General features: G+C 58.7%; 39 protein-coding genes and 2 rRNA genes (1 of these 41 running past the window's edge). 37 read left to right on the top strand and 4 right to left on the bottom strand.

Translation table 11 applies throughout. The features are described 5' to 3' along the window. A 23S ribosomal RNA gene (locus PLH32_13575) occupies window positions 1-443 on the top strand; the annotation flags it as partial. A gap of 85 nt (window positions 444-528) precedes the next feature. After that, window positions 529-645 (top strand): 5S ribosomal RNA (rrf, locus tag PLH32_13580). 122 nt (window positions 646-767) lie between these two features. Here the strand turns inward: rrf and PLH32_13585 are convergent. Further along, window positions 768-1,274: a MarR family winged helix-turn-helix transcriptional regulator gene (locus PLH32_13585; protein HQJ65638.1), complete on the bottom strand. Its 507-nt coding sequence runs from the start codon at window positions 1,272-1,274 to the stop codon at window positions 768-770. 193 nt (window positions 1,275-1,467) lie between these two features. Here PLH32_13585 and PLH32_13590 point away from each other — a divergent pair, with 193 nt between their 5' ends. The 9 genes from PLH32_13590 to PLH32_13630 all read left to right on the top strand — a co-directional run bounded on the left by PLH32_13590 (window position 1,468) and on the right by PLH32_13630 (window position 12,423). Further along, on the top strand, window positions 1,468-2,637 hold the full coding sequence (locus tag PLH32_13590) for a D-alanine--D-alanine ligase family protein (GenBank protein HQJ65639.1): 1,170 nt from the start codon (window positions 1,468-1,470) through the stop codon (window positions 2,635-2,637). Between the two features lie 4 nt (window positions 2,638-2,641). Next, entirely contained in the window at window positions 2,642-4,717 is a 2,076-nt protein-coding gene (locus tag PLH32_13595; protein HQJ65640.1) for a S9 family peptidase, read from the top strand. A gap of 62 nt (window positions 4,718-4,779) precedes the next feature. Continuing rightward, complete coding sequence (locus PLH32_13600) at window positions 4,780-5,370, top strand: hypothetical protein (GenBank protein HQJ65641.1); 591 nt, start codon at window positions 4,780-4,782, stop codon at window positions 5,368-5,370. 45 nt (window positions 5,371-5,415) lie between these two features. Then, entirely contained in the window at window positions 5,416-6,858 is a 1,443-nt protein-coding gene (tilS, locus tag PLH32_13605; protein ID HQJ65642.1) for a tRNA lysidine(34) synthetase TilS, read from the top strand. Continuing rightward, window positions 6,845-7,393: a hypoxanthine phosphoribosyltransferase gene (hpt, locus tag PLH32_13610; protein HQJ65643.1), complete on the top strand. Its 549-nt coding sequence runs from the start codon at window positions 6,845-6,847 to the stop codon at window positions 7,391-7,393. Before tilS ends, hpt begins: the two co-directional genes overlap by 14 nt. Window positions 7,394-7,554: 161 nt before the next feature. Then, window positions 7,555-9,516 (top strand): ATP-dependent zinc metalloprotease FtsH, encoded by a 1,962-nt coding sequence (gene ftsH / locus PLH32_13615; GenBank protein HQJ65644.1) that lies wholly within the window; start codon window positions 7,555-7,557, stop codon window positions 9,514-9,516. A gap of 4 nt (window positions 9,517-9,520) precedes the next feature. Next, window positions 9,521-10,375 carry a dihydropteroate synthase gene (folP, locus tag PLH32_13620; GenBank protein HQJ65645.1) on the top strand — a complete coding sequence of 285 codons (855 nt, stop codon included), beginning with the start codon at window positions 9,521-9,523 and terminating at the stop codon, window positions 10,373-10,375. Window positions 10,376-10,447: 72 nt separating this feature from the next. After that, window positions 10,448-11,245 carry a diadenylate cyclase CdaA gene (cdaA, locus tag PLH32_13625; protein ID HQJ65646.1) on the top strand — a complete coding sequence of 266 codons (798 nt, stop codon included), beginning with the start codon at window positions 10,448-10,450 and terminating at the stop codon, window positions 11,243-11,245. Continuing rightward, window positions 11,242-12,423, top strand: a complete 1,182-nt coding sequence (locus PLH32_13630; GenBank protein HQJ65647.1) for a peptidase C45 — start codon at window positions 11,242-11,244, stop codon at window positions 12,421-12,423. Before cdaA ends, PLH32_13630 begins: the two co-directional genes overlap by 4 nt. 752 nt (window positions 12,424-13,175) lie before the next feature. Here PLH32_13630 and PLH32_13635 read toward each other — a convergent pair. Beyond that, window positions 13,176-15,089 (bottom strand): AMP-binding protein, encoded by a 1,914-nt coding sequence (locus tag PLH32_13635; protein ID HQJ65648.1) that lies wholly within the window; start codon window positions 15,087-15,089, stop codon window positions 13,176-13,178. Window positions 15,090-15,247: 158 nt separating this feature from the next. Between PLH32_13635 and dnaG the strand changes: the two genes are divergently transcribed. The 26 genes from dnaG to PLH32_13765 all read left to right on the top strand — a co-directional run bounded on the left by dnaG (window position 15,248) and on the right by PLH32_13765 (window position 55,681). Further along, the gene (gene dnaG / locus PLH32_13640; GenBank protein HQJ65649.1) at window positions 15,248-17,041 is read left to right on the top strand and encodes a DNA primase; all 1,794 of its coding nucleotides are present in this window, start codon (window positions 15,248-15,250) and stop codon (window positions 17,039-17,041) included. Between the two features lie 54 nt (window positions 17,042-17,095). Further along, a complete protein-coding gene (locus PLH32_13645) occupies window positions 17,096-19,516 on the top strand; it encodes an ATP-binding protein (protein ID HQJ65650.1) in 2,421 nt (806 codons plus the stop codon). Window positions 19,517-19,565: 49 nt separating this feature from the next. Further along, the gene (locus tag PLH32_13650) at window positions 19,566-20,486 is read left to right on the top strand and encodes a TIM barrel protein (protein HQJ65651.1); all 921 of its coding nucleotides are present in this window, start codon (window positions 19,566-19,568) and stop codon (window positions 20,484-20,486) included. Then, window positions 20,483-21,415 (top strand): 4-hydroxythreonine-4-phosphate dehydrogenase PdxA, encoded by a 933-nt coding sequence (pdxA, locus tag PLH32_13655; GenBank protein ID HQJ65652.1) that lies wholly within the window; start codon window positions 20,483-20,485, stop codon window positions 21,413-21,415. Before PLH32_13650 ends, pdxA begins: the two co-directional genes overlap by 4 nt. 59 nt (window positions 21,416-21,474) lie before the next feature. Further along, a complete protein-coding gene (locus PLH32_13660; protein HQJ65653.1) occupies window positions 21,475-21,975 on the top strand; it encodes a rubrerythrin family protein in 501 nt (166 codons plus the stop codon). Window positions 21,976-22,419: 444 nt separating this feature from the next. After that, the gene (locus tag PLH32_13665) at window positions 22,420-23,229 is read left to right on the top strand and encodes an FHA domain-containing protein (GenBank protein ID HQJ65654.1); all 810 of its coding nucleotides are present in this window, start codon (window positions 22,420-22,422) and stop codon (window positions 23,227-23,229) included. A gap of 91 nt (window positions 23,230-23,320) precedes the next feature. Then, complete coding sequence (locus tag PLH32_13670; protein HQJ65655.1) at window positions 23,321-24,019, top strand: FHA domain-containing protein; 699 nt, start codon at window positions 23,321-23,323, stop codon at window positions 24,017-24,019. A 52-nt stretch (window positions 24,020-24,071) separates the two neighbouring features. Beyond that, complete coding sequence (locus PLH32_13675; protein HQJ65656.1) at window positions 24,072-26,501, top strand: protein kinase; 2,430 nt, start codon at window positions 24,072-24,074, stop codon at window positions 26,499-26,501. 163 nt (window positions 26,502-26,664) lie between these two features. Continuing rightward, entirely contained in the window at window positions 26,665-27,780 is a 1,116-nt protein-coding gene (locus PLH32_13680; protein HQJ65657.1) for a lytic murein transglycosylase, read from the top strand. Window positions 27,781-27,889: 109 nt separating this feature from the next. After that, window positions 27,890-30,367 carry a protein kinase gene (locus tag PLH32_13685; protein ID HQJ65658.1) on the top strand — a complete coding sequence of 826 codons (2,478 nt, stop codon included), beginning with the start codon at window positions 27,890-27,892 and terminating at the stop codon, window positions 30,365-30,367. A gap of 76 nt (window positions 30,368-30,443) precedes the next feature. Continuing rightward, window positions 30,444-31,178: an FHA domain-containing protein gene (locus PLH32_13690; GenBank protein ID HQJ65659.1), complete on the top strand. Its 735-nt coding sequence runs from the start codon at window positions 30,444-30,446 to the stop codon at window positions 31,176-31,178. Between the two features lie 85 nt (window positions 31,179-31,263). After that, entirely contained in the window at window positions 31,264-32,772 is a 1,509-nt protein-coding gene (locus PLH32_13695) for an FHA domain-containing protein (GenBank protein HQJ65660.1), read from the top strand. A 33-nt stretch (window positions 32,773-32,805) separates the two neighbouring features. Beyond that, on the top strand, window positions 32,806-34,455 hold the full coding sequence (locus tag PLH32_13700) for a Stp1/IreP family PP2C-type Ser/Thr phosphatase (GenBank protein ID HQJ65661.1): 1,650 nt from the start codon (window positions 32,806-32,808) through the stop codon (window positions 34,453-34,455). Between the two features lie 87 nt (window positions 34,456-34,542). Continuing rightward, window positions 34,543-36,027 carry a serine/threonine-protein kinase gene (locus tag PLH32_13705; protein HQJ65662.1) on the top strand — a complete coding sequence of 495 codons (1,485 nt, stop codon included), beginning with the start codon at window positions 34,543-34,545 and terminating at the stop codon, window positions 36,025-36,027. Window positions 36,028-36,063: 36 nt separating this feature from the next. Continuing rightward, on the top strand, window positions 36,064-36,819 hold the full coding sequence (locus PLH32_13710; GenBank protein HQJ65663.1) for an N-acetylmuramoyl-L-alanine amidase: 756 nt from the start codon (window positions 36,064-36,066) through the stop codon (window positions 36,817-36,819). A 393-nt stretch (window positions 36,820-37,212) separates the two neighbouring features. Continuing rightward, window positions 37,213-38,589: a TrpB-like pyridoxal phosphate-dependent enzyme gene (locus PLH32_13715; GenBank protein HQJ65664.1), complete on the top strand. Its 1,377-nt coding sequence runs from the start codon at window positions 37,213-37,215 to the stop codon at window positions 38,587-38,589. 151 nt (window positions 38,590-38,740) lie between these two features. After that, entirely contained in the window at window positions 38,741-40,204 is a 1,464-nt protein-coding gene (locus tag PLH32_13720) for a nucleotide excision repair endonuclease (GenBank protein ID HQJ65665.1), read from the top strand. Window positions 40,205-40,268: 64 nt separating this feature from the next. Further along, window positions 40,269-42,827, top strand: coding sequence for a M14 family zinc carboxypeptidase (locus PLH32_13725; protein HQJ65666.1), 2,559 nt, complete (start codon window positions 40,269-40,271; stop codon window positions 42,825-42,827). Between the two features lie 69 nt (window positions 42,828-42,896). Next, entirely contained in the window at window positions 42,897-43,613 is a 717-nt protein-coding gene (locus PLH32_13730) for a hypothetical protein (GenBank protein HQJ65667.1), read from the top strand. Between the two features lie 78 nt (window positions 43,614-43,691). After that, entirely contained in the window at window positions 43,692-44,030 is a 339-nt protein-coding gene (locus PLH32_13735; GenBank protein ID HQJ65668.1) for an STAS domain-containing protein, read from the top strand. Window positions 44,031-44,092: 62 nt separating this feature from the next. Beyond that, window positions 44,093-46,486, top strand: coding sequence for a T9SS type A sorting domain-containing protein (locus PLH32_13740; GenBank protein HQJ65669.1), 2,394 nt, complete (start codon window positions 44,093-44,095; stop codon window positions 46,484-46,486). A gap of 96 nt (window positions 46,487-46,582) precedes the next feature. Then, window positions 46,583-47,743, top strand: coding sequence for an iron-containing alcohol dehydrogenase (locus tag PLH32_13745; GenBank protein HQJ65670.1), 1,161 nt, complete (start codon window positions 46,583-46,585; stop codon window positions 47,741-47,743). Then, window positions 47,740-49,005: a mannose-6-phosphate isomerase, class I gene (gene manA, locus PLH32_13750; protein ID HQJ65671.1), complete on the top strand. Its 1,266-nt coding sequence runs from the start codon at window positions 47,740-47,742 to the stop codon at window positions 49,003-49,005. Before PLH32_13745 ends, manA begins: the two co-directional genes overlap by 4 nt. Before the next feature lie 25 nt (window positions 49,006-49,030). After that, window positions 49,031-50,653, top strand: coding sequence for a murein biosynthesis integral membrane protein MurJ (gene murJ / locus PLH32_13755; GenBank protein HQJ65672.1), 1,623 nt, complete (start codon window positions 49,031-49,033; stop codon window positions 50,651-50,653). After that, entirely contained in the window at window positions 50,653-52,038 is a 1,386-nt protein-coding gene (locus tag PLH32_13760; GenBank protein ID HQJ65673.1) for an MATE family efflux transporter, read from the top strand. The genes murJ and PLH32_13760 overlap by 1 nt, the downstream gene beginning before the upstream one ends. A 169-nt stretch (window positions 52,039-52,207) precedes the next feature. After that, window positions 52,208-55,681 carry a GDSL-type esterase/lipase family protein gene (locus PLH32_13765; GenBank protein HQJ65674.1) on the top strand — a complete coding sequence of 1,158 codons (3,474 nt, stop codon included), beginning with the start codon at window positions 52,208-52,210 and terminating at the stop codon, window positions 55,679-55,681. A 39-nt stretch (window positions 55,682-55,720) separates the two neighbouring features. Here the strand turns inward: PLH32_13765 and PLH32_13770 are convergent, their stop codons facing one another. Further along, entirely contained in the window at window positions 55,721-56,911 is a 1,191-nt protein-coding gene (locus PLH32_13770) for an ATP-binding protein (protein HQJ65675.1), read from the bottom strand. Window positions 56,912-57,116: 205 nt separating this feature from the next. Further along, window positions 57,117-57,671 carry the 3' portion of an ROK family protein gene (locus tag PLH32_13775; protein ID HQJ65676.1) on the bottom strand. Its footprint extends 417 nt past the window's final position, so only the last 555 of its 972 coding nucleotides appear in the window; its start codon lies off the right edge, out of view; it ends in the stop codon at window positions 57,117-57,119.

A 57,671-nucleotide genomic window follows, 5' to 3' on the forward strand; every position in this document is an offset into this window, starting at 1 on the left:
GATCTCCCCCAAGAGTTCATATCGACGGGGAGGTTTGGCACCTCGATGTCGGCTCATCGCATCCTGGGGCTGAAGTAGGTCCCAAGGGTTTGGCTGTTCGCCAATTAAAGCGGTACGTGAGCTGGGTTTAGAACGTCGCGAGACAGTTCGGTCTCTATCTGTCGTGGGCGTAGGATATTTGAGGGAAGCTGCTCTTAGTACGAGAGGACCGGAGTGGACGAACCTCTGGTGCACCAGTTGTCGCTCCAGCGGCATGGCTGGGTAGCCAAGTTCGGAACGGATAAGCGCTGAAAGCATCTAAGCGCGAAGCCAATCCCAAGATTAGATATCCCCGCCGCAAGGCGCTAAAGGCTCCTCGTAGATGACGAGGTCGATAGGCCACAGGTGTAAGCATGGTAACATGTTCAGCCGAGTGGTACTAATAAGCCGTGCGGCTTAACCAAACTTTTATATCTGCAGCAGATGGTTATCTGCTCCAATAAAAGTAGCAATACAATGTGTTAACTCAATTTCAAGTTGTCAGGATATTCCGGTGATCATAGCGAAGGTGTTACACCCGATCCCATTCCGAACTCGGAAGTTAAGCCCTTCAGCGCCGATGGTACTATTCGGGAGACCGTATGGGAGAGTAGGTAATCGCCGGATTTTTATTGAGCCCCGGGTTTGTCCCGGGGCTTTTTTTATTTTCCCCACCCGGCCAGAGGATTCAAGACCGCTCCCGGACCACCCCGGAAACGAACAAGCCCTCAAGATGCTCTCGAGGGCTTTTACACGTCAGCCTTTTGGCCCGGTGCGGGCGGCGCCTGCGGTTGCTGCGAGGGATGGAGGTGGGCCTGCAGCAGGCCGTCGATCTTTTCAAAGGCCGCCATCAGCTCCGCCGCTTCGGCGGGACCGAATTCGGCCAGAAGATGCTCAAACATCGCCACCATATCCCGCTGCCGCTGTTCCATTACCTCCCGTCCGGTCTCGGTGAGCCGGATGCCCACCTGCCGGCGGTCCGTTTCCGCCGTGTGCTTCTCCACCAGCTGGAGCTGCAGCAGCCGGTTGACCAATTCGGTCCCTGTCGATGCCGCCAGCATCAGCTTGTCACACAGCTCCGTGACGGTGAGGGGTTCGTGCACCGAGAGCAGGATCAGGGTCTGATACTGCCGCATGGTGACCGGAGTCCCGACGGGATGCTGACGGTTAAGGCTGTGGAAGGCGCCCATGATGCGCGGCGCCAGCACAGCCAGCCGCCGGGCCTGGTCCAGAGCGCTAAGGGATTTGGACGACATGATTGCTCCTTTTTAATAATCCTGCAAGGTAATGCCATTCGCATTGGCGAAATATACTCCCTATAGCATTCAATTACAAGCTCTTTTCTTCGCCCGGAGCCCGGAGTTCCGATAATTCCCTTGTTTTTTTCGCTGTTTTTAAATAGGTTTACCCAAGGCATATCCTAAAAGCCGCGTAATAGGGAGGTGGCATTTGGCGAAACTGCGCGTCGGCATCATCTGCGGAGGGCGATCAGGCGAGCATGAAGTCTCTCTGGTCACCGCCGGTTCTATCATTGCAGCCCTGGACAAGTCCAAATACGAGATCGTCCCGATCGGCATCAGCAAGCAAGGGGCATGGCTGGCGGGCGCGGAGGTGCTGGAAAACCTGAAGCAGCACCGCATGGGCCTCGCCGCCCAGCTCTCCAACGACGCCGGAAACCACCATCTTCTGGTTTCGAAGAGCGCCGCTGGCTTCTTGCCGGCACAAAAGCTCGATGTGGTCTTTCCCGCTCTGCATGGCCCCTTCGGGGAAGATGGCACCCTGCAGGGACTGCTCGAACTCATGGATATCCCCTATGTCGGCGCTGGCGTGCTCGGTTCGGCCATGGCCATGGACAAGATCGTCCAGAAACACATCTGCCGCCAGCAGGGCATCCCCACGGTCGATTTCCTCTGGTTCCGCGACATTGACTGGCGCTCCGAGGGCGGCAATGAACCCTTTCCGGCGCTTCCGGATCAGCTCGCCAACCGTTCCCGGGAGGAGATCGTCGGCTCCCTGATCGACGCCCTCGGCCTGCCCCTCTTCGTCAAACCGCCCAACCTGGGCTCGAGCCTAGGCATCAGCAAGGCCCATGACCGCCGCGAGCTTTTTAACGCGATCGAGGAGGCTCTGCAGTACGACCGCAAGGTGCTGGTCGAAAAGGCCGTTGTCCAGCCACGTGAGCTCGAGATCAGCCTCCTCGGCAACGAACACCCCCGCGCCTCGGTCGCCGGAGAGGTCTTCCCCGGCAATGAATTCTACGATTATGACGCCAAATACGTCGACGACAACAGCGATCTGCAGATCCCGGCCCGCCTCAGTCCCGGGCAACTGCGCGATCTGCAGGAGACCGCCATCCGCGCCTACGTTGCCACCGAATGCGAGGGGATGGCCCGTGCCGATTTCCTCATGGAAAAGACGACCGGCCGCTTCTTCCTCAGTGAACTTAATACCATCCCTGGCTTCACGCGCATCAGCATGTATCCCAAGATGTGGGAGGCTTCGGGACTGCCCTACAGCGCTCTGCTCGACGAACTGATTGACCTTGCCCTCCAGCGTCACCAGCGGCGGCGGGCGTTGCGTACCAGCTACCAACCTAAAAAAGAATGGTATAAAGGATAACCGAATGCAAAAACGCTTTGGGCTGCTCTTCTTGTTCCTGCCGGTGCTCCTCACCGCAGCGGAGAAACGCGCCTTTCAGATCTCCGATCTCTACGCCCTGAAATCCATCAGCGATCTCCAGATCGCCCCCGACGGCCGGCACCTCCTTTTTGTGGTGGGCACGCAGGACTTGGCCAAGTCGGAACGCAACAGCGATATCTGGATCATGGCCGCCGACGGCAGCGGCTTACGTCAGCTCACCTTCAGCCCCGGCGGTGATTACCAGCCGCGCTGGTCCCCCGATGGCCGGCAGATCGCTTTTCTTTCCGGCCGCGCATCGGGAACCCAGATCTGGCTGTTGCCGGTGGACGGCGGCGAGGCGCGCCGCGTCACCGACCTGGCCATTACTCCGTCGGATCTCAAGTGGCTGCCGGACGGCAGCGGCTTTTTGTTCACCAGCGAGGTCTTTCCCGAATGCGGCGCCGATGACCACGCCACGCACAAGATCCTCGAGACCATGGAAAAAGGGCCGGTGCAGGCGCACCTTGCCGACCGCCTTTTCTACCGTCACTGGACCTGGTGGCGTGACGGCCGTGTCATCCATACCTTCCGGTACGCCCTCGCGGACAGCCAGCTGACGGATCTCACCCCCGGCGCCATCGACCGGCCGGCCGATGCCGGTGCCAGCGGCACCGCCGGCTACAGCCTCTCGCCGGACGGCAGGACCCTCTGCCTCGCGGTTAATCCCGACCGCAATGATTACGAGACCACCGACAAGGATCTCTGGCTGCAGCCTCTCGGCGGCGGGGACTCGCTCAACATCACCGCCGACAATCCCGCCTATGATGCCGAACCCGCCTGGTCACCGGACGGCCGCTATATCGCCTATATTCTGCAGGAGGTCCCTGGCTACGAATCGGACCGCAAACGCCTGGCCCTCCATGACCGCCAGACCGGCGAACGCCGCATTTTGACCGAGGCCTTCGACTTTTGGGTCGGCACCTTTCAGTGGGCCGCTGACAGCCGCAGTCTCTATTTCACCGCTGATGTGCAGGGCCATGTCCCGCTCTATCAGGTCGATGTGCAGAAGGGAACCCTCCGCCGACTCCTTGATCTCAAGAGTATCGACAATTTCCAGATTGCACCGGATGGCCGCAGCGTCTTTTGCATCCGCCGCAGCGTCGGCGAACCGGCCGAGATCTGGCGCGCCAGCCTGCCCAAGGGTGACCAGATTCGGCGCCTGACCGCTTTCAATCAGCCGATCGCCGAGGCCGTGGATATCCGGCCGGCCGAGGAACTCTGGATCGCCTCGCCCACGGGCAAGCGCATCCATACCTTCGTGGTCAAACCCCACAATTTTGATCCCGTGAAAAAGTACCCGCTCATCCTCAACGTCCATGGCGGTCCCCAGATGCAATGGGCGGACGCTTTTCGCGGTGACTGGCAGGTCTATCCCGGGGCGGGTTATGTCGTCGCCTTTCCCAATCCGCATGGCTCGACCGGCTACGGCCAGGAGTTCACCCTGGCCATCTCCAAAGACTGGGGTGGGAAGGTCTTTGAGGATGTCATGGCGGTGACCGATTCTCTGGCGCGGCTGCCTTACATCGATGCCGGGCGGCTGGGGGCCATGGGCTGGTCCTATGGGGGGTACATGATGATGTGGCTGGAGGGGCACACCGACCGTTTCAAGGCCATCGCGGCGATGATGGGGGTCTACGACCTGCCCGCCATGTACGGCGCGACCGAGGAGCTCTGGTTCCCCGAGTTCGACCTCGGCGGGACCCCTTGGCAGTCGCCGCTCTATGACACACTTTCGCCCCATATCTATGCCGCCCGGTTCAAGACCCCCTGTCTGGTCATCACCGGGGAGAAGGATTTTCGCGTCCCCTATACCCAGAGCCTCGAGTTTTTCACGGCCCTGCAAAAACAGGGCGTGCCCTCCAGGCTGATTGTTTTTGAGAACGACGGCCACTGGCCGGATGGCCTCAAATCGATGCCGCTCTATTATACTGCTCATCTCGACTGGTTTCACCGCTATCTGGGCGGGGATCCGGCGCCCTGGGATGTGGAGAAGATGGTGCGCAACCAGATTTTCGACTAGACGGTGGGCCGCGAGGAGGGGAGGAGGCCTCTTCGCAGGGTGCCGGTGAAGGAGGTGCAGGGTTGGATCAGGAATTTCATGCCGCATTGCTCGCCCTCGGAGAGGTGCAGCGGGGGCTGGATCTTTACCTCAAGGGCCGCCGTCAGAATGGCAGTCAGGTGATCGATACGGCGCTGGACCGGCTGAGCAGACTGCTTGAGGGGCCGGAGTGGCAGGACTTTTTCAGCCAGGTGGCCGACTATCTGGCCGGCCTCGAGATGGCCGATCTGGGGAGAATGGAATCCCTGGCGCCCACCGAGGCGGGACTGCTGAAAAAATACGGGCTGACCGCCCGGGACCTGCTGCAGTTGCAGCGGCTCTACAAGGTGTTCAAAACCTGTGAGGGCGCCACGGACCTCACCGACCTCTTTGCGATGCCCGGCTCCCTGGTTGCCCGCCTCACCGAAACCGTTGCGGCGGTGGAGCACGAGATTGACCGAACGCGCTCGCTGCCGCGCAAGGTGAAGAAGACGATGAAGAAGGTCGCGGGCAGCCGCCTGACGTTTCTCCTGGTGGGTTCGGCGCTGATTGGCATGAATCTCTTCTGGAAAAAAGAGCAGCAAACCTCGGTTTCAGTCGGCGTGGTGTTCCTGACCTCGGCGCTCAAGAAATGACAGCGGGCGGGTGCGGAGGCGGCCGCAGCAGCGATGCGAGGAAGCATGATCGAACAATTCATCGCCTATATCCGTGAGCACGATTTGTTCCGGTCGGGGACGCGGATTCTGGTCGCCGTTTCGGGCGGGATCGACTCGGTCGTCCTGGTAGACCTCCTCGCGCAGCTGGCCCCGGAATGGCGGCTCGAGCTCTATGCAGCGCACTATAACCATCAGCTGCGCGGCGCCGACTCCGACGGCGACGAAGCCTTTGTCCATGCGCTTTGTGCCGAACGCGCGATTCCCTGCGAGACAGGCCGCGGCGAGGTGCGCGCCTGGGCCCGCCAGCATCGCCTTAGTCTTGAGACCGCCGGACGCACGCTGCGCTACGCTTTTCTGCAGGAGACCGCCCGTCGCCGCGGCTGCACGGTCATCGCCACCGGGCACCATGCCGGAGACCAGGCCGAAACCGTGCTCGACCGCCTGATCCGCGGCGCCGGGGCCCGCGGCCTCGCGGGTATCGCCCCGCGCAGCCCCGCTGCGTCAGCCAGAGAACCGGCGGATGCGGCCGCTTCCGAGCCGGAGCCGCTCTGGCTCATCCGTCCCCTGCTCTTCGCCAGCCGGACGGCCATCACCGTCTGGGCGGAGGCCCGCGGCCTCACCTGGCGCGAGGACGCCAGTAACCGCGACCGCCGCATCCGCCGTAACCGCATCCGCCATGAACTCCTGCCACTGCTGCAGACCTATAATCCCCGCATCGAATCCGCCCTCTGCCGCACGGCAGACCATCTCCGCGAAACGGAGGCCTTCCTTTGCTCTGCGGCCCGAGAGGCTCTGGACCGCTGCAGGGTGGAGGAGAGCTGGGGCAAAATTGTTATTGAAAAAGAGCCCTTTTTATCGTATTTTATTATTCTTCAGAAATATGCTCTTCAGGAGGCCTGGCGCCGTATCAGCGGCGGAACCGGTGACCTCGATGCCGCCTTTTGGAAAGGCTGGCATCGCTTTATCGCCGCCGGCCGCACCGATCGCGCGTTCAGCGTCGGCGGCGCCGAACTCTGGCAGACCGAACACCGGCTGGTGCTGCTGTCGGCTCAGCGTGGCGGCCACGGCCCAATCTATCCGGCCTTTCCAGGACGCACCTCGTTGTGGGACGGCTGGACGCTTGAAATAAAAGCGACGGACCTGCCGTTAGAGCAGATAGCGAAAAACCGCGATCCCCGCCTGGCCTGGATCGACGGCGACCGACTCAACGGCACCCTCTGGGTGCGCAGCCTGAGGGCCGGCGACCGCATTCATCCTCTCGGCCTGCACGGACATAAAAAGGTCGCTGACTTGCTCGCAGAAGCGGGCACGCCGGTCTATGAACGCAGCCGTGTCCCCCTGCTGTGGTGCGGAGAGCAAGTGGTTTGGGTATGCGGCATCCGCTCCGGCGAACCCTTTCGCGTAACAGCAGAGACGACAAGTGTCTTACAGCTGAAAATGGAACGCAACCCTGATGGAACGCTCTGAATTTGAAAAAGTAGTCTACGACGGTGGTTTCCGCACCCTGTTGAGCCGCGAGACCATTATGGCGCGCATCGCCGAGATGGGCCGCCAGATCACCGAAGCGTACCGTGGCAAGCAACCAATCATGATCGGTGTGCTCAACGGCGCCTTCCTTTTCATGGCCGATCTCATCCGCCATGTCGAGATCGATCTGGAAGTCGATTTTATCAAGATCTCCAGCTATGGCAATGCCAAGGTCAGCTCCGGCGTCGTGCGGATGCTCAAGGACATCAATGCCGAGGTCAAGGGACGAGATATCCTTCTGGTGGAGGACATTGTCGATACCGGCGGCTCGATCAAGTTCCTGCACGAAAAGTTCATGGCTCTTGAGCCCGCTTCGCTCCGTTTCGTGACCCTGTTGATCAAGCCGGAAAATGTCGAAACCGACATCCCGATCGATTACGTCGGTTTCAGTATCCCCAATGAATTTGTCGTCGGCTATGGGCTTGATTATAAACAGATCCTGCGCAACCTGCCGGCGGTCTATGTGATGGATTAACCGAGGTACCTCTCTTGTCCTACCCTGATGATAAAAAGAGCAGCAACCTGAACCAGAACGAGCCGGGCGATGGCGGCCGTCCGTCGCGCCGGCCCAATCCGCAGCCGCGGCGTTCCGGCGGCCCCCAGCGCAACCAGCCTGACGGCCCGCAATGGGGACGGATGGTGCGGCCTCTGGTGATCTGGATGGGGCTGATTTTTCTCGCCCTGGCGATTTCGCAGCAATTTGCCAAACAAACCCCCAAGGCGCGGACGCTCACCTATGACAGCTTCAAGCAATATCTCGAAGCAGGCAAGATCGAATCAATCACGGTCGAGGAGAATACCGTCCACGGCCAGCTGCGGGCCAGTGCCGCCCTCGAGGGGCAGCGTGCCTTCCAGGTGATCCTGCCGCCGCGGGCCAACCTCGAGACCTTCGACGAGTGGATCAAGAAGTATGAGGTCGAAATCCTTTTCAAGGAGAGCGGGCCGAGCATCTGGGGCTCGCTGATCTATATTTTGCCGTGGGTGCTCTTCATCGGCATCTGGATTTTTTTCATGCGCCGGATGCAGGGCGCCAATAACAAGGGTATCTTCGCCTTTGGCAAATCCCGGGCGCGGATGTGGACCGACAACATGCCGCACGTGACCTTTGCCGACGTGGCAGGGGCCGATGAGGCCAAACAGGAACTGCGCGAGATCATCGAGTTTCTGCGCGAGCCGGAGAAATTCCAGCGCCTGGGCGGCAAGATCCCCAAAGGCGCCCTGCTGCTCGGGCCTCCGGGCACGGGCAAAACCCTTCTGGCCAAGGCTGTGGCCGGAGAGGCGGGGGTCCCCTTTTTCAGCATGTCCGGGGCCGACTTTGTCGAGATGTTCGTTGGGGTTGGCGCCTCCCGCGTCCGCGATCTTTTCGAGCAGGGCAAACACAACGCCCCGTGTATCATCTTCATCGATGAGCTCGATGCGGTCGGCCGCCACCGCGGCGCCGGCCTCGGCGGCGGCCATGACGAGCGCGAGCAGACCCTGAACCAACTGCTGGTCGAGATGGACGGCTTCGACAGCAATGAGGGGGTGATTCTCATTGCTGCGACCAACCGCCCTGATGTGCTCGATTCGGCGCTGCTGCGTCCTGGACGCTTCGACCGCCAGATCGTCGTCGACCGTCCCGATGTGCGCGGCCGCGAGGGCATTCTCAAGGTTCATACTAAAAAGATCCCGCTGGCCAAAAGCGTCGATCTCGCCATCCTGGCCAAGGGCACGCCCGGCTTTTCCGGCGCCGACCTGGCAAACATGGTCAATGAGGCCGCCCTGCTGGCGGCGCGCAAGGACAAGACCCAGGTCGAGGCGGTCGATTTTGAAGAGGCCAAGGACAAGGTGCTGATGGGCATCGAGCGCAAGAGTCTGCTGATCAGCGAGGATGAAAAACGCAGTACCGCTTATCATGAGGCGGGGCATGTGCTGGTCGCCCGGCTAACGCCGGGTTCCGATCCCGTGCACAAGGTGAGCATCATCCCGCGCGGCCGGGCGCTGGGTATAACGACGATGCTACCGATGGATGAGAAGCACAACTACAGCCGCACCTACTGTCTGGCGCTGATGCGCCAGCTTCTGGGCGGCCGTGCTGCCGAGCAGCTGATCCTCAACGAGTTGACCACCGGGGCCGGAGATGACATCAAACGGGTCACCGAACTGGCGCGCAAGATGGTCTGTGAGTGGGGCATGAGCGAAAAGTTGGGACCACTCACCTTCGGCGAGAAACAGGAGGAGATTTTTCTCGGGCGCGAGATCGCGCAGCATCGCGATTACAGCGAAGCCACGGCTCACCTGATCGATCAGGAGATCCGCGACCTGGTGGAAACCGCTGCGGCGGATGTCGCCAGGCTGCTCCGCGAGAAAGTGGATCTACTCCATGCCATCGCCGGGGCGCTGCTCGAGCGCGAGATGCTCGACGGCGAGGAGATCGACAAGATCATGAACGGGGTAGCGCTCCCCAAGCTCAAACGCCCCAACAAGACCACCGGCGGAAGCGGGCGCAAATCCGGGAGGCGCACCTCATCAGATTCGGACGCGTCGCCCCAGACCGCCGCATCCGCCCGCTCCTCCCGAATCCGGTCTAAGGGTGAAGCCAGCAAACCCCAGGCCTGATCCCGTGGCCTCGTACCTGTGGCGCTGCCGCGGCCGCCGGATCGAGCTGGGCCGGCGCACCCTGATCATGGGCATTCTCAATATTACGCCCGACTCGTTCTCCGATGGCGGGCGTTATTTTTCCGGCGCCGCCGCCCTGGCGGGGGCCAGGGAGCTGGTCGCAGCCGGCGCTGATATCCTCGACGTGGGCGGCGAATCCACGCGGCCGGGCTCGGTCCCGGTCAGCGTGGAGGAAGAGATGGAACGCATCCTCCCGGTCCTGACTACCTTGCGCCGTAATCTGGACATCCCTCTCTCCGTCGATACCTACAAAGCAGCAGTCGCCGAAGCCGCCCTGGCGGCGGGGGCGGACATCATCAATGATATCAGCGGGTTGACCTTCGACGCCGGGATGGCCGCTCTGGTCGCCCGCAGCGGCGCCGGACTGGTCCTGATGCATATCCAGGGCACGCCCCGCGACATGCAGCTGAATCCCTGGTATGAGGATGTGATTGCGGAGGTCAGCCGGTTTCTCAAGCACCAGCTCGCGATGGCTGAGGCGGCCGGGGTGGGGCGCGATCAGATCGTCCTCGACCCTGGCATCGGCTTCGGCAAGCGTCTTGAAGATAATCTGATCCTTCTGCGTGATCTGGGCTGCTTCGAGTCGCTGGGTCTGCCACTGCTGGTCGGGCCTTCGCGTAAATCCTTCATCGGCCGGATCCTCGATCTGCCGGTCAGCGAACGGGTGGAAGGCACCGCCGCCGCGGTGACGGCCGCCATCCTCAACGGCGCCCGGCTGGTTCGCGTCCATGATGTCCGGCCGATGGCCCGGGTGGTGCGCGTTGCGGATGCCATCCGCTGTGGTCGCCTCGAGCCCTGAGCAGGCGCCCTCCTCCCCGGTAACCGGGAGTCCGGGCCGCAATTGAATGATTCCTTTTCCGAGCAGTGACCGATGCCCCTGACCCTCTTCAAAATCGGTTTCATCCCGGTCACGGTGATGGATATCGCCGACATCCTCATCATGTCTTTTGTCCTTTACCGCAGTTATGCCTTCATCCGCGGCACGCGCGCAGCCCAGATGCTCGCGGGCCTGATCATCATCCTCCTCTTCTCGATCCTCACCCCGCTCCTGCAAATGCGTGGCATCAGCTGGATCTTCCAGAATTTGCGCACCGTCTGGCTGGTGGCTTTCGTCATCCTGTTTCAGCCGGAATTGCGCCGCATCCTGCTCTCGGTGGGTCAAAGCCGGGTGATTCGCTATTTTGTCAAGGTGAGCGGCAGCAAGGTGATCGATGAGGTTGTGGATGCAACCGAGCAGCTGCAGCAGCGCGGCTATGGGGCATTGATTGTGATGGGGCGCGAGACCGGCATGAAGATGGTCACCGAGACCGGAGTGAGCATCCAGGCGGAGGTTTCGGCCGCGCTGCTCGTCTCCATTTTCAATCCGCGGTCGCCCCTGCACGATGGGGCGGTGATCATCATCAATGATGTCATCGACACCGCCCGATGCATCCTCCCCCTGAGCGAGAACACCGATCCGCAGCTCAACCTCGGCACGCGGCATCGCGCTGCAGTCGGTCTTTCCGAGGACAGCGATGCGGTCGTCATAGTCGTCTCCGAGGAGACCGGTCGGATCTCGGTGGCCGTGGAAGGGACCTTGAAGTATGACCTCTCGCTGGATAATCTGCGTCTTTTTCTCTATCAGACCTTCAATCAGACCCTGCCCAAGGGGGAGAGGAGCGTGGCGTGAACGATGTCCGGTTGCGAAAAGGTCTTTTCATCCTCTTGCTGTGGGCGGTGTCAGCCCTGGCGCAGGAGGAGTGCACCGTGGCGGTGATCAGCGGCGCGGTGACGGCCGACGGCCGCCCGCTCCTCTGGAAGAACCGCGACAGCAGCACCCGCGAGAATTCGGCGCACTTTTTTCATGGACCCCGCTATGACTTTATCGGCGTGATCAACAGTGGCGATACCACCCAGGTCTGGATGGGGATGAACACCGCTGGTTTTGCGCTGATGAACTCCGAATCGATGGATCAGGATGGCGACAGCGCCGATGCCGAGGGCTATTTCATGAAGCAGGCTCTTGGCTGCTGTGCGCGCGTCGAGGAGTTGGATGCCCTGCTGCGCCAGACCGCCCTGGCGGGGCGCGGCACCCGCGCCAATTTCGGCTGCATCGATGCCTTCGGCGGAGCGGCCTTTTTTGAAACGGGAAATTTCCGCCACACCCGCTTCACACCGCAGGACTCCGGGCTGGTTCCCGCCGGCCTGCTTGTGCGTGCCAATTTCTCCATGACGGGCAAGGGCGATGAGGCCTATGGCTGTTGGCGCTATCATCGCGCCCGCAGCCTCTTGGCGGGACGCCTCACCGCCGGCAAGATCGATCTGCCCTTCCTGCTCAGTCGCGTGGTGCGCGATCTCACCAGCGATGAGCTTGATCCCTATCCTCTGCCTTTCAAAGGCGCCACGGAGGGCGCGCCGCAAGGCTTCATCCCCACCCAGAGTACCATCAACCGTTACCGCACGGTCGCGTGCGCTCTTTTTCAAGGGGTCAAAGCAGGTGAGGATCCGGCGCTGGCGACGATGTGGCTGCTGCTCGGAGAACCGGTAGCCGCAGTCGCCCTGCCGCTGTGGCCGGCGAGCGGCCAGGTTCCCGATTGCTTCGATGGATCGGGCGGTTCGCGGCTGAATCAGGACTTTACACGCATCCGCGCCCGGCTCTATCCCGAGAAAGCCCTGGCGTCCTACCTCGACACCGACCGGCTGGCCGGTGGACGCAGGCCCTGGGTGAAGCTGCGCAGTGAGCTCGAAGCGGAGGTGTTAGGATCGGTTGCTGCGGCGATGAAGGATTGGCGGCGCAAGCGGCCACAAGGAGAGGCATTGGCCGAACTGCAGGAAAAACTGGTCCGCCGCGTGCAGCGCGCCTTGTGAGGCGTTTGCGCGGCAACTGCTTCTCGCTCCCACCCGGCACTCCTCTCGTGTCGACCCAGCGCTCACGACCTCGCGCCAATCCGATGTTCCTCTCGTGCCCACCCGAACCCTTGGACGCGCGGCTGCTCCGCCCTGAGTCAATTCGGCCTTTCTGTCTCACTTTAAAACAAACCAGCTGCACTATCGGGTGCAACGTATGCCCGGTTCAAGCGTACAAAAGCCCGTGCCGGAGTTTTTCTGTTGGCACGGCTTTTGCTGAGCAAGAGAATGAAAACGGCTCCTGGAGGGTCTGTGGGCAGCATGGAGCGATTTGGCAACAATGCAAGGCAGCGGTTTTGTCCGTGTCCAGGACGAGGGGTTGTATAGAGATGGCACTGGCCGTGGCTTCGGGTTGCAGCCTTCGGGGGGGCGACCCGGCGCGGTACACGATCAGAACCCGATGCGGTGAAAGGGAACGAGCAGCGAACCGGACCGGTGGAGCAAGCAGGGCGGTTGTGCCGGTTCAGGTGTGATCGACGCCAGGATGTCCGTTTTCAGCATGGAATCCCTCCTTCCTTCCTTTCCATTGCCTCTGGGGCAGCGACTGAGCACAGCGCTGCCCTTTTTTTTTGGGTAAGCCGGTGGGAAAGAGCCTAGCGGGCGTTCTGCACCTATTTTTTTCGGGGAAGCCGGTGGATGTGAGAGGAGCGCGGGGTGGGTGTGAGAGTGGGAGCGACCCCCCCACGCTTGTCATTCAGCCGACAGATCCGGCGTTACTCCTCCAGGCGCGAGATGATCGTAAGGTTCTGTTTGTTGCAGATATCCTTTGCCTCCGCGGTGAAGAGATACTCCAGCCGCGGGCGGTAGGTCTCGACGATTTTGCCGCGTACCATCTTGAGGGTGCTGTTGAGCAGATGATTCTGCTCGGTAAAGCCCTCTCCGAGCACCGCGATCGCAGCCGGCAGCCACTTGCCCGGGAACATCCCGGCATATTCACCGCCCTCACGGTAGCGGGCGATTTCCGCTTCAATCGCCTTCAAGGCTTCGCGCTGCCCCATATCGCTCTGGGGTGACAGGTTTTTCGAACGGAGCTGGCGCAGCAGGGCCTCCTTGTTCGGCGCCACCAAAGCGACCGTATAAGGGGACTGGTTATTGTAAAGCATGATCTGGTCGATCAGCTTGGAGGTCGAGCAGATCGCCTCCTCGATCCCCTCCGGGCTGTATTTTTCGCCGTCGTTGGAGATCAGCAGGCTTTTAAAACGCCCGAGCACGTAAAGAAAACCCTCCTCATCAATGTAACCCAGGTCGCCTGTGTAGAGCCAGCCGTCGCGTAGCGCCTCGCTGGTCGCCTTTTCATTCTTCCAGTAGCCCGCCATCACATTTTCCCCGCGCACAATGATCTCGCCCTTTTCGCCCCGGGGCAGGTCCGCCCCTTTTTCGTCACCGATACGGACCTCCAGGTTGGCGACAATCGAACCCGATGAACCCAGTTTGTGTTTACGAGGCACGTTGGCCGAGATGATTGGCGCGGCCTCACTCAGTCCATAGCCCTGGAACATCGGGATGCCGATGGCATAGAAGAACCGTTGCAGTTCGATGTCGAGAAGGGCGCCGCCGCCAATGAAGAACTCGAGCCGCCCGCCAAAGTTTTCGCGCACCTTTTTGAAGAGGAGCTTGTCATACAAGAGCACCAGGGGTTTGTAAACGGCGCGCCAGCCCTTGCCGCGGTCGCAGCCGAGGCCGTTGTAAACATAGGCGGTCTTGAGGGCTTTGTTGAAGAGGGCCTCGACCCTGGGGCCTTTCTGGCGGATGCCTTTCTCGATGTTCTTGCGGAAATTTTGCGCTAGCGAGGGCACACTCAGAAGGAAGACCGGCCGGGTTTCCTTGATGTTGATCGGGATATTCTTCAGGGTCTCGATGGCCGTCTTGCCCACCTGGACTGAAGCTATGCTGGCGCCGTTTTTCATCAGGGTATAGATGCCGGCGGTATGGGCAAAGCTGTGATCCCAGGGCAGAATGAGCAAGGAGGTGTACCATTCGGGGATGGGCAGCAGTGAGCAGGCCTGTTCGACGTTGGCGGTGTAGTTACGGTGGGTGAGGATGATGCCTTTGGGATCGGCGGTGGTGCCGGAAGTGTAGCAGATGTTGGCGGCATCGTTTTCCTCAACCGCCTGCCAGCTCTCTTCGAAGAGTCGGGGGCTGCGTTCGAGATATTCCTTGCCTTTTTGCAGCAGATTTTGTAATGTAATTTCATCCGGGTCATGGGTGCCGTTCTCATCGAAGAGGATCACCTTTTCCAGTACGGGAAGATCGTTTTTGATAGCCTTGATCTTGTGGGCCTGGCTTCCCGACACCACAGCCATGCGGCATCCAGAATGGCTGATGCGGAATTTAAGATCCGCGAGTTCGTCCACTTTAACCGAGATGGGCACATTGATCGCCCCGGTGTAGAGGATACCGAGTTCAGCGATGACCCATGCGTTACGGCCTTCCGAGATCAGGGCGATGCGGTCGCCCTTCTGGATGCCGAGACTCAGCAATCCCGCCGCGAAAAGCTGGACCTGCTGGCGGGCCTCACGGTAGGTGGTGCCCTCATAGCGGCTTCCCATTTTTTCCCAGAGCAGGATATTATCCGGGTACTTTTCCACGCTCTGTTCCAAGAGATACGGCAGAGTCCTTTTAGACACGATGCATCACTCCTTTTTGATCAGCTATACAAGGGACTCCCGCACGTTGCCCCGCATCCGGAACGGGAGGATTCGGTTTGCTGCGCTATCTATCATCATATTAACAAATGGCCAAAAAGTCAAGCGAATTCTGTTAAAAAATTGGACAGGCATTTCTGGTGGCGATCCCCCAGGATAAAATAGATCAAGTGCGATTGGCGAGTGATATCGCCGATGTGGTCTCCGGCTATGTCACGCTGAAAAAGCGCGGCAAGAATTACTTCGGCCTCTGCCCCTTTCATCCGGAAAAGACCGCTTCGTTCAGCGTCAACCCCGACCTGCAGATCTTTCACTGCTTCGGCTGTGGCGCAGGTGGTAATGTCTTCACCTTTATCATGCGCGTGGAAAGCCTCACCTTTCCCGAAAGTGTGCGCCTGCTGGCCAAGGCTGCCGGAATAGTTCTACCCGAGGAGGAAGAGGATCTCAGCCAGCTGCAGGAGAAGGAGGCCCTTTTTTACGCCAACCAGCTGGCGAATGAGTTTTTCATGGCCAACCTGCTCCGCGAAGCGGAGGCCGAGCCGGCGCGTCGCTATCTGGCGTCGCGCGGTCTGACGCCGGAGCTGTTTAGCCGGTTTGGCATCGGCTACAGCCTGAACAAGTGGGATGGGCTGCTGCTGCATGCCCGTGCCAGGTCGGTCAATCCCGAACTGCTGCTTAAAGCCGGATTGGTGCTGCAAAAGGAGGGGGGCGGGATCTATGACCGCTTCCGCGGGCGGGTTACCTTCGCCATCCGTTCGCTCAGCAAGCAGGTGGTGGCCTTCGGGGCGCGCCGGATCATCGAGGATTCCTCGCCCAAATACATCAACTCGCCCGAGACGCCGGTCTATCAGAAACGCTTCATCCTCTATGGCCTCGACCTCGCCCGTGAGGCCGTGCGCCAGGCGGACTGCGTGGTGATCGTCGAGGGCTATACCGATCTGATCAGCCTGCACCTGTCCGGAATCGAGGAGGTGGTTGCTACTTCGGGGACGGCGATGACCGAGGAGCACGCGCGGTTGTTGCGCCGTTATACCGCCCGCGCCGTCATCCTTTATGACGGGGATTCCGCCGGTGCCGCTGCTTCGCTGCGAGGTGCCGAGATCCTTCTGGCCCATGGGTTTGACGTCCGGATTTGCCTCCTGCCCGGGGGCCAGGATCCCGACGAATTTGTGCGCCGGAACGGCGCGGAGGCCGTGCGCCAGCAACTGCAGCAGGGGATGCCGCTCATCGATTTCAAGATGAAGAGCCTGGAGCAGAAAGGATTGCTGCGGACGCCTACCCAGAAGGCGGAATCGACGCGGGAACTGCTTGCCTCGATCGCCCGGGTCACTGATGTCATCCAGAAATCCTTTTTGCTGCGCGACCTGGCTGAGAAGCTGAACGTAGAGGAGGCGGTGCTCTGGGCCGAGGTCCACAAGCTCGAGCGGCGCACGCGCCTCCAGGTCCGGCCGGAGGAGCGCGGCGCCCAGCCGGTCATGGGCGACCGCTATCTTGAAAGCAAGCGCGGTGCAGCCGAACTGGGGTTGCTCGAAGTGGCGCTGACCCGGCCGGAATTCCTGCCGCGGATTCTCGCGCTGATCACCGCCGACAAGTTCCTCCATGCCGATGTTCGCACTGTCTTTCAGGCCTGTGAGCTCGACGCCCTTGAGGGTGTACCCTTCGATCTGCAGCGCATGCTCGCCCTGATCCGCGAGCCGGCCGTGGCGGAGCGCATCACCCGCGCCCTGCAGCTTCAGCAAAAACCGCTGCATCCCGAGCGCTATGCCTTCGATTGTCTCAACACCATCCGTATTGCCGAGCTCAATGCCCGCATCGAAATCCTGCGTGTCCGCATGAAAGGCGGCGAACGGGTGGAGGAGGCGCTCCTGCAGGAGTACCGTGAGGTGGTCGAGGAACGCAAACGGCTGGAACAGATCGAGTTTGCTTTCGAGTAAACCGGCCGCTATGAATCCGGATGGAGTGAGCGGCCGATCCACGAGGAGTATGCCATGAGTCCCTTTTCCAAACCGCTTCCTGTGGAACAGCTCCGATGGGAATGCGATGAATATGTCCGGAGCTTTCAGTCGACGGCCGAACTGGAGAGTTACCGCACAATCCTTGGCCAGGAGCGAGCTCTGCGCGCCCTGACGCTGGGGCTTGAAATGGATTATCCCGGCTACAATATTTTCGTCTCCGGCGAGACCGGGACCGGCCGGCGGACGACGGTGCATCTGATGCTGCATGATCCGCGATTTCGCAAGCCCGTGCCGGAAGATATTTGCTACATTTACAATTTTACGCTGCCCGACCAGCCGAGGGTGATCCAGCTTGCGGCGGGTGAAGGCGTGCGGTTCCGCAAAGCCATGGAGGATTGCATCAACCAGCTCAAGGTTGCCGTGCCGGCGGTCCTGGAGAGCGAGCGGATCCGGAAGAGGCGTGAAACCCTGCTTGAACGATATGCGCTGCAGCAGGCCGAGAATCTGCAGCAGTTCGAGAAACGGGCGCAGCAGGATAAATTCACCCTGGTTCAGGTGCAGGTGGGTCCTTTTGCCAAACCCGATGTTTTACCGCTGATCGACGGGCAGCCGGTCCCCCTGGAGAGCCTGGGCGAATTGGTAGGCCAGGGCAAGCTCGATGATCGCCAGGTCGCCGTGATCCAGCAACAGTACATTGAGCTGAACAAAGAGCTCGCCCGGCTTATTCAGCTCAACCAAAAATTGCAGCGTGAAAAACAGACCCGATTGGCCGAACTTGAGCACGATGCGGTCAAGCCGGTGATCGCGGAGGCGCTCGATGAGGTGCGGACGGCCTTCGCCGTCGCACCGGTGAGCGAGTATCTCGATGCAGTGCTCAAGAGCCTCCTGGAAAACCTTGGCAAATTCCAGCGCAAGCCCGATGGCGAGGAAGGGGAAGGGACTGCCCGCTCAGATGCCGCGGTGGACCCCTTCCTTGAGTACCGCGTCAACGTCCTAGTGAATAACGAGGGCAAGGCTTTTGCACCGATCATTTTTGAGAACTCGCCCACCCATGGCAGGCTCTTTGGCAGCATCGAACGCCTGATGGATCGCAATGGACAGTGGCGCACCGATTTCACCCATATCCGGGCCGGCTCGCTGCTCCAGGCCAACGGCGGCTTTCTCGTGTTGCACGCGCGGGACCTCTTGCTCGAGGAGGGCGTCTGGTCGAATCTCAAACGTATGCTCAAGAACGGCGAGACCGAGATCAATGCCAATGATCCGGCGCTCCTCTTTGCCGTCACGGCGATGAAACCGCAGCCGATCGCCCTCCGCGTCAAGGTGATCCTGCTGGGCGACCCCTATCTCTATCAGCTGCTCTATGCGGCGGACGATGATTTCCGCAAGATCTTCAAGATCAAGGCCGAATTCGATTCGGAGATGCCCAACGACGCCACCAATCTACGCCGTTATGCCGAATTCATCAAGCGGATGTGCGAGGAGCAGGAGTTGCAGCCCTTTGATGCCACGGCGGTGGCCGAGGTGGCCGAATACGGGGTGCGCCTGGCCGGCCGGCAGAACAAACTGACCACCCGCTTCACCTATATCAACGATTTGCTGCGCGAGGCTGATTATTTTGCCCGGGCGGACAAGCAGGATATCGTCTCCCACCGCCATGTCGAGCAAGCCCTTGCTGCGGCGGATCAACGGCTGAATCTCATCGAGGAAAAGATCCGCGAGAACATCCGGGAGGGGTTTATCCTGATCGACACCGATGGGGCCCGGGTGGGCCAGGTGAACGGCCTGACCGTCCTGAGCATGGGGGATTATCATTTTGGCATGCCGGTACGGATCACGGCGCGGAGTTCGATGGGGCGGGAGGGGATTATCAATATCGAGCGCGAGGTGGCCATGAGCGGCCCGACCCACGACAAAGGGGTGCTGATCATCTCCGGCTACCTCCAGGGCAAGTTCAGCCAGGACCGGCCGCTCTCGATCAATGCCTCTCTCTGCTTCGAGCAGTCTTACGGCGGCATCGACGGGGACAGCGCCTCTTCCGCCGAGATCTACGCCCTGCTCTCGCGGCTGGCCGACCTGCCCATCCGCCAGGACCTCGCGGTCACCGGCTCGGTCAACCAGAATGGCGAGATTCAGCCGATCGGCGGGGTCAACGAGAAGATCGAGGGATTTTACGAGATCTGCCGGATGCGCGGCCTGACCGGAAGCCAGGGGGTGATCATCCCCAAACAAAATGTGCCGGACCTGATGCTGAAGAATGATCTCATCGAAGCAGCGCGCGCCGGCCAGTTTGTGATCTATGCGGTGGAGCGGATCGAAGAGGGGATCGAGATCCTGACCGGCATGCCCGCCGGCGTGCGCGACGCCCACGGCCTCTATCCCCCAGAAACTATCTTCGGGCGGGTGGACGCCCGGCTTGCCGCTTATGCCGAGGGACTACGGCGGTTCCGGGAGTGATGGCTCCGGCCGGATTGGCTGCCGAATCAACACAAGGACATGATGCGTAATGAAATGCGGTCTTTCTACCTCCTGGCTCTCTTCGCGGATCCTCGACGGCCATGCACTGCTCGACGCCCTCGGTGCTGCAGGACTCACAGGGCTGGAAATTGATTATCGCGTCAGCCGCGCAACACTGGAGCAAATGCTGCCGCGGCTGCGCCGGGGTGAATTCACCGTCTACAGCGTCCATAATTACTGCCCGACGCCACCCGGCTATGAGGGACATCCCAATGTCGCCGCATTGTTCAATCCCGCCTCGTTGGACGAGCAGGAGCGCAAGCAGGCGGTGGAATTCGGGCTGAAATCATTGCAAACTGCCGCCGAGCTGGGGGCTGCTCTTGCCGTCTTTCATCTCGGTGTAATACCTATGGACTTCAAGATGGCGGAACTTTTCACCTTGCATGATGCCGCCGGCGAGGATTCCGGGGATTTCCAAAGCCGGATCGCGGAATTGCAAGCCGAGCGGGACTCCAGAATCACCCCCTATCTCTCGCCCCTGCTGCGCACGGTCGAAGCCCTGCACCGTGAGGCGGTCCGGCTCGGCATTTTAATCGGCGTCGAGAACCGGTACCGCCTCTCCCAGATCCCCATCGGCGCTGAATTTGATATCCTGTTCCGTGAGTTTGCCGGTGGGCAGCTGCGTTATTGGCATGACGTTGGCCATGCCGAGATATTTGCCCGGCTGGGGTTGCTGGATCACGAACGTGATTTTCTCGAGCGGTTCAAGGGCCAGCTGGCGGGCATGCACCTCCATGACATTCGCGGTTTCAAGGATCATCTGGCCCCGGGCATGGGGACCTTTGATTTTAAGCGCCTGGTGCCGTACCTGGATGAAGAAAGTCTGCGGATCATCGAGGCGCATCAACCGGTCACGCTCGAGGAGCTGCTCCAGGGTGTCGGGGTGTTGCAGCAGGCGGGGGTGATGTGAAACCGCGGATCGGCGTCACCCTCGGCGATCCGGCCGGTATCGGTCCCGAGATCGTCCTCAAGGCGCTCCAGGATCCGCGTGTGCAGCAGGCGCTGCAGCCGATTCTCTTCGGCGACCGGTCGGTGATCGAGCAGGCCAGGGCGCAGACCGGTCTGGCGTTGCCGGCGGTTCAGCTGGTGGATGCCGGCGAGATCCGGCGGCCCGTCGAAATGGGGTGCGTGGACGGCGCTTGCGGCCGGGCGGCTTTTAGCTACATCCGCATCGCCATTGACTGGGCCCTAAAGGGGTCGATTCAAGCCCTGGTGACCGCCCCGATCAACAAGGCTTCGCTGCAGCAGGGCGGCGTGCCCTACATCGACCATACTGAAATACTGGCGGGGCTAACCACCAGCCTGAAGCCGATGACCTTGTTCGTGGTGGACAATCTGCGTATCTTTTTTCTCACCAAGCACATCCCGCTGCGGCGGGTTGCGGATGCCCTGACATCATCCAGCGTGGTCGAAGGGCTGGTTGAGAGCGATCGCGGCCTGAAGCAGCTCGGTTTCCAGCGGCGGCGGATCGCGCTGGCTGCCCTCAATCCCCATGCGAGCGATGCGGGGCTCTTCGGCGATGAAGAGGCGCTCATCCTGGCGCCCGCGGTGGCGGAGGCGTGCCGCCTCGGGCTCGATGTATGCGGACCGATACCGGCGGATTCGGTCTTTCACCTTTGCCGCGAGGGAGGGTATACGGCCGTGCTCTCACTTTATCACGACCAGGGCCACATTGCCGCCAAGACCCTTGATTTTCACCGTACAGTCTCCTTCACCCTCGGTCTGCCGTTTCTGCGTACCACACCGGATCACGGCACGGCCTTCGCCATCGCGGGCAAGAATCAGGCTAATCCCACCAGCCTGATCGAAGCCTTACTGGCAGCGGCACGATATGGATAAGGCGGAACGGTACGCTGATAATCAGCTAACTCAATTAATAATAATTAGAAAGGCAAGAAATGAAAACAGAAAAAAATCTCCAGGATGCATTCGCCGGGGAAAGCCAGGCCAACCGCACCTATCTCGCCTTCGCCAAAAAGGCCGATGCCGAGGGGTACCCGATGATCGCCAAGCTTTTTCGCGCGGCGGCCGAAGCGGAAACGATCCACGCCCATGCGCATTTGCGTGTTCTGGGACGGGTTAAATCCACTCTGGAGAATCTTCAGGTTGCAGCCGACGGCGAGGCTTATGAATTCAAAAGCATTTACCCCGAGTTCCTCAAGGATGCCGAGGCCGAAGGGAACAAAGCGGCGATCTCCAGCTTCACCTTTGCCATGAAGGCCGAAAGGATCCACAATGAACTCTACCTCAAAGCGGTCGAAGCGCTCAAGGCGGGCAAGGATCTGAGCACTGCCAAGATCTATCTTTGCCCGGTTTGTGGTAATGTCGAGATCGGCGAGGATGGCGATGAAAAATGCGAGATCTGCGGCACCAGCCGGGATAAATTCATCGTGATGTAAAGAATGCAGCGTAGCCCTGGCGTTTATGCGGGCGCCAGGGCGGTTGCCCTACGGCTCTCCCACTTTCATCCCGGCCGTCCCCGCCCAATCATCCGAACCACTGGCCTCCCACTTTTTGCAGCCCACCTGTCCCGACGCTTCTCTTCCGGTCCTATGGAGCGTCATGCCTTTATACCCGCATGGGGGAAAATCTCCAAATTTGGAAAAAAAGTATTAAAATTTTCTATTTTCCGCTCGGTTGCGCCTATAATAAGAACAAGAGCTGATGTGGCGGGATCTGTCCTGGATGAGCATACCGCAGGCCCAGTCGCGGGCCGGGACGTAGATACGGCGCCGCTGGCCGATCCAGCTAGCCAAGCCAAACCGCGCACCCGGGATATGCCTGGCCGTGTGGGGCGTGGTGGGGGTGATCAGTGAACCAGGAGATTATCTCGAGAGGTTCTCATGCCAGCAAAACTAGTAGAGATGACCGGTGCGAGGCGCTTATTTGTATTGACCGCTGCCGAAACGACGATTGGCAGAAGCCACGCCAACGACATCGTCCTTCCGGACATGAAAGTGTCGAAACGTCATGCCCGGATCATTCAGCGGAGCAAAGGATTCTATCTCGAGGATGCTGGCAGCACCAACGGCACCTATCTGGGCAACACCAGTATAAAATTGGTCCACCTCCGTTCGTACGACACTTTCAGAATCGGTGCCAGCGAATTCCAGTTTTTCGAAAGTACTGCATCCCACCCTATTGTCCTGCCGCCCCAATATACGCCCCCCTCCACAGCCAATGTACCGTTGCCTGCCTCCGCCAAGCCAACAATCCGTTCTCCCTATCTCTATCCCCTGCTGATCGGAGGGGGTGTATTTGTTTTTGTCCTGCTCATGATTTTCTTCCTGCCATTTTATGCCGTTCAAAGTGGTCAAATAACCACTTGCAAAATATGCAATAAAGAGGTTACGAATACGGTGACCTCCCATCATGTCTCCTTCCTTGAGAAAAACAACTATTCGGTCACCCATGATCAAGGGTATTGTGAATCCTGCGGGATGGTGCAAGTGCCCTACACCGTCAGTTTGCATTGCAAGGAGTGCGGCACCGTGTACGGCAGAGAGCAACACTCGGCGCCGCGCCGGGAAGAGAAACGGGACGAAGATCGGACCGAAGGATTCTGTTCCTACAAGTGTGAAATTATCTATAATATAAAGGACGCCACTGATAGGTTCAAGGAAGGATTTAATCCCCTTGACTTGATTCCGTGAAAGAGAAAAGGCTGGATACCTAATGAAATGTCCCTCCTGTAATGCGCATATCGAGACGGATGCCCGTTTTTGCGGCGCCTGCGGTTGTAGGATGGCGGCCTCCGGGAATGGATCCGGCGCCTGGATCATTACGGTTGGCCGTTCACCCGATAATACCTTGATCATCGATCATCCCGGGGTCTCTGCGCACCATGCGCAGCTCCGCGTCGAAGGGAATACGATCGTTCTCGAAGACCTGAACTCCAGCAACGGCACTTATGTGAATGGCAAAAAAATCATCATTCATGCCGTCTCCCGCCGCGACTTGGTCACCTTCGGCCAGCATGTTTCGCTGGATTGGCAGGAATTTGAAAAATTGCTGGCATCGGCCCGCCCCATCCCGTTCGATCGGCCTGTCGTGCAAACCGTCGCTCCATCTGTGCCGGTGGTGGCGCGACAGTCTGCTCCTGCGCAACCAGCGCCGCAATCCCCGGCGCAGAGCCTGGCCCCCGGGCAGGCTCGTCCAAATGCCTACGCCGGCCTGGGAAGTGAGATGGCTTTTGCCCTCCATGCCAACAAATCCTTCACTGGAAAGGCCTTCCTTTCGCTTCTTCTGTACTACGTGGGATTTTGGTTCCTTGGATTCATATCCAACATCATCTTTTTGAGCGATGCCAATCGAACCAAGAGATTGATTGGTTCGAATCCGCCTGGATACGGCTGCCTGACGACCCTGCTGGTGGTGCATATCGCTTTGCCGCTCCTGATATTGATGATAATTCTTGGATTGGGAATTCATCTTTATCGCTGAATGCTGGTGCACTTTAGGATCATGAACATACGAACTAGGAGTATCAGAAACGATGAATCCATCGGACGTTATTCGAGATTATAAAATCTTACACCCGCTGGGCAGCGGCGGTATGGGGACGGTCTATCTGGCGGAAGACTCCCTGCTTGAGCGGCAGGTAGCGATCAAGGTGCTCAACCCCACGCTAACTCAAGATGAGCAGTTCGTCGAACGGTTCCGGCGCGAGGCCAAGATTCAGTCAACACTCATCCACCCCCATATTGTCTCCCTGTTTACGTTTTTCTTTGATGCCGGGCAGTATTGCATGGTGATGGAATATGCGCCAGGAAGAACCCTCCGCCAGTTGATCACCGAAGAGGGGGCATTGGCGGAGGATCGCGCTATTCCTCTTTTTGTGCAGATTTTACATGCTGTCGAGTACGCGCATAGTAGGGGCGTGGTGCATCGCGACTTGAAGCCGGGAAACATCCTCGTTTCAGATGAGGATCAGGTCAAGGTTATGGATTTTGGGATCGCCAAGATGATGGGGGATGCCGGGATGACGCGCACCGGCGCGAAGCTTGGCACGATTTATTATATGAGCCCCGAACAAATCCGCGCCCAAAAAGATATCGATCATAGAACGGATATTTACAGCCTGGGCATGATGCTTTATGAAATGCTCACCGGTGTGTTGCCCCTCAATTCGGACACCGAGAGCGATTTCGAGATCATGAAGCAGATCATTGCGGAGGAATGGCCCGATCCGATACACCATAATCCCACGATCTCGCAAAGGTGCAATCAGGCCATTGCTATGGCTGTGCGGAAAAAACGCGAGGAGCGGTTCGCGGATGCCGGCCAGTTTCTTGAGGCCTTGGGCCTGGGAAGCGCCCATGCTGGGCAACCCGGCGCAGCCGTCAGCCGGATGGGATCAGGAAAAGGCTGCATCGTGGTGACAGCTGATGAGGGCATGAGCGTTCTGCTGAATGGTAAACGCATCGGCATGAGAACGCCCTGTGAAATTAAAGAATTGGAGTTCGGCAAATATACCTTGCGTGTCGATGGTAAAAGTCACTTCAGTGAACCGGTGGAGGTCGAGATCTCCCGGCCGGGACAACTGGTGAAAGTTCAACCAGCACTGATCGCCTATGGCTGGATCACCGTCAAAACGGCGCATCGCGGCCTCAATCTGAGGATAAACGGGGATCCTGTTCTGTTGAACCAGGCGAACCGGCTGATGCCCGGGACCTACACCATCGAGCCAGATCTGGCTTACCTCAAACCAGCCGTATTTGAGCTGCAGCCGGGCGAAAAAAAGGTCCTCGACTTTGACACGATTCAGGACAAGGTCCAACTTGAAATCAATACGGGACGGTACCAGACTGAACTGGAAATCACCCATCAGGACGCGGGGATTATTCTCAAGGAGGAGATCACCGGCATTAAGAGCCTGGAGCTCATCCCCGGCGCCTACGCACTGCGAATTCTCTCCCCGCCCTGCAAAACGGTCCGAGAAGTGATGCTTCAGCGTGAAGGCCAGCGAGTGGATCTGGAAAAAGATCTGGATCAATTCCAGAAGACAAAAAAGGTGCAGCATGGTTTGGCTTGGGCGGCCTGTATTACGCTGATCCTGACCATATTCTCGATATGGCTCTTGAAGTATCTGCAGCTTTCCGGCGCCTGGAATCTGGCGAAGACCACGAATACATATCAATCCTATCAGACGTTTTTAGAGAAACATCCGGATAGTAAATTCTCGGCAGAGGCGCAGCGGCTTCAGGAAGCCAGCTTCTGGAAGATGCAGGACAACAATGACATCGGGTCTTATGAAACCTATATAAAAAAGTACGAGACGGGGGCGCACGCTGAGGAGGCTAAACATAAGATCGAGTCTCTGCTGCGGCAAAGAATTGAGAAGAATCACTCCATGCAGGACATGCTGGATTATCGCCATCGATTCAGCAGTTACCCTGGAGCTGTTGAAGTGAATCGCGCCTATACGCAGGCGAGATGGGATGAGACCAAATCTCAGAATTCACGCGAGGCTTATGCCTCCTATTTGCAGGAATTTCCAAACGGCGAACACTTCGAGGAAGCACACAACTTGTATGATGACGCGAGTTGGCAGCAGGCAAGCCAAGCCGATACTCCGGATGCCATTCAGCAATATCTCAATGAGTTCCCGGAAGGCCGCCACAAAGTGCAGGCAGAATACAGGATAGCCCAGCTCGGGCAAGCGGAATCGGGAGAATCTGGGGGCATGGAGTCTTATTCGGTAACATTCAGGGTAGCTAATCTGAACCCTAATCAGCCGTTGAATTTGCAGGAGAAACCCGATTTTTCCAGCGCAAAAGTAGTGCAAATCCCCAGGAATGGTATAAAGGTCAGCTATCTTGGAGAAAGCAAACAAGTGAATGGAGCGGTTTGGCATTATCTGGAATACAATGGCTACAGAGGCTGGGCCAACTCAAGATTTTTAGAGAAGGACTTTACGAACTAGTAACGGCCGTATTGTCATATGCAGCTGCCTGGCCTTTTTGGCTCCAGGATCCGGTTGCGTTAGGCTCGAAGGAATGGAAGGCGGGTCGCGGAACATCCAGACGGATCCATAGCACCGCTATGGGATTCTTGTTGCGGTTTAATCAACGGAAAAGGACTGCGAAATGGCACGCACAGGGATACGCAAATTCATGCATGTCAGCCGGCCAGATTTTAGCCAGCTGGTGTTCGGGATCGGGCTGCTGATTTTGGAACTTTGGCCCATGCTGATGTTAGCTGAAGCGACAGCATTGCAGCCGGCCTCAGGCGAAATCGGCGCGTGTCCGGGGCTAGAAGCGGCATCACAACGGACAGGATCAACCGGACAAACAGCAGGATCCACACGCTGGAAGGTCGATCCCAGTATGCTTTTTTCTCCGGCAGGAGAGCCGCTCACGCCGGAGGCCGCGCAGCTGATCGCAGCGCTAGAGTTAGAGGGCGGGGAAGGCTTGCCGGTGAGCAGACACGAGCTGATGACGCTACTTTCCCGACCGGAGGCCGCGGATGTTTATTACGAAAAGATCATGAAAGTGGCGACCCCGGCCAGCTTGGCTATTCAGAAAGAGGAGCATAAAAATTATACCAAGTATTTTCTTCAACATTATCTAGAAGCCGGCGTCGCCTTCCTGCATAGCCATCAGGAGATTTTGCAACAAGCGGAGGATCAATATGGCGTGCTGCGGAAGGACATTGTCGCCACCTTGATCTGGGAATCCGGGCTGGGAAAGTATACGGGGGATTTTCTGGAAGTTAACGTTTTCCTCGGCCAGATCCTTTTTCTCGATGCTGCGCAGAGAGAGGCGGTGGAGCAGATGGTCGCTGCCGGCGAGCCAAATCCCCTGGATGATCCGGTCTTTGCCCGGAAGGAGAGAATCCGTTTGGACAAGCGGAAAAAATCGGCGGTCGCCTATCTGGCCACGCTTTTGCGCTACTGCAAAAAAGAGGGCCAGGATCCGTTCACCATGAAAGGCTCATGGGGAGGCGCGATGGGCTTTGTGCAATTCATGCCGGCCAGCATGAAATATGCCGTCGACGCCGACGGGGATGGCCTCATCAACCTGTATCAATGGCCGGATGCCATCATGAGCGCAGCGAACTACTTAAAAATAGTAGGCCATTATGCCCCAGATGAGGCCTCACGTACCAAAGCCTTGCTGCGCTATAATCCCAGCGAGGAATATGCCGCGGGTGTGATCCTCTTAGCCGACACGATCTGGCAGCACTACCTGAATGGTGAATGATGACCAGGGAGGCGTTCGCATCTAGCAACCAGCGCGATGAGATCGATCTATGCAACCCAGCTTGCGCCAGCGCTGTGCAACCTTGTGACGATGAAAATAGGGAGCTGGAATGAATATTGAAGCCAACAGCATGATTCGAGACTACCGCATTTTACGCAAATTGGGCGAGGGTGGAATGGGTACGGTCTATCTGGCCGAGGATACTATGCTGGAGCGGAAGGTGGCGATCAAGATCCTTAACCCCGTCCTCACCGAGGATCCACAGTTTGTCGAGCGTTTTCGCAGCGAAGCCAAGGTGCAGTCCAGGCTCGTACACCCCCATATCGCTTCGCTGCATACCTTTTTCATTGAGGAGGGCTGCTACTGCATCGTCATGGAGTATGCGGAAGGGCAGACGCTGAAAACCCTGATCGAGAACCTCTTGGGGCGGATGCCGGAGGAGAGAGCCTTGCGGATCTTCGACCAGATTCTGCAGGCTGTCGGGTATGCGCACAGCAAAGGGATCGTCCATCGTGATCTGAAACCCAGCAACATCATTGTCGATGCCGATGATCATGTCAAAGTGATGGATTTCGGTATTGCCAAGATCCTAGGCGAGAAAGGATTGACCCGCACGGGCGCGAAGATTGGGACGCTCTATTATATGAGTCCCGAACAGGTGAGAGCCCAGAAGGACATCGATCAGAGATCGGATATCTACAGTCTTGCTATTATTCTGTACGAGATGTTGACCAAGCGGTTGCCTTTTAATGCCGACACCGAGAGTGATTTCGAGGTCATGCAGGAAATCGTGGAGCGGGAGATCCCCCCTCTCGAGCAACTAGCGCCGGAAGTGAGCCGTGCCACGGAGGCCGCGCTGGTGGCCGCGGCTGCCAAGGATCGCGAAGCCCGGCTGCAGAATTGCCAGGCATTCATGAATGCGCTTGCGGGGAGACTGCCACCCCCTAACCAGCAGCACTCGTTTCCAGCAGCGGAGCGGCAACCGGCATTCCAGAGCGATGCGAGCAATCGTATACGTCCAAGCACTTCAGCCGGAGCCCCTTTTATTCCAAATGCCGAACTGACTGGAGTGAATGGCTGGCTTTTGTTTTTCTGCATCATTCTCACTCTTCTGGTACCACTGCAGGTGCTTATCGGGATTATTAATTTCAAGGCCAGTTTCGAGCTCTGGGATCACTTTACTCCGGAAAGCAGCGAAAACGTCTACCTGCCTGTACGGCTGCAGATGATCGTCATGGCCGGCTTGGCGGTCTGGGGGCTTTTTACTGGGATAGGATTATGGCGGCGAGCCGCTGGAGCGGTGCAGCGGGTCAGGACTTTTTTGAAAATGAACATGATTCTCTCGATCTTGGCAAGCCTCATGCCTTTGTTTTTTCTAAAAATAAAATCCGGGAGCTGGGATCAGATTTTTGGAATTCTGTCGTTCGGGGCGGTTAGCAATATCGTCTATTTTATTATCTGGAACTCCTATTTTGCCAAATCAAAACGGGTAGCCAATACTTATGGGGAAGCGGCTGTGTTGGGGCAGTCGGCTTCCAGCTCGGCCGCTCGGGGAATTGGCCTGAGCGCAGCAGCGCCCGTACTGTCTACTACGGACCAGATCCGCAGTGTGCTGCAATCCAAGGAGCAATTCTCATCCTTTATAGCCAATAGAAAAGCCCTGATCATTTTGGCTGCAGTCGCCCTGATCCTGATTATGTCGAATGACTTGATCGACTTGCCCTTCAAAGTCGTCTTCGCGATGATCCTGTTCTCCTGCTGGCTGTTGGCGGACCTCCTGCTAGGATCCGGCTTGATCACAGGTGTTGATCGCAGCCGAAAATGGCTCTACCAGGCTGCCCTTGGCGCTGGAACCGGCTTAATCTTATTAGGAGTGCCACTGCTGTTTAAATATGCTGCATACTCATTCTTTGAGGATGAGGACTTGCTTCAGTTATTCATCGGATTGGGGGCGGGTATCGCCATTTTTATTCTTACCGGCATGGCCCTCGATCGCGAAGAGGGGGCCGACAGGGTCTTCCGGGGGGTGTTCGGGAACAGGATTTTTGCAGATCGATTTGCCGTCTGGTATGCTGCGGTCTATCTGGGCGTTTCGGTTATCATGCTGGTCAAACGTTCGCTCATGTACGGTTTTTTGACGGTGTATCAGCTTCTGTTCGCCTTATCACAGCTTGGTCTGGTTATTTGCCTGCACAACCTGCTCGCCGGACGAGTGAAGCTTATCCGGTTGATCTCTCTCTGGGGCCTGGCCGCTGCTATGGTCGGGATATTCTCTGGTTTGGGATCGTTTCTGGATTCTTATGAGGTCTATCGTACGCTGACACTGTTCGGCTTCAGTTTTACCCTGCTTTCTGCGGTATGGCTAATCTGGTTGGGGGTTGCAATGCGAGCTGCTGAACCTATGTCGGATTTTCTCTCCATTGCGACCATCATCCTGGGGCTGGTTTTGCTGGCGTACTCCACGCCTTTTGCGGGAAATTTGCTGAACTCAGAAAACCAAATGGTGTCATTTGTGCTCCCCGGGATAAGGTGCGTATGGGCATCGGCACTGCTTGTGTTTATGCTGAAAGAGCGGCAACAGGCGTGACGATCGAGGTCCCTTACAGTTAACCAGAATATCCAATGAAAAACGACGATTTGGCGATAAACAGGTGGAGGTCTTCATGGTCTGCAAATCGTGCAACAAGGAAAATCCCGCCGGCATGCGGTTCTGCAAATACTGCGGCAAAGCACTGGGCGATGCCTTGCGAACCTGCGCCAACGGCCATAATTATGATTCCGCCCTGAGCCGCTGCCCCTATTGCCCCGAAGCGGACAGCGGACGCACACTGGTCGAAACCAACGACAAGCGCACACTCCTCGAACGGAATGACGCGGAGAGCCCCGGACCCACCCATTCTGACACGGTAATTGATCCCTTCACACCGGCCAACCCCCGCGGCACGATACGCGGTGACCGGACGGTGATCGACAACGCCGGCCCGACGCTGGTGAGGAGGGATGGTATGGGCGGACGGCCGGACAAAACGGTGATCATGGATTCTCCTAGCGCGCTAGGCCCTGCAGGTGGCCCTTCCATGCAGTCCGCCCACAAACTAGTCGGCTGGCTGGTAACGTATGACCTCCAGCCCAGCGGTACCGATTTCCGCGTGGTCGAGGGTCGCAACAAGATCGGCAAAAGCGCCAGCAACGATATCGTCATCGACCGCCCGGGCGTTTCGGAAGAACACTGTCTGCTCCTGTTTCGCGATAACAAGTTCTATCTCCAGGATCAATTGTCGACCAACGGCACTTTTGTGAACGGCACCTCGATCGAGGATAAAGTGACGCTCCAGGAAAATGATGTGCTCAAGGTCGGGAGCGTTGCCCTTAAATTCAAGGTTGTCGGCCCGTTCTGACCGAGGGCCAGACGAATCCGTCATCCGGATTTTGGCAGCAATGAAAAGCAGGAGAATAAAAATGCGATGCTCAAGACATATTACTATGATCCTATTCATCATCAACGCAGCTGTGGCAGCTGATTTTCAGCTGCGTCCGATGCAGACCGACGCCAGCCATTTCCCCCGGATGACGACCAGGCTTTTGGTCTATAATGAAAAAAGGGAAGCGATGGGTTCTTTGACTGCGTCCCAGTTCACTGTGGCCGTCGATGCGAAGCCGGTGACAGCGGTTTCAGTCACGACTGCAGAAAAATCGGGCGCCGGGTATCATATCCTGCTGTGTGCGGATGTATCCGGTTCGATGACCGGCTCGCCGCTGGCGACACTGAAAAAGAGCGCGACAGCCTTCATTACGAGTCTACGAAATGAGGATGATCTGGCCATCATCGGACTTGCTGACAAGGTAACGCTGATCAGTGATTTCAGCAGCGATCAGGATTACCTCCGCGAAAAAATCAACTCCCTGACTGCGACCGGGACCCATTCCCTGCTCTATTACGGCCTCAATGATGGTCTAAAACGCTTGAGCGAAAAAACGGACAAGCCGGGCAGGGCCTTGATCCTGATCAGCGACGGTAAAAACGAAGATCCTGCCAGCTCCTATTCGGAAAATGATGTTATTGAGCTGGCGCAAAAGCAAGGTATCCCGATTTTTGCGATCGGCTTCTCGAAGATCGATCCTTCTTATCTGCGTTCCCTGGAACGCATGGCCGAGAAGAGCGGGGGGAATTATTACGCGACTGCCGCAGAATCGGAGTTAGAAACCCAACAGCAGAAATTGTATGACCAGCTCAAAAAGGTCTACATCCTCGATTACTTGGCAGCCGACACACCGACCGATGGTCTTTCGCATACGGCTGTGTTGACTATCAACGAGGGGGGGATCAAGCGGACGGTGCAAACGGCGTTCACAGCGCCCTACATTGCGATGCCCCGGGTGACCCGTCCATGGTGGCTATATGCCCTGGCAGGCGGCGTGCTGCTGCTCCTGGCGGCGGGATCCCTCTTCTGGTTTGTCAAGAAACGCAAGAACCGGCGCATAGAAGAGGAGCGTGCCAGAGCCGCGGCTGAGGAAGAGCATCAGCGGGAACTCGCCGACGAACGCAACCGGAGGGAGGATCTGGAAAGAAAAATCATCTCCGCCCATCTGGAGGCCGAAAAGCGCGGACGGCCGATTGCTGAAGAAAGACCCCAAGCAGAGATCAGACCCAATCGCGATAAGACCATGATCCTGAGTAATTCCGCCTCCCCCGCGCGAGAGTGTGACGGATTGCGGGTCGAGATCATGGTGGGAGATTTGCAGGGCGCCCGGATTGATATCAACCGCTCAGGGGCGACCATTGGCAGGGCAAAAGACAATACTATCGTCCTGCCGGAGAATACGGTGTCGGGGCATCACGCCCGGATAAGTTATGGGCGGGGTTTCCAGATAGAAGATCTCGATTCATCCAACGGCACCTTCGTCAATGGCCAACGGATTACGCGATCGATGATCGCGGACGGCGACACCTTTAAGATCGGGCGTGTGGAGGGGATATTCCGGCTTTATTAACGGCGCTGCTAAACCAGGAATCAGGAGAAGTGTTTGAAAAACAGATCCATTGAAATCGGCAATTGCACCGACGTCGGGATGGTGCGATCACAGAATCAAGACTATTATGGCGCCTATGAGGGGAAGTATGGTTCCTTGATCATCGTCGCTGATGGTATGGGCGGCCACGAAGGAGGTGAAGCCGCCTCCAGGCTGACGGTGGAGGGTGTCAGGGACCATTTTGCAGGGCTGCCAGCAGAATTCACCCCGCGCGTTGAACTGGCGCAATCGCTCCACGAGGCCAACCGTCGGATCACGGCGATGGCTGCCGAAACTTCTGAACTGTTGGATATGGGTTCGACGGCTGTGGTGTTGTTGCTGCGGGATGAGCAGGCCTATGCCGCCCATATCGGCGACAGCCGGATCTATCTGGTTCGCAAACAGCAGATCTATCAACTGACCAAAGATCATTCATTAGTACAGCAGATGATCGATGCCAATATGATCTCGGCAGCCGATGCCCGAAGCCATCCGCAAAAGAATATCATCACCCGGGCATTGGGAGCGAATAAGAAAGGGGAACCGGAGGTCTCCCAGGCCATTTCCATCTTCCAGGGGGATACCTTTCTCCTTTGTACAGACGGCTTACTCGATTATGTCATCGAGGCGGAAATGATCCGGATCACCTCCGAGCACCCGCCGCAAAAAGCGGCCGAGCTTTTGGTGGAAATGGCCAAACAGCGAGGTGGGGCAGATAATATCACTGTTCAGGTGGTGCGGGTCGTCAAGGGCAAACATCCCCCGATGAGCCAGAGTACCAGGAAAGCGCTGGCGCGACTGGCACTGGCCGCGGCGCTGATCGCCAGCGGTGTCGGGCTGAGTTACCTATTCACGGGCACCTACTCCAGTGAGAAAAGGGTCAGCGATGGGGAAACAGCGAGCGATTCCACAAGCGGCATTGAAAAGCAGGAAACCCTCCCGGGTGGGAAGAGAGCCATAGGCCGACCCGTTTTATCCAAGGCCGGGACACCAATCATCGCCATCGATATCGGTCATGCCGAGAGCGGCAGCGATGAAAAAAGCTACAGCGGCCAGAACGAGGCGTATTACAGCAAGGAGTTGGCCCGCACCCTCGTGAATCAGCTCAAAGAGGCTGGCTTTGACAGCTCATTTATTATCCCAACAGAAGCGGGAAATCCTTCCGTTCGGTCCAGACTTGCAGCGGCTCGTGCGCGCAACGTATATCTGATGCTTTCCTTGCGCACCGGAACGATCCAGCCGAGCGGATGGGCAAGAAAAACTTCGGATGAAAAAAAACGGATTCTTGAGGAATGCTCTGGCTATGCTATTGTAATCTCGGATAAGGATTCTCTCCTGGCCGCCCAAAATAGCAAGTTGGGCCAGCTGATTGGCCGCCATTTGCGAGAGGCCCATCTGGCGCCTTTCTTGGAGAGCGCAAAGATGAACAGCACCAACCGCCGCATGCTGAATAATGACGGCGTCTATCGGCATAATGAGTTGGAGATCTTGAAGCAGGCGAGCGTGCCCGTAGTGCGGATAGAATACGGCATCCTCATGAACAGCCGCGATGAAAAGCAATTGCGGAAAGCTGAATACCGCGAGAAAATGGCAAAGGCCATTGTCGAGGCCTTGCAAGAATATTCCACCAGCTCGATGGCCACGCGAGGAGAGGATCATGACTGAAAAACACAAGGGCGCCCAAGGTGCCCGCGACAAGAGATACTTAGGAAGATCATCTCCAGAACGAAATGAATGCCGACAGGCGGCGCTATGTTAATCATCGGATCCATGATCCGCAACTACAAAATCCTCCAGAAATTGGGTGAAGGGGGAATGGGTATCGTTTATCTTGCGGAAGATACACTGCTGGAGAGGCACGTCGCGATAAAAACATTGAGTTTTCAGTTCGCGCAGGACGATCAGCTGGTCAGCAGATTCCGCCAGGAGGCGAGGGTGCAAGCCAGCCTCATCCATCCGCACATTGTGGCGTTGTACGATTTTTTCCAGGAAGATACGACCTACTGCATGGCGCTTGAATATGCCCGCGGCATAACTCTGAAGGAGCTGCTGGAGAAGGAGGGTCCACTTGGCGAGACCAGGGCCTTGTCGATGTTCGGGCAAATGCTCCAGGGAGTTGGGTACGCGCATGGCAAGAACATCATTCATCGGGATATAAAACCGGGAAACATCATTGTCGATGACTCGGACATGATCAAGGTGATGGATTTCGGCATTGCCAAGGTCCTGGGGGACAAGGGGATGACCCGCACCGGCGCCAAAGTGGGAACCGTTATCTATATGAGCCCTGAACAGGTGCGGGCCGAAAAGGATATCGACCACCGAACAGATATCTACAGTCTCGGGATCACCTTGTATGAAATGCTTACAGGTCGGGCACCCTATCATGAAACGGGCGAGAGCGATTTCGAACTGATGCGGGAAATAGTCATCGGAGAGGTGATCGATCCACGCGAATTCAATCCGGACCTTTCGCACACAACGGTTGAACTCGTACGCAGATGCACGGCGAAAAACCGGGGGGAGCGATTCCAGGGGTGCAATGAGATATTGCAGTTTATGCAAGGTACTTCACCGGAGCGCTGGTCCTTCGTGGAGGATGCTGCTGCAAAAATGGCAACTCCACTGACGCAGCGGGAAGCCCGAGCGGAAGAGCCCAAATCCACTGTTTCATTCAGCAAACATAAGACTCTGTGGGCGGCGCTTATTGCGGGCTTGGTTATTCTTCTGGGCAGTGGTGGTTTCTTGCTCCTGCGTCAGGAACAAAGAGTAGAAAAATTCCAACAGTTTACAAACACGGACACCCGTTCCTCCAGAAACAACCATGATGCGCGAGCAGCTGAAGAAAGAAGTATCGCCGATTTTGTGCAAAACGTTATCAGCCTCTCGAACCGCAAGGATATCCAAGGGCTGCTCAACTGCTATGACGACTTTACCAACTACTTTGGCAAGGGTGTGGTGTCCAAGGATTTCATCCGCAAGGACAAGATCAGCTATTTCAGCGGATTTGATCGTGTTCATTACTGGCTCGACGGAGAGATCACCCATTTTCCGGCACTCGACTCCGGTGTTAGAAAGGTCCAATTCAGGTTAGGTTTTTCGGTCCACAGCGCGAGAAGAAAACTGACCATCGAGGGGATCGCCACGGACACGCTCAAGATCGCCATGACCGCAAATGGCCTGCGCATTCTTGATGAAAAACAAAAGAATCTGACCTCACGAAAGATCCCTGATTAGAAAATGGCTCCCTTTATGCTCCCCTGGAGTGCCGTATTGATCAGCCTGGTTTTTGCCGATGCCCTGGACCACCACCAGTTTATGGTCGCGATTGATATCGGGCATTCAAAAGCCCATTCGGGGGCAGTCAGCTGCACCGGATTAAAGGAGTATGAGTATAACCGGAGGGTGGCCGAGCGGCTAAAGGATCTTTTCAAGCGTGAAGAGGGTGCCAAGGCTTTCATCATCAATCCCAACGGGGAAAATTTGCCGCTGGCGAAAAGAGCCCGAAATGCCTTTGATCAAAAAGCAGATCTTCTACTCTCACTCCATCATGATTCAGTTCAACCCCACTATCTCCTGCATCACAGATCCAATGACACTTTATATCATTTTTGCGATCGGTATACGGGATACTCTCTTTTTATTTCGCAGGCAGAACCCTTCGCGGCAGCTAATTTCAAGCTGGCGATGTGCATCGGCAAGGTCTTGTCAGCCCAAGGTTTTCATCCCAGCTATCACCATGCTGAGAAAATCGTGGGGGAGAACAGGATCCTGCTGGATTCGTTGGGGATATACCAATTCGATGAGCTTGCGCTGCTGCGGAATGCCCGGCTGCCCGCGGTCTTAATCGAATGCGGCATCCTGGTGAATCGAGAAGAGGAAAAGAGAATGAGGGAGAGAGAGTGGACAGATCGATTTTGCTGGGCTCTCAAGGAGGCCGTAGATATTTATATCCGAACCAGGACGGATTCACAGCACCTTTTCTTGATGCCCCCAAAAGTAGAGTCCCACCGGGATATCATTAACTAAAAATCAGGGGGCTACGGGTGAAAAAAAGTGGGTAACAATACAAAAAGGAAACCTCTTTGCTGGAAATAGAACAGAGTGATTGTGGCACGAGGCGCGAGGTGCTCGGCAGACACCAGATTTGAGGGTACCTTGGGCAAATTTTCCCTTGACAGAGAAAGATTTAATCCATATATTTTTTTTGATCATTTAGAGGAACCTATGCAAAGTATCTATTCCCGCATCCTGTCCAACATCCAGACCAGCACGAGCTGGTGGTGGTGGCCTATGATTGTACGGAGCGGGATGGAGGTGCATCGCTAGTCAAGCCTCACCACCTGTCGGCTAATTTCAGCCCGCTGCGTACTTAACAAGCAGCGGGCTTTTTTTATGTGCCTAACCCCATGGAGGAATGTCATGCAAGCCACCAAGATCCTGCTCGATGAAAGTGAAATGCCGCGCCGGTACTACAACATCGCTGCCGATTTCCCCAAACCCCCCTCTCCGCCGCTGGGCCTGGACGGCAAGCCGATCGCTCCCGAGATGCTCGCTCCGGTTTTCCCGATGAATCTGATCGAGTTGGAGATGAGCACACAGCGCTGGATTGACATTCCCGAGGAGGTGCAGGCGATCTATAAAATGTGGCGGCCCTCCCCGCTGGTTCGAGCTTACGGTCTGGAGAAAGCCCTGGGCACCCCGGCGCGCATCTATTACAAGAATGAGAGTGTCAGTCCGGCCGGCAGTCATAAGCCCAACGCCGCGGTGCCCCAGGCCTATTACAACAAGGTGGCGGGGATCAAGCGTCTTACCACCGAAACCGGTGCCGGTCAATGGGGCTGTGCTCTTTCGTTTGCCTGCGTACTGATGAAGCTGGAATGCAAGGTCTATATGGTGCGGGTCAGTTTTGAGCAGAAGCCGTTCCGCCGCTTGATGATGGAAACCTGGGGTGCCCAGTGCGTCGCCAGCCCCAGCAGCGACACCCAGGCCGGGCGGCGGATGCTGCAAGATAACCCCGAAACCCCGGGCAGTCTCGGCGGCGCGATCAGCGAGGCGGTGGAGGATGCGGTATCCGATCCCACCGGCGCCACCCGCTATTCGCTCGGTAGCGTCCTTAACCACGTGCTGCTCTTCCAGACGGTTATCGGGCTGGAGGCCAAGGTACAACTGGCCAAGGCGGGTGAAAAGCGCGTCGACAAGGTGATCGGCTGCGTCGGCGGTGGCAGCAATTTCGCCGGCATCGCCTTTCCTTTTATGCTCGACAAGATCAACGGCGCTGATATCGAGATCATTCCCGTCGAACCGAGCTCTTGTCCGAGCATGACCCGAGCCCCCTTCGGCTATGATCATGGCGATCTGGCGGAGATGACGCCGCTGCTGGCGATGCATTCGCTCGGCCACACCTTCGTTCCGCCCCCGATCCACGCCGGCGGTCTGCGCTATCACGGTGTCGCTCCGCTGGTCAGCCATGCCATCAACCTCGGCCTGGCGAACCCGCGGGCGGTGGATCAGCTCGACGTGTACGATGCCGGTGTCCTCTTCGCCCGCTGCGAGGGTATCATCCCGGCTCCGGAAAGCTCGCACGCCATCGCGGCGGCCATCCAAGAGGCCAACCTGGCCAGGGAAGAGGGCATGGAGCGGGTCATCCTCTTCAACCTCAGCGGTCACGGCTTGATGGATCTCACGGGATATGATTCCTATTTCCGCGGCAATCTGGTCAATTATCCGCTTCCTGAGGAGGAGATAGCCAAATCGATTGCTATGCTGAGCAAGTATCCCAAGCCGGCCAAGGGGTAAATCCTTCCAAGGCGCCGGGACTGCATGGGTGTGCTCCCGGCGCCGCCTGGGATGGCGAGCCTCGCGCCCCGGCAAAAAAAGCCTTTCATTCCCACCGCAAAAAATCGTATCTTTAAAGTAATCAAAACCAGACCATCTTGCCGATCCTTCCATGAGTGAACATTTGCTGGCCTACCTGCGGCAACGTCACGAACCCGTCGCTGCCGCAGAACTCGCCGCCGAGGTGCTCAAGCTGCAGCATGTGCCTGCTGCGGTCGCAGCCCGGCTCATCGATTCTCTTCTCGCCGGCGAGGAACGGGTCGATCGCGTCGGCGAAGACCGCTACTGCTACCGGAGCGCTGCGGAGGTTCCACTGGTGGCGCGCAGTTGGATGGTGTGCTGTGCCCTGCCGGAGCGGGTTAACCATTGGCTCGATTGGCGAGCGCTGGCGTGTGCGCGGGTGTGCGCGGAACAAATCCAGCCCTTTGACTTGATCACAGCCGATAAGACGGATTGGTCCGGGCAGATCTCCCGTTTTTTGCAGCATCTGGCGCAGGAGGCTGCCGATCAGACGCTGGTTTTCTCCGGCTTCGGTAATCAGATCTCCCACTTTCGCAGGGCAGCGGCGGACCTCTTGCCGGGCGCCATGCCGCACTCCATGCTGGCGATGCGGCCTCTCGCCGGGAGACTTTATCCCGACGCCCTCCTGGCGGGGCCGGAGGATCTCGCAGCCCTGCTTGGGCTGCCGGCCTGGAGCGACGCGGAGATTGAGGCGACGCTGGCCCAGCTCGCTGCCATCTGGGAGCAGGTGGTTCATCACCTCGCGGCGCGCGGCATTGCGACGGATGCGCAACTCACCGATTTCATGGCGGTTGAGGAGGCGGCCATGGACTGGACGCCCTATGCCTTCGATGCCGGATTCATCCGCTCGCTGCCGGATAGGCCCGGCGTCTATTTGATGCGCGACCAGGACGGTGCCGTGATCTATATCGGCAAGGCCGGCAGCCTGGCCCGGCGCGTCAAGAGCTACTTCATTCCCGGAATGGTGCCGGATGCCAAGCTCGAGCAGATCCGCCGCCGGCTCCACCAGCTTGAAATCCGTGAGGTGGGTTCTGAACTTGCGGCCTTGCTGCTCGAACAGCGCTTCATCCGCCACTTCGATCCGGATATCAACCGGCAGCTACAGGTGCAGGAGAGGCCTCATCGCCGGCGCGCCCGTTTTCCGCGGGTCCTCGTGCTGCCCTCCGCCGTGCCGGAGTGGCTGCAGCTCTTCTTTCTGGATCCGCAGCGAGGGCTGGCCTCCTTCTGGCTGGCGCGCGACTATGAGCAGCCGGGCCCCCCGCCACCTTGTCATGCGGCCTGGCAGGAGAGCGGCCCGGAGGGGGATGCGGCTGAGGACTGGCTGTTGCGCAGCCGGGCCGCGCTGACGCAGGCTTTGCAGGGCTTTTACTGGGATACCGCGGGGCAGGGCCAAACCGATGCGGCGGAGATCGCCTGGTCCTGGCTCGGCGATCAGGCGGCGCCAGTCCCCGGCGTCGATCTGCGCAAGAGCGCTTCGCCGGCAGAGACGGTGCGGTTGATCGAGGAGTATCGCTTACGGTTGACGGATTGGCAGGACCAGGTTATTTTTACATGAGGGAGCGCCGCGCGGGTGATCCTACCGGCGGCCGCTGAACAGGAAATCGGATAAGGTAGAGTCCATGACAGCCCGGTGCGGGGATAAAAGGACGCGAGGTTTTTTGCTGATGGGCTGCGCGCTGATGCTGGCCGTAGGCCTGCCGGCGCAGACGCCACCAGCTATCACCTCGCCCGCCGGCTTTCTCGGTTTCACACCGGGAGAGGATTTCCGCCTGGCGGATGCCGGTACCATTCTGGCCTATTTCCGGCTGTTGGATCGCCAGAGTCCTCGCCTGCAAGTGCAGCGCCTGGGGCAGACCACGCAAGGCCGGACCTTCTGGATGGCGGTGATCTCCTCACCCGAGAATCTGGCGAATCAGGAGACCTTGATCCAGTTGCAAGCGCAGCTGGCCGATCCGCGGGAGATGGTTCCGGCCCAGGCGCGCCGGCTGATGCGCGATGCCCGCGCCGTTGTTTGCATCGCCTGCTCGATCCATCCCATCGAGATTGGTCCGGCGCAAATGTCCATGAATCTGGCTTACCATCTGGTTTCGGATAACTCGGAGGAGACGCGCACCATCCTCGACCGCGTCATTCTCCTGCTCATCCCGACGCACAACCCGGACGGACTCGATGCCGTCGTCGAGTGGTATAAAAAGTACCGGGATACGCCTTTCGCCGGCGGGCCTGTCCCCTTCCTGGACCATCCCTACGCGGGGCATGACATCAACCGCGATTGGGTGGTACTCAGCCAGAAAGAGACGCGGCTGACGGTCGAGAAGGTCTATAGCGTCTGGCACCCTCACGTGGTTTTCGATCTGCACCAGATGGGATACACCGGCCCGCGGATGTTTCTACCGCCCTACCGTGATCCCTCCGATGACAACATTTCGCCGCTCCTCCAGGCGCAGACCAACGCCCTGGGCACCGCAATAGCGGCGGAGATGACCGCAGCGGGGATGGCAGGCGTCGCACATGCGTTTTACTTCGATGCCTTTGCCTCGAGCCGCGCCTATGTCTATTACCACGGCGGCATCCGGCTGCTCGGCGAGATCGCTTCCGCTCGGCTCGCCACGCCGTTGACCCTCACGCCCAGCGATCTAGCGGGTGACAGTGAAATTGCCCCGCTCCGGCGTTCCTGGCAGCAGCCGCTTCCCTGGAAGGGAGGGGTCTGGCGGCTCGGTCATATCGTTGAATACGCGGAGCAAGCCAGCAGGGCTCTCCTCAGCCTAGCTGCTCGCGACCGCGAAGGCTGGTTGGAACGGAGCTGGAAGGTTCAGAGCGATGCCGTCCTGCCCGGAGATGATCGTGAAGTCTTCATCCTACCGCCGCGCCCATTTGATGCGCATGCGCAGTATGATCTGCTCTCGCTGCTGCAGACAGGGCAGGTGGAAGTGTATCAGGCGCGTAGCAAGGTGGCGGTCGCCGGCACCCTTTACCCGGAGGAGAGTTACCTGATTCCGACCGATCAGCCCAATGGTGCTTATGTGCGCACCCTGCTGCAGACGCGGCTCTATGTCAATCGGTCCGGCACCGAAACGCCTTACGATGTCAGCAGTTACAACCTTGCCTATGCCTTTGGCGTCAAAGTGCTCGAAGGACGCGGCGAGATTCTGGGCGATTTCGAAAAGGTGGGCAGGCTTCCCTTTCCGGTCTCGGGGGTGAACGACCTGCCGGAACACACCGGTTTTTTTCTCGATTATCGCACCCAGGCCGCCAATCGGGTGGTAAACCGCCTGCTTGCAGCAGGGGTTCCGGTTTTCTGGCTCAAGGAGCTGCAGCGCACCGCTAGGGAGGTCTGGCCTGTGGGCAGTTGCTGGATCGTGACGGATTCGCTCAAATTGCTGCAGGACCTCTCGCGCATCTATCATGTCACCTTTACGGCCGGCAAGCTGCGCGCGCCACAACCGGCCTGGCGGCTGCGGACGCCGCGCATCGGTCTGTACACCAGCTATCTGGCCGAGAGCGATGAGGGTTGGACTCGCTACGTCCTGGAAACCAATGAATTTCACTATGACCGCATCATCAATCCGACCGTGCAGCGCGGTGATTTGCGCCGGCAGTATGATGTGATCATCCTGCCCTCTCAGCCGGCGGCCGATATCCTCGAGGGTGCGCAGCCAGGACAAATGCCCGAGCTGTTCGGCGGGGGAATTGGCGCCTCCGGAAATCAGGAACTGCGCCGGTTCGTGGAGAGTGGTGGCACCCTGATCGCGCTTAATCAGGCGTGCGGTGTGCCGCTGAGGTGGGATCTCCCGGTGCGGGATGTCACGGCCAGTCTAAGTCAACAGGAGCTTTTTGTGCCGGGTGCGTTCCTGCGTGCGACCTTTCAAGGGGGACATCCGCTGGGGTACGGCCTGCCGACCGATCTGAATATCTTTAATCATTTTAGTCCTGCTTTTGTGGTGGAAAGCGGTGAAGCCGTGCTGGTCTACCCCAACGAGCGTCTGTTGCAGGATGGGTTTGCCCGGGGTGAGGGACTGCTTATCGGCCGGGCGGCATTGGCGTGGGTGCCCCGGGGAGAGGGGCATGTCGAACTGGTGGGTTTCCGTCCCCAGTTCCGTGCCGAAACCCGCGCCACTTTCAAGGCGCTCTTCAACGGCCTGCTGCTCAGCGCAGCCAGCGAGGCCGTCTGTCCCTGATTTTACGGTGGGAATGATTTCAAGGCCATCCGGTGTTGTTAATACATAACCCGCCAAATGGGAGGGGCTATGGCAGAAAAGATACGGCCATTCCTGGCCATCAACAAGCAATGGATGATCAAGAAAATTCTGGTCACTTATTTCCGTGCCAAGAACACTTTTGCCAATATCGATCGCGAAGTGCAATCCGGACACGATGTCGAGTTTGACCGTATTCTGAAGCTTTCCAATGTGCTCTATGTCATCAAGCAGGATATGCACCTCCTTTTTCAGCGCAGCTGGCCGGGCAAGCAGGGTGCCGGGAATGATTATGAAAAGGTACAGCCCAACAGCCTTGAAGTGGAGCTTATCAACAATGTTGGTCTCCTTTTCCATAAAGCCATGGTTTTGCGCGAGCAGGCCTACATCCTGGAGCACTATTCCGACGCGAGCTCGGATGGCAGCGCAACCCGCGCCAATATGAATTCCTATATTGACAAGATTCGGGCTCTTTTCCAGCAGGGGCTGGCGATCATCACCAAGCTGCTTCATGACTATCGCGATAATGAGGTTCTTCTTAATTACATGATCACCAATGAGCATTACATCCGTTTTGTCTTCGGTGAGGATCTGGATACCTTGCTCCGGCGGATGCACGGCCGGCAGATTGACAAGGCCTATCTTCTGGCGGCCAAGTTTTGCCTGAATAGCGGCTGGGAGGAGGGGGGGCGCAAATGCCTGCAGGAAGCGCTACGGATCAATCCGGGCAACCAGAAGGCGCAAAACTTGCTGCTCGATGTAAAATAGCGTTGCATTCTTTGGTAAAAAGCCCTATTTTAAAAAAAGAATATGCCCACATCCGATTGATATCAACAGGAGGTCGTTATGGCGTTAAGTGAAGTCATGCACGGAGATGTCGCAGTTCTCGAACTCAAGGGCAAACTGATGGGAGGTCCCGAGACGGTTGAAATTCATGATAAGGTCAAACAGCTGATCGGTCAGGGCGCCAAAAAGGTGGTCGCCGATGTCAATAAAGTGACCTGGATGAACAGCACCGGACTGGGTGCGCTGATCGGCGCGATGAGTTCGCTCCGTAATGCCGGCGGCGATCTGAAACTGGCCCGTATCACCGAGAATGTCGAAAATCTTTTTGTGATCACCAAGCTGGTCACGATATTTGATACCTTTGATAGCGTGGAAGAGGCTGTCACGGCATTCAAATAGCAGGCCCTGTTGGCGATCCGTTGAAAGGATGCAGTATGCCATCTGTATGTGAGAGATGGTGCATGAAACGAGTGCCCTGGATGGGAATGGTTCTTACTCTCTGGGGCACTCTTTTATTCGCGGCGGACATCGGCCGCAACCTCGATCCGGTGATCCTCAAAGGACAGGATCTGCCCTCTCTGCTGGGCAAAGACATCATCGCCTTCCGTGTCTATGCCTTTGATGCCGGGGAGATCAGCTGGCATCCCGTGCCCTTCCAGGTTGACGAGGATGTCAACGGCAGCTACTATGGCATCTCCAACACCATCCTCGATCCCAAGGATGAACTGATCTTCATGGCCAGGGATTTGGGCGATCGGGCAGGGGAGAGGGTATGGAACGAAGAGGCGACGGCTGTACAAAACCCGCGCTACGAAATTGCTGTTCAGAATCCCGCCAGCGGTACCACGGGCTATCTCTATCTCTACTATTCACCCGATCTGCCCAGGAGCAGCGTCTCTTACATGAATTATACCAACGAGACGGTCTACGCTCCCACATACGAAGCCGGCCAGGATACCATCAAGGCAGGCGGGTTGCTGACCGATCTGGTGATTCCCGTCAAGGCGGGAGGTGACGGACTCGATCTCTTTGATGAGCAGCGTCTGCGGATCCAGACGACTGCCGATCACAGCGCGACCCAAGAGCTGACGCTCTATATCCGCGAACAGTGGCGCAATAAAAAATATGATCTCAAAACCGCACTCGGCGGCAAGATCGGCGAGATTGATATTGATGCCGGGCACAGCCATTTTGACCAATTGGTGGGGCCCATCCGCGTCATTCGTACCAATTACCTGAAAGTGGTCCTCTCGGGCTATGGCAAGATCTCCGGAGTCTTCGAGTTCAATTTCAATCAGACCATTTTGCTTCCGATAGGTTACAAGTTTTATCCCGATTTTTACGAAATGCCTTTCGACAGCATTGTGATCGATCTCAGTAAATCGTTGACCGGGATGGAGAAATATGGGGTTACCTTGAAAAACTCCAAGATCCTGCTCTGCTCCACCCTCAACAGTAATGGCATGGGGATGCGCTACTACACCCCACGCCTGGCAACACAGGACGCGCGGCTGAAAGGACTCAAAATTGATGGCAAATCCGATACCGGAACCTATGGCCCGGTTTCAGATTTAGTCCCCGGGGAGTGGCCTGCAAAACATTGGTGGGGGTTGGTGGCCGACACCGTGGGGGCTGACAGCCCGGTGAAAAATGCCACGCTTTTCACTATTGCAGACCTGCGCGGTTCGGTTCCCCTCAAGGCACAATATATCCGTTACAATGATGGAGATGCGGAGGATACCCCCTCAGTCAATGGCTTAAATGGCATCCAGCTCGAACAGAGCACCGGCCTGCCCAGTACGATCCCTCTTGTCCTGACTTTGCGCCAATATGTCCTGCCACGTGTCTACGATTACAATGGTCTGGCGGCCCTGTTTGAAACCTACAAGACGCCGCTTAAGATTTCGGCGACCAAACAGATGTTTGACATCATACCTCCCGGCACCATCCGCGACCTGCAGATTGCCAGCCGGGCGGATTCCTCGATCACCCTCACCTGGACCGCAGTGGGCGACGATTGCACCCGGGTGCGCGCGGCAACCCGGTACGAGATCCGATACAGCGAGAATACCCCGACCGGCAACCGGGACTGGTCGTGGTGGGACGCCGCCAAACTGATCGAGCCGGCGCCGACTCCACGTGCCCCTTCAGCGAAGGAGTTTTTCACGATCAAAGGTCTGGTACCGGAACGCCAGTACTATTTTGCCGTCAATGCCTATGACGAAGCCAACAACTTTGCGCCCTCCATCGCCATGGTCACCAGCGTCACCACGCCGGTCGAACTCACCGCCTTTAAAGCGGCCGTGCAGGAACAGCGGATCGAACTGATGTGGCGCACAGCCAGCGAAAGCAGTAATTATGGTTTTGCGCTGGAACGCCGGCTCGAGCAAGAAGCGGAATGGCGGCAGATCGCCTTCGTCAAGGGCCACGGAACCACCAACATCGCTCAGAACTACCGATACAGCGATGCCGACGCCAAGCCCGGCCGCATCGAATACCGTCTCAGACAGATCGATCTTAACGGCAGTTTTAGCTGGTCCGATCCCGTCGTGATCACCTTTGCGGCTCCGGCCTTCTGGGCGCTGGCGCAGAATTTCCCCAATCCCTTCAACCCGGCGACGACCATCACCTACCAGATTCCCGCCGGCAGCAAGGGGATTGTCGATCTTACCATCTACGACCTGCTCGGGCGGCGGATCCGTAAGCTGGTAGAGGAGGAGGCGCAAGCCGGCTATTATCACAGGAACTGGGATGGTCGCGATGACCAGGGGCTCTTGACAGGCTCCGGCGTCTATATGTACATCCTCTCTTCACCCGAGATGCGCCTGGTTCGGAAGATGATCAAACTGCAATGACCGCCCGGCATTTCCCCCTCATCGTTTAATCAGGTCGTGCGACGCATGACATCGCTGCGTCGCATTTTTTTATTTGTCTTGCCTCCAGGAGAAATCATGTACAATTTTACCTACCGCAATCCGGTGCGTGTGATTTTCGGCAAGGGCAGCATCGCCAGGCTACAAGAGCATATTCCCGCAGGCGCCAAAATTCTTTTAACCTATGGCGGCGGCTCCATAAAACGCAATGGTGTTTACGATCAGGTGGTGCAGGGATTGAGGGGCCATGCGGTGATCGAATTCGGCGGGATCGAAGCCAATCCGCGCTATGAGACCCTGATGCGCGCGGTGGAGATCGCACGCCGCGAAAAGATTGACTTCCTTCTCTCCACCGGTGGCGGCTCTGTACTGGACGGCACCAAATTTATTGCCGCGGCCGTTCCCTTCGCCGGCGCGGATCCCTGGGAGATCCTGAGTCGCCGTGCACCCGTGGCTGCTGCACTCCCCCTGGGCTGCGTCCTCACACTCCCCGCCACAGGCTCGGAGATGAACAGCAATGCGGTGGTTTCGCGCGAATCGACCCGCGAAAAGCGCGCTTTCAGCTCTCCGCTGCTCTATCCCCTCTTCTCGATCCTTGATCCCGAAACTACCATGAGCCTGCCGCCGCGACAGACCGCCAACGGTGTGGTCGATGCCTTTGTGCACGTCTGCGAACAGTACATGACCTGGCCGGTGGCAGCACCCCTGCAGGACCGCCAGGCCGAAGCGATCCTGATGACCCTGGTCGAAGTCGGACCGCACCTGCTGGCCCATCCGGCAGACTACGACAACCGGGCCACCCTGATGTGGGCGGCCACCCAGGCCCTCAACGGCCTGATCGGCTGCGGTGTCCCGCAGGACTGGGCCACCCATACCATCGGTCACGAGATCACCGCGGCGTACGGTCTCGATCATGCTCAGACTCTGGCGGTCGTCCTCCCGGCGTTGCTGCGGCATCAACACCAGCAGAAACAGACCAAGCTGCTCCAGTTCGGTGAGCGGATTTGGGGGATCAACGGCGGCAGCGCCACAGAGAGAGCGGAGCAGGCAATCGCCCGGACCGAGGAATTTTTCCGCTCGCTGGGCGTGAAAACCCGCCTTGCAGAATATGGCATCGACGATGCTGCGGGGCTTGCGGCTATTGGACCACGCATCGAAGCGCGCGACGGTAGGATCGGGGAGCACCGTGATCTGGGCGCTCAGGAGATCACCGCCATTCTCAAGGCCTGCGCCGCTTGAACGCCGCCTCGACCCTCTACCGGCTGCACGGCCGTGTGCAGCACTATCCCTGGGGCGGCTACGACTATATCCCCGGGCTCCTCGGCGTGCCCAATCCCGCGCGCAAGCCGTTTGCCGAGCTCTGGATGGGGACGCACCCCCAGGCCCCCAGCGAGGTCCAGGTCCACGGCGGTCGCATGGGACTTGACGAACTGGTGCGCCGCAATCCCGAAGCGATCCTGGGCGCCGCAGTTCATGCTCGTTTTGGCGCCGAACTTCCCTTTCTCTTCAAGATCCTTGATGCGCGCGAGATGCTCTCGATCCAGGTGCATCCCTCGCGGCAGCAGGCGGTGGCGGGATTCGCTGCCGAGGAGGCCGCCGGCGTACCTCAGGATGCGCCGCAGCGCAATTATCGCGACAGCAATCACAAGCCCGAGGTTCATGTCGCGCTGACCCCCTTCTGGATGCTGCACGGCTTCCGACCGCTGGATGAGATCGCTGATCTCCTGACCGGCATCCCCGCCTTCGCCGGAATCTCCCCCTGGTTCCCCCTTGCGTTACTCGAGGCCGACGCGGATCCAGCCGGCCAGGAGCAGCTGCTGCGCCGGCTCTATGAGCATCTCATGACGCTGCCGCAGCCCGAGGTCGACCGCGTGCTCGGCAGTCTGCTTGCCAGGATCGAGCCGCTCTTCGATCGTGGTCTCCTTAAGAAGAACCATCCCGATTACTGGGCGGTCAAGGCGGCGCGCGCCTTTCCCCTGCCGGGCGGCGGGATCGATCGCGGCCTGTTCTCGATCTATCTGCTTAATCTGCTTGAGCTGCAGCCGGGGCAGGGGACCTTTCAGGGGGCGGGGGTACCGCACGCCTATCTGGAGGGGGTGACGGTTGAGCTGATGGCGAACTCGGACAACGTCCTGCGCGGCGGGTTAACACCTAAACATGTGGATGTGTCGGAACTCCTGAAAACCATCCGTTTCCTCGGCGGCCAACCGGAGCTGCTTGACGTGGTATCCCCGGCCCCCGGTGAACTGATTTATCGCACCCCGGTGGAGGATTTTCAGCTCTCGCGGATCGCCGTGACAGAGGGCACCGAATACCGGAGTGCGACATCGCACGGCCCGGATATCCTGATCGTGGTGGAGGGAAGAGCCACCGTGGCAGCAGGAGGGGATGAGCAACCGCTGGAGCGCGGCGGGATTCTGCTGGCAGCGGCCAACGCGCCATGGCATCTTAGAAGCTCCACCGGGGCGCTGCTTTTCCGAGCCTCCGTACCTCTTGTCTGAATTCCGGTTCTCCACAGGGAAGTAAGTGGCACAAATCGAAACCGACATATCCGGCGGTGCAGCTGCCCGGCCCCGTGCACCCCGCTCCGGCGGTGGCGCCATCCTCGTCGCAACGGGGGTTTTTCTGAGCCGCATCGCCGGGCTGATCCGGGATCGCGTCTTCGCCCATTTTTTCGGCAGCTCGGCGGCCGCCGACGCCTTCAAGGCGGCCTTCCGTATACCCAATTTTCTCCAGAATCTTTTTGGCGAAGGCACCCTCTCGGCCTCCTTCATCCCGGTCTATGCCCGGCTACTGGCGGAGCAAAAAGAGGAGGAGGCCGGCCGTGTGGCGGGCGCCATCGCTGCCCTCCTGGCCATCGTGGTCTCTCTGTGCGTGCTGCTGGGCATCCTCATCACGCCCTGGCTGATCGCGGTGATCGCCCCGGGATTCACAGGCGCCAAGCGCGAACTGACCATCCAGCTGGTGCGCATCCTCTTCCCCGGCGCGGGCATCCTGGTCCTCTCCTCCTGGTGTCTCGGCATCCTCAACAGTCACCGGCGATTTTTCCTCTCCTATGCCGCGCCGATCGGCTGGAATGCCGTGATGATCGCCGCGCTGCTGATCTGGGGACCGCGACGGGAGCAGTTCCCGCTGGCGGAACTCATCGCCTGGGCCTCGGTGGCCGGCAGCGGAGCCCAATTATTTCTGCAGCTGCCGATGGTCCTGCGGCTGGCGCGGCCCTTGCGCATTCGCCTCGATCTGCGCATGGCCGAGGTGCGCACCGTCGTGCACAATTTTTTTCCGGTCTTTTTTGGACGCGGCGTCATTCAGATCAGCAGCTATGTCGACGAGCTGCTGGCCAGCCTCCTGCCCACCGGCGCCTTTGCCGCCTTCAGCTACGCCCAGACGCTCTATCTCCTGCCCGTCAGCCTCTTCGGCATGTCGGTTTCGGCGGCGGAGCTGCCGGCAATGTCCAGCGCCGTCGGGGATGAAGGCGAGATCGCCGCTTTCCTCCACAAGCGCCTTAACAGCGGATTGCGCCGCATCGCCTATTTCATCATCGCCGCGGGCATGGCCTTCTTGACCCTCGGGGATGTCATCGTCGCCGCCATCTACCAGACCGGGCGCTTCGGACGCGGCGATGTGGTCTATGTCTGGGGCTGTCTCGCCGGCGCTACCGTCGGTTTGCTGGCGCAAACCCTGGGCCGGCTTTACTCCTCCACCTACTATGCCCTGCGGGACACCCGAACACCCCTGCGTTTTGCCATGGTCCGCGTTTTTCTTACAGCGACCCTGGGTTATCTATTCGCCTTGCACCTGCCCGCTTGGCTCGGGATCCAGACGCGCTGGGGCGTGGCAGGCTTGACCATCTCGGCGGGGATTGCCGGCTGGGTCGAGTTCCTGTTGCTGCGCCGCAATTTGAACCGCCGCATCGGCCGCACCGGCCTTCCCATCAGCTATACCCTGCGACTCTGGCTGGCCGCTGCACTGGCCGCTGCTGCAGGGTGGGGTCTACGCTTGCTGCTGCCAACGCTGCATCCGGTCCTTACAGCCCTCTTCGTCCTCGCTCCCTACAGCTTCCTCTATGTGGCTCTGACTTTCCTGCTGCGCGTCGCCGATCCCGAACTCCTGCGCAATCAACTCCGCCGCAGGGCGCGGGAGGCCTGATGCGCTTCGCCGGCCAATTCGCCGCGCGCTGGAAAGATGAAGGCGGGTATCGGGAGGTCATGCGGGTCGCCCTGCCCCTGATTTTCAGCACCGGGGCCTGGAGTCTACAGACCTTCATCGACCGGATCTTTCTGACCTGGTATTCGCCGGCCGCCCTGGCAGCAGCCTCCCCTTCCGGCATGGCCAATTTTACCCTGTTCAGCCTGATGATCGGTATTGCCAGCTATGTCAATACCTTTGTGGCGCAATATCATGGCGCCGGCCGGCCGGAGCGCATCGGCCGCTCGGTCTGGCAGGGGATCTATTTCAGTTTTTTTGCGCTGCTGCTGGTCCTGGCGATATGGCCGCTCACCGATGACCTCTTCCGGCTTTTCGGTCATGCGCCGGATGTGCGGGAGATGGAGATCATCTATTTCCGCATTCTGCTCCTTGGCGCCCCCGCGGTGGTAATCTCCAATGCCCTCTCGAGTTTTTTCAGCGGACTCGGCCGGACCTGGACCATCTTCTGGGTCAATTTTACCGCCACGCTGATCAATGTCGTCTTTGACTATCTGCTGATCTTCGGCAAAGCGGGATTCCCGGCGCTCGGGATCGCCGGCGCCGCCTGGGCGACGGTTGCAGCCGGCATCTTCCCGACCCTGGTTTTCATGCTGATTTTCTTTTCGCCGCGCAATGCACGGGCCTTCGGCACGCGGCGCAGCTGGCGGTTTGACCCCGGGCTTTTCCGCCGGCTGCTGCGCTTCGGGGCACCCAGCGGCCTGCAGGTGTTCCTTGAGGTTCTGGCTTTTACCATTTTTCTCGTCATCGCTGGAAAGATCGGCACAACCGAGCTCGCCGCAACCACACTGGCCTTCAACATCAACTCGCTTGCCTTCACGCCGATGCTGGGGATGATGACTGCGGTCAGCGCCCTTGTGGGACAGGCGTTGGGGAGCAGCCGCCCTGCTCTCGCGGAACGCTACACCTGGTCCGCTCTGCATATCTGTATGCTTTTTTACGTAGGCCTGAGCGTCGGCTATGTGTTGGTGCCGCAGGTGCTGCTGTGGCCTTTTTTCCGCAACGCCCGGAGTGCTGATTTCCTTGAAATCAGCCGGGTGAGTGTGATTTTGTTGCGCTTCGTAGCGTTCTACAGTCTCTTCGATGCCATGAACATGATCTTTTCGGCCGCGATCAAGGGGGCGGGGGATACCCGATATGTCGCGGTCACCACCATCCGGCTCTCCTGGCTGGTGATGGTTCTGCCCTCGCTGCTCTGGTGGTATGTGCTGCCGCCCTCCATCTACGCTCTCTGGGTCTTTGTCACCCTCTATGTCGTCGGACTGGGAATTTTATTTTACCGCCGCTTTCTGCACGGGCCATGGCGAGAGATGCGGGTGATTGAATAGCCTGGTCCACCGCGCGGCGGGATCTGCAGGAGAACGCCCAAGCCCCGGCGCCCGTTCGCCCTCCTCTTTTCCTCTCTATCCGCCCCTCCTATTAAAAAAAAACTTGTATTCTCGCGAATATTTAGTAATTTTTATCACAAAAAAAACTAACTTGACATGGAGGTGGGTAATGCAAAAATGGCTAATCTTGTGCCTAGCGGCTGTGGCGGCAGCATCCGCTCAGGATCCCGACTTCGCACCGCGTGCCTCCTCGGCCTTTTTGCATCGCTACGAAGCCGTCGCAGGCGATCCGCTCACTGAAGCTCCCGGCGAGTGGGAATCGCCCTATTTTGCGCCCGAGCGGCTGGCCTTTGAACCCGGCGTGATCGACGTCCACGTGACGATGAACCGCTATTGGCGCCTGACGCCGGCGCTTTTGGCTGAGCTCGACCATCAGAAGGGCTGGACGCTCGAGGTCCGCCTCCGCATCCTTGAGCAGACCGGGCAGCGCGGCACCCTCTCGATGGCCGTCGATGACGAGCCGGGGCAGCCCGGCGTCCTCAGCGGCCTGCAAATTCATGCCGCCCGCACCCAGTTCTGCCTTGACGGAGCGGTCGTCGACAGCAGCCGCAACGACGACGGTTTTCACACCTTCCGCATCGCCGAGGGACCGGGAAGCCGTACGGTCCATGCCTGGCGGGACGGCTGCTATCTCGGATCCACCAGTTTCCCTTACTATATGGTCAATCAGCCCAGTTTTCTACTCGTGGGCTCTTTGAGCGGACGCGTGGCCGGCTCGGCCGAGATCGACTATATTCGCTGGGACCCCACGGGGCCGTATGCGCCGGCGCAGTCCCTGCTGCTCATCAGCGAAAGCGGCTCCGTGACCCGGGTGTGCGAAAAGGGGGCGAAGAGCGATACGTTCACGGTTGTCCTCTCGCAGACGCCAGCAGCGCCGGTGGCGATCACCTTTACGCCGGGATTCGGGGCGAGCCGGGCGGAGGATATTGATTTGGGCGCTGGCCCCGGTCAGCCGCTCACGCTTCAGATCTCACCGGCCGATTGGCAGGTACCGCGTATGGTTACCGTGTCCGCAGTCGATGACACTCTGAAAGAATGGCTTCACAGCTCGATTGTTCAATGCCTGAGCCGCAGCAGCGACGCCCGCTTTGACAGCCTCGAGGAAACCCTTACGGTTTTCGTGATCGACAACGACGAGGTGGTGCGCCGGGTCGAGACCGGCGGCACTACCGAAGTGTGGGAGGAGGGCTCCACCGCCGATGTCTATACAGTCGAGTTGGGTCTGCTTCCCGATCACCCGGTGCAGCTCGCACTGTACTTCGATCCCCGGCGGCTGCGCGTCAACGAGAGCGCCGCTTCGCCCCTACTGCTCACGGTGACGCCCGCCGAAGCCGGGGTTCCCCTGCCGATCCGGGTGGCGGCCTTCGACAACAGCGATCGCGATCTGCTGAAGCGCGCCACCATCCGGCATCTCCTCACCAGTGCAGACCCTCTCTTCGACCACGCGCCGCTCCCCGACCTCCGGGTGCGCATTCATGAGAACGATACCAAACACCTCCAGGCCGAGGCTTTCACAATCCCGATGCGGGATCTCGACCAGCCCGACCGTCAGGTGGTGGTCGACCGACAGCCCGGTCAGTATTTGGGACATGTCACTACCGTCCTTCTCGCCGACAGCACCACCCTATTGGCCGTCTATCCCAAGGGTCATGGCAGTGGCATGATCGTCTACAAACGCAGTTTTGACGGCGGCGTGACCTGGAGCCGCGCGCTCGCGACGCCGCCGAGCTGGGCGACCTCCAAGGAGGTGCCGACCCTCTTCCGGATGACCGATCCGCAGGGAGTTGAGCGCCTGATCCTCTTTTCGGGGCTCTATCCGGCGCGGCGCGCTTGGTCTGCGGATAACGGCGTCACCTGGAGCGAACTGGAGCCGGTGGGAGATTGGGGGGGAATCGTCGTCATGGGCGGAGCGATCCGTCTCCGTGACGGCCGCTATATGGCGCTTTTTCATGACGACGGACGTTTTATCGCCGGCGGCGGCAAAGCCGGGGATACCTTCACGGTCTATAAAACCCTTTCGCCGGACGGCGGCTTGACCTGGAGCTATCCGGAGGCCCTGATCGAATGCGACTGGGCGGATCCCTGCGAGCCGGGCATTGTGCGCTCGCCGGACGGTAACCAGCTGCTGGTCCTGTTGCGCGAGAACAGCCGGGCCTTCAACTCGTTCTGCATCACCAGCAATGATGAGGGTGAGAGTTGGTCGCCGCTGATCGAGCTGCCGGCAGCCCTCACCGGCGATCGCCACACCGCGCAATACACCAAAGACGGCCGGCTGTTCATATCCTTTCGCGACATGGCTAAGGGCAGTCCGACCTGGGGCGACTGGGTGGGCTGGCTGGGGACCTATGAGGATATCATCCATGGCCGCGAAGGGCAGTATCGCATCCGACTCAAGAAGAATACCGGTGGTTCCGATACCGCTTATCCCGGTGTCGAATGCTTGCCCTTGGGTATGTTGGTCGTCACCACCTATGGACACTGGCTGGAGGGTGAGCAGCCCTTTATTGTCAGTACCCGATTCATGCCGCAGGAGCTGGAGCAGCGCTTCACGCCGCTGCCGGTCCAACCCTGCCGGATCGTCGTCTATGGTGATGGCACCCTCGCGCCGCAACCGCTCGGTGCCGAAATCCTGCCCGGCTATACCGGGCGGCTCGCCGGGGATCTGGACCGGATCGGGATGGCTGCCACCGTGTTCAACCGCGGTGCTGTTGGCACTACCAGCGATGCGGGGCTGCGACGCTTCCAGGAGGTGGTGCTCGCGCTCCATCCTGATCTGGTGCTCCTCCAGTTTGGCGGCGAGGACGCCCGTGTGCAATTCGGGCAGACTCCGACTGGATGGACGCCGCAGGTGCCGCTGGACCGTTTCGTCTGCAACATGACTGCGATGGTGCGGCAGCTCAAGGCGTTGGGCATCCGCCCGCTCCTGGTAACCGCTCCGCCGCTTGCGTGGGGCGACAGCACTGTGTCACGCTATGGCCTGCCGCTCACTGGTTCTCCCTTCCATACCGGAGATCCCTTCGGGCTAAATACCGTGCAAAGCCGGTACAACGCTGCCTTGCGCGAGGTGGCCGTCGCCGAAGCGGTGCAACTGGTGGATCTCTACGGCCGCTTTATCAGTTATGCCAATGTGCAAGGTAAGGAATTGACCGATCTGGTTCCGGATGGCCTCCATCCCAGCGTGACAGCAGAACGCATGATCGCCGAGGCGATCTGTGCGGTTCTGGGAGTGGCTGTGCCGGAGCAGACGGACGGCGTCAAGCCGGGGAAGAGTCAAAAGGATGCGGATGCGGGGAAGAGAGGAGAGATGAAGTTCGGACTGGAGGGTAATTATCCTAATCCCTTCAATCCAGCGACGGAGGTGGTCTTTGCGCTGCCGCAGCCGGGAGCGATCCGGCTGGAGGTTCTCGACGTGCGAGGCCGTCGGGTCAGAACCCTGGCGGAGGGGTTTTACCCGCGGGGCAGGCATCTCCTGCCCTGGAATGCGCGCGACAGTCAGGAGCGGCCGGTGGCCGCTGGCGTATATTGGGCGCGACTTTCCTCAGGCGCGGCAGTCGCGGCCCATAAAATGGTGGTGCTGCGCTAGGAAGCAGGCTGAATCGGATCGCTGCGGGGGAAGCCGGGGTCAGATGCTGAGGCCCTGGGTGAAGGAGATATCGTTGGCCACGGGCAGTGTGATCACGACCCGGGTCCCCTTGCCGACCTCGCTCTCGAGACGTATCGTCCCGTTGTGCTTTTCGACGATATCCTTGACGATGGGCAGCCCAAGACCGGTGCCCTGGCCTTCCGATTTGGTGGTATAGAAGGGCTGGAAGATTTTTTCCATGGCGTCCGCGGGAATACCGCAGCCGGTGTCGGCGATGGTGACCTCGCAGAAGGTTTTATCCTTCAGCATCCGGGTCTGGATGATGAGCCGGCCGCCGGGCTGCATGGCATGGGCCGCGTTGATTTCGAGGTTGCGGATCAACTGTTCGAGCAGGTTGCGATCGCCATACACATAACTGCTTTCGTTGCAAAGCAGGCGGTCCACCTTGAAATGTTTGAGCAACCCGGTGAGGATCAGGGTGTCGGTGGTTTCGTTGATCACGGTGTTGAGATCCATGGGCTCAAAGCGGGGTTTGGTCGGCCGGCTCAGGGAGAGGAGGTTCTTGCCGTGCAAGGCTACCTTTTCCAGGTTGGTGCAAAAGAGGTCGGCGATCTCACGGATCTTTTCATTTTCGCCGGCCATCTCCTTGAGCAGGCGGGCGTGGAGCAGCAGGCCGCCGACGAGGTTATTCAGCTCGTGGCCAATGCTGCCGGCGATGATGCCCAAGGTGGCTTGTTTCTCGGTGCGCACCAGCTGTTCGTGGGCCTGCTTGAGTTCAGTGATATCCTTGTAAATGAGCGAGACCTCCTCAACCTCGCCGTCATCGTTGGTGATTGGAGCGGCGGAGATCAGGACGTGGCGGGGTTCGCCCTCCTTGGTGTAGCGCATGGCCTCGAGACTTTTCAGCACGATGCCCTGGAGGACCTGGGAAGAGAGACGGGCAGCTTCCTGCGAGACCCCGTTCTTGGCAATGAGGGTGTCAATCGGTTTACCGACCGCTTCTTCCTCGCTGTAGCCGAAGATGGCGGTTGCCCCCTTGTTCCATGAAGTAACGTGTGTATCTTTGGACATGGTGATGATGGCGTCGGCCGCGAATTCGACGATATAGCGGTAGCGCTGTTCCGATTCACGCAGCTCGTTGATCATCTTCCAGACCAGGCTCTGCAGGGTCTCGGAGATTTCGTTCAGCTGAAGGGTATATTCCTGGGTCTTTTGGTCTTTGGCATTCATAAGAGTGCTCACAAGAAATTCTCTACCTAAGATACTAAAAATAAACCACAACTGCAACAAGTATGTCGATTCGCCGGGGAGGGGTTACTGCGTTGGAATATAGAGAGTAGGGACGAAGACCCCCGGATGCGTAAAAGGTGCCGGGCGGTGTGCAGGATGCACACCGCCCCGGCTCGGCCGAAACGAAAAATGCTGAGGCGGGTGGTTAACGAAGATGAGACCAGGCGAGGACTGCAGCGCCGAGGACGCCTGAGTCGTCCTTGAGGGCGGCGGGGGTAATGCGCACATTGCGGGAGGCGATCTTGAAGCAGTTCTTCACCGCTGTTTCGCGCGCGCGATCGACATAGAGGTCGCCGAGAGCCTCGACGACACCGCCGCCGATCACCACCACCTCCGGATTGAAAATATTGAGCATGCCCGCGGTGGCGTAACCGAGGTATTCGGCGGAACGGTTGATGGCCGGGACCACGGCCGCGTCGTTTGCCATATAGGCTTCGAGCAGGCGCCGGCTGCGGATGGGTCCCGTTTCGGCGCCTTCCAGCACAGCGGAGGGGGTGCCGGCGTCAATCGCGGCGCGGATCGTCCGTTCGATGGCTGTACGGCTGGCGAAGGCCTCCAGACAGCCCTTGTTGCCGCAGCCGCAGGCCGGGCCCTGGGGATCGAGGATGACATGACCCAGTTCACCGGCATTTTCGTTGAAGCCGTGCAACAGCTTGCCCCCGATGATGATGCCTCCGCCGATCCCGGTGCCGATAAAAAA

The sequence above is a fragment of the bacterium genome (assembly GCA_035419245.1).
GTDB lineage: Bacteria > Zhuqueibacterota > Zhuqueibacteria > Residuimicrobiales > Residuimicrobiaceae > JAKPUX01.

Excerpts from the sequence above, each read along its gene's own strand:
- PLH32_13760 (HQJ65673.1), top strand. The coding sequence starts at position 50,653 with ATGCGCTTCGCCGGCCAATTCGCCGCGCGCTGGAAAGATGAAGGCGGG.
- PLH32_13685 (HQJ65658.1), top strand. The coding sequence starts at position 27,890 with ATGAATATTGAAGCCAACAGCATGATTCGAGACTACCGCATTTTACGC.
- PLH32_13665 (HQJ65654.1), top strand. The coding sequence starts at position 22,420 with ATGCCAGCAAAACTAGTAGAGATGACCGGTGCGAGGCGCTTATTTGTA.
- PLH32_13735 (HQJ65668.1), top strand. The coding sequence starts at position 43,692 with ATGGCGTTAAGTGAAGTCATGCACGGAGATGTCGCAGTTCTCGAACTC.
- PLH32_13690 (HQJ65659.1), top strand. The coding sequence starts at position 30,444 with ATGGTCTGCAAATCGTGCAACAAGGAAAATCCCGCCGGCATGCGGTTC.
- PLH32_13740 (HQJ65669.1), top strand. The coding sequence starts at position 44,093 with ATGAAACGAGTGCCCTGGATGGGAATGGTTCTTACTCTCTGGGGCACT.
- PLH32_13650 (HQJ65651.1), top strand. The coding sequence starts at position 19,566 with ATGAAATGCGGTCTTTCTACCTCCTGGCTCTCTTCGCGGATCCTCGAC.
- PLH32_13730 (HQJ65667.1), top strand. The coding sequence starts at position 42,897 with ATGGCAGAAAAGATACGGCCATTCCTGGCCATCAACAAGCAATGGATG.
- hpt (HQJ65643.1), top strand. The coding sequence starts at position 6,845 with ATGGAACGCTCTGAATTTGAAAAAGTAGTCTACGACGGTGGTTTCCGC.
- PLH32_13715 (HQJ65664.1), top strand. The coding sequence starts at position 37,213 with ATGCAAGCCACCAAGATCCTGCTCGATGAAAGTGAAATGCCGCGCCGG.
- cdaA (HQJ65646.1), top strand. The coding sequence starts at position 10,448 with ATGCCCCTGACCCTCTTCAAAATCGGTTTCATCCCGGTCACGGTGATG.
- PLH32_13725 (HQJ65666.1), top strand. The coding sequence starts at position 40,269 with ATGACAGCCCGGTGCGGGGATAAAAGGACGCGAGGTTTTTTGCTGATG.
- PLH32_13770 (HQJ65675.1), bottom strand. The coding sequence starts at position 56,911 with ATGAATGCCAAAGACCAAAAGACCCAGGAATATACCCTTCAGCTGAAC.
- ftsH (HQJ65644.1), top strand. The coding sequence starts at position 7,555 with ATGGTGCGGCCTCTGGTGATCTGGATGGGGCTGATTTTTCTCGCCCTG.
- tilS (HQJ65642.1), top strand. The coding sequence starts at position 5,416 with ATGATCGAACAATTCATCGCCTATATCCGTGAGCACGATTTGTTCCGG.
- PLH32_13765 (HQJ65674.1), top strand. The coding sequence starts at position 52,208 with ATGCAAAAATGGCTAATCTTGTGCCTAGCGGCTGTGGCGGCAGCATCC.
- PLH32_13660 (HQJ65653.1), top strand. The coding sequence starts at position 21,475 with ATGAAAACAGAAAAAAATCTCCAGGATGCATTCGCCGGGGAAAGCCAG.
- PLH32_13705 (HQJ65662.1), top strand. The coding sequence starts at position 34,543 with ATGTTAATCATCGGATCCATGATCCGCAACTACAAAATCCTCCAGAAA.
- PLH32_13695 (HQJ65660.1), top strand. The coding sequence starts at position 31,264 with ATGATCCTATTCATCATCAACGCAGCTGTGGCAGCTGATTTTCAGCTG.
- PLH32_13675 (HQJ65656.1), top strand. The coding sequence starts at position 24,072 with ATGAATCCATCGGACGTTATTCGAGATTATAAAATCTTACACCCGCTG.
- PLH32_13595 (HQJ65640.1), top strand. The coding sequence starts at position 2,642 with ATGCAAAAACGCTTTGGGCTGCTCTTCTTGTTCCTGCCGGTGCTCCTC.
- PLH32_13720 (HQJ65665.1), top strand. The coding sequence starts at position 38,741 with ATGAGTGAACATTTGCTGGCCTACCTGCGGCAACGTCACGAACCCGTC.
- PLH32_13645 (HQJ65650.1), top strand. The coding sequence starts at position 17,096 with ATGAGTCCCTTTTCCAAACCGCTTCCTGTGGAACAGCTCCGATGGGAA.
- PLH32_13745 (HQJ65670.1), top strand. The coding sequence starts at position 46,583 with ATGTACAATTTTACCTACCGCAATCCGGTGCGTGTGATTTTCGGCAAG.
- PLH32_13585 (HQJ65638.1), bottom strand. The coding sequence starts at position 1,274 with ATGTCGTCCAAATCCCTTAGCGCTCTGGACCAGGCCCGGCGGCTGGCT.
- PLH32_13670 (HQJ65655.1), top strand. The coding sequence starts at position 23,321 with ATGGCGGCCTCCGGGAATGGATCCGGCGCCTGGATCATTACGGTTGGC.
- PLH32_13680 (HQJ65657.1), top strand. The coding sequence starts at position 26,665 with ATGGCACGCACAGGGATACGCAAATTCATGCATGTCAGCCGGCCAGAT.